The organism is Erythrobacter donghaensis (genome assembly GCF_002155425.1).
GTDB classification, from domain to species: domain Bacteria; phylum Pseudomonadota; class Alphaproteobacteria; order Sphingomonadales; family Sphingomonadaceae; genus Erythrobacter; species Erythrobacter donghaensis.
Window position 1 is genome coordinate 56,689 of sequence record NZ_MUYG01000009.1, and the last position, 53,886, is coordinate 110,574.

Genomic DNA, 53,886 nt, shown 5'->3' on the forward strand with positions numbered 1-53,886 from the left:
GATCGGGGCGATCCCTTCGAGCAGCACCTTGAGATAGAGCCCCGTGCCGCCGACGAGGATCGGCACTGCGTCAGCCGCATGGCAATCGGCGATCTCGTCCTTGGCGCGCGCGGCCCAGGCGGCGGCGGAGCAAGCTTCCGCCCCGTCCCACGCGCCGAACAGGCGGTGCTCGACCTCTTCCATTTCCTCGTCAGACGGGCGGGCAGAGAGGATCTGGAGATCGGAATAGACCTGCGCGGAATCGGCATTGATGATGACGCCGCGCCGGCCATCGGCTGCGAGCCGCCGGCCCAGATCGAGCGCAACCGCGCTCTTGCCGCTGGCGGTCGGCCCTGCGATGAGCGCGAGCGGATTTTCAGGAGTTACAGAGATGCTCATTGCGCGGCTGATAGCAGAGACGAGTAAATGTGAAACGCGTCTCGATGCGCTGTCGGGCGCTTTGGCCGATGCGGGCGCGGTGCTGAGCGCGGCAGCGATGCCCGAAGGCGATGACGATGTGCTCGAATTGCATCTGGATTCGGGTGATCCGGCGACGGTGCTGGACGCGATCGACGCAGTGTTCGCGCCGCCTGCAATGCTGGTTGCGCGAGGCAAAATCGTTGTGCCGCAGCTGTTCGTGTCGGACATGGATTCGACCATGATCGGGCAGGAATGCATCGACGAGCTGGCCGATTATGCGGGGCTGAAGCCGCAAATCGCCGCCATCACCGAGCGCGCGATGCAGGGCGAACTCGATTTCGAGGCGGCCTTGCGGGAGCGTGTGGCGCTGCTGGCGGGGCTCGACGAAGGCGCGATTGGCGCCTGCCTTGCCGAGCGGATTCGCGCAACGCCGGGGGCGAAGACGCTGGTGGCAACCCTCACCGCGCTGGGGACGCGCACCGTGCTGGTGACGGGGGGATTCCACCACTTCGCCGATCCGGTGGCCGACATGCTCGGCTTCGACCGGGTTGTGGGCAACAGGCTCGCGGTGGAGGAGGGCAAGCTGACCGGCGGGCTCGTCGGCCCGATTACTGATTCTGCGGTCAAGGCAGCGGTGCTCCGCGAGGAGGTGGCCGGGCTGGGCGAGGCGGCGCACAGCCTCGCTACGGGAGACGGCGCGAACGACATCCCGATGATCGAAGCGGCAACCTATGGCTTTGCCTACCGCGCCAAACCCAAGGCGCGCGCGGCCGCCAATGGCCGTGTCGATGATGGGGATCTGACCGCTGTTCTCAGCCTGCTCGGGGTGCCGCGCGCAAGCTGGCGAGAGGGCTGATCGCGCGGCGGGAACGGATGATCGCAAAAAGGGTTTCAATTCGGGTACCGAATATGCTATTAACACTGATGTAAGCAAGCCGCAGCTATACCCCGGCTTCAGCACAGGAATGGCCCGCATGACCGACATCGCCCGCGATCAGTATACCCGGATGTTCTCTGCCGACGGCACGGTGCTGCTTCATCCTGACCGTCCCGAAGCGCGCTATCGCCCGGTGCGGGCGGTGAAGGCGTTTCAGGCGCTGATCCGGGACAAGGAAGACACCAGCCAGGTCTTCAAGATTTTCGAATCGCTCCCTTCGGGCGACTTCATGCAGCGGGTGCAGGACCTCGCCCTGTCCGAACGCGGCGAGTTTCTGCGCAGGGCCGAGCCGAACTTGCCCGAAATCCTTGATGATCACGCCACTCTGCGCCGCACGCCCAAGGGCAGTCTCGCGCACGCCTATTGCGACTTCATGGAAGCCGAAGGGCTTTCGGCAGCGGGTCTTGTTGCCGAGGCGGAGCGGCTTGGGCGCCCCAAGTATCCCGATCTGGTGCAGTGGTTCATCGAACGCTCGCGCGATACGCATGATCTGTTCCACGTGCTGACCGGCTATGGCCGCGATGCGCTCGGCGAGCAGTGCGTGCTGCTGTTCACCCACGGCCAGTCGCCGAGCCAGGGGCACCTGCTGATCGGCTATGCCGGCGCGGCCAACATCAAGAAGCTCGCCAAGGGCAGCGCTGCCCCGATCTTCGGCGCCGTGCGCGAGGCGCATCGCACCGGCAAGGGCGCGCCGCAGCTGATGGCGCAGCCGATCCGCCAGTTGCTCGAACGCCCGCTTGATGAGGTCCGCACCGCCCTGCGCATTCCGCAGCCGGAGCAATATCGCGAATGCCACCGCATCTGGCAGGCCGAGGGGATCAACCCCTATGACCTGCTCGCCACCAAGCCTGCCGAGCCGGAGCTGATGGCGGCCTGACCGCCTTGGTCAAAGCCAGCTGGCGATCTGCTCCAGCGGCTTCTTGATTAGCGCGTGGGCGGGCACTGTGGCATCCGCCGCAGGCCGTCCGGCGACCACGATCATCACCGGCTTTTCCCATGCGGGCCGCCCGCAGACTGTGCGCAGGAAACCCATGGGGGAGGGCGTGTGGGTCAGCGTCGCCACCCCCGCCTCGTGGAGCGCCGCCAGCAGCAGCCCACAGGCGATGCCGACGCTTTCGTTCACATAATAGTTCTGCGTCTGCCCATCCTCGGCAATCCCGCCCTTGCGCTGCGCGAAGACGACGATCAGCCATGGTGCGGTTTCGAGGAAGGGCTTGTCGGCATCGGTCCCGAGGTCCTTGAGCGCCGCGAGCCATTCCGCGCCCGCCTTGGGATCGCCGCCGTCGGCCCCGTAGAAGCGCCGCTCTTCGGCCTCGGCGGCTTCGCCAATCGCACGCTTCCGTTCGGGCGAGGCGACCACCGCGAAATGCCATGGCTGATGATTGGCGCCTGAAGGTGCGCTTCCGGCAGCGGCGATGGCGGCTTCGATCACGCCGCGGGGCACGGGCTCATCGGAGAACCACCGGCACGTGCGGCGCTGCGCCATCCGCTCGGCAAAGCCGCGTGCGCGGGCCACGGCCTCGTCATCGGTGAGGCGCGGGAGGGAGTAGGGGAGGGTGTCTGGGTCGTTCATCGGCAGGCGTATGTCCTCGATCGGTCCGAGAATGGACTGTTTACTGACACTGATGTAAATGGCGAGGCCAGACCCCGTTTCGCGACTCGCGCAAAGGACGTTACACGATGGCGCTCATCGATCTCCCGCTGGTTGCCCCGGAACGCAAGATTTCGGGATTGCGGCCGTTGAAGGTGCTTCACCACTTCGGCAAGCTGGTCGAGGACAAGGAAGACACCGCACAGGTGTTTCACATCATCGAGGCGACCAAAGGCAAGCGCAGCCTCGCGCAGGCGCATGGCTTCATCCGATCCGAGGAAGGCCAGCGCTTCATGGCCGAAAGCATCAGCATCCCCGCCATGCTCGACGATCACGACCGCTGGGCCGATTGCGGGCCGCAAAGTGTTGCGGCGCATTACATCGCTTTCATGAAGCGCGAAGGGCTCTCGGCGGCGGGGCTGGTGGCGGAAAGTCACAAGTGGGCGCCGCCCGAGAGCCTGCCCAAGGATCAGACCCAATGGTATTTCGATCGTCAGCGTGACACGCATGATCTGTTCCACGTGCTGACCGGCTATGGCCGCGATGCGCTGGGCGAAGCGAGCCTGCTGGGGTTCACCTACGAGCAGAACCACAACAAGGGCATCCTGTTCATCGCCTATGCGGGCGCGCGGCAGATCAAGAAGGTGTCGGGCACCAAGGCGCCGCTGTTCGCCGCGATCAAGGAAGGCCGCAGGCTTGGCCGCGCGGCGGCGAAGATCGCGCATCAGGATATCGCCGCGCTGATGCGCGAGGATATCGATGCAGCACGCGCGCGGCTGAACATCGGAAAGCCCGAGGTTTATCGCCAGTGCCTCGCGATCCTCCAGGGCGAAGGGATCACCCGCGAGCAATTGACCCTGAGCGGCGCGCAGGCGGCCTGAGCGGCCCTTACCCCTCCATCCACTCCTCGAAGAAGCGCTGGTTGGCTGCGCGCAGGTCCGCGAGCGGCACGCCCAGCACCGAATCGCCGCCCACAGTGCCGATCCGCTGGAACCCGATCTGCGCGGTCTCGTCATTGCGGGTGCCCTTGGCGAGCGCTTCGTTGAGCGCTGCGACGTCGGGCACGGTGACGAGATAGCGGCCCTGATCCTCGCCGAACCACCACTGCGCTGGGGTGTAGTCGGGGTTGGCAGCCTCGGTCTCGGCGCCGATCCCGCCTGCCAGCGCCATTTCAGCGAGTGCGACAGCAAGGCCGCCGTCCGACAGGTCATGAACCGCGCTCACCAGCCTGTCTGCGATCAACTCGTGGATGATCTCGCCGGCATTGCGCTCCACGGTCAGGTCGGTCGGCGGGGTGCGGCCGGCCTCCATGCCCTTTACCACGCGCAGCCACAGCGAGCGGCCAAGGTGCGAGCGGGTCGGATCGGGCTTGGCCCAGAATTCCGGCCCGACGAGGTAGATCGCGTCGCCTGCGTTCTTGAAGTGCATCGTCATCATCTTCGACAGGTCGTTGATGATGCCGACACCGCCGATGGCCGGGGTGGGCAGGATTGCCGAGCCACCGCCGGTCGCCTTCGATTCGTTGTAAAGTGACACGTTGCCGCTCACGATCGGGAAGTCGAGCGCACGGCAGGCATCGCCCATGCCGTCGAGCGCGTGGACGATCTGCGCCATGATCTCGGGGCGCTGGGGGTTGGCGAAGTTGAGGCAGTTGGTCACCGCCAAGGGCCGCGCACCGACCGCGCAAAGATTGCGGTATGCTTCGGCAATGGCCTGCTTACCACCCTCATACGGGTCGGCGAAGACATAGCGCGGGGTGCAATCGGTGGTGATCGCGAGCGCCTTGCCCGTCCCATGCACCCGCACCACACCCGCATCGCCGCCGGTCTGGAGCGTGTCGGCGCCGACCTGCGAATCGTACTGCTGCGCGATCCACCCGCGCGAGGCGAGGTCGGGGGAGGCCATCATGGTGAGAAGATCGGCGGCGATATCGTCGCTCGCGGGCACTTCGCCGAGCGGCTTGATTCCCGCCCAGGCGGTGTATTCTTCCTTCGACAGGTAGGGCCGATCATAGAGCGGCGCTTCATCGGCGAGCGGGGCCAGAGGGATGTCGCACACAACCTCGCCGTTGAATTCCAGCACCATGTGGCCGGTGTCGGTCACTTCGCCGATGACAGCGAAATCGAGCTCCCACTTCTTGAAGATCGCCTCGGCCTCGGCCTCGCGGCCGGGCTTCAGCACCATCAGCATCCGCTCCTGGCTTTCCGAGAGCATCATTTCATAGGGCGTCATGCCGGTTTCGCGGCAGGGCACCTTGTTCATATCGAGCCGGATGCCAGCGCCGCCCTTGCTCGCCATTTCTACGCTGGAGGAGGTCAGCCCCGCCGCGCCCATGTCCTGGATCGCGACGATGGCATCGGTCGCCATCAGTTCGAGGCAGGCTTCGATCAGCAGCTTTTCGGTGAAGGGATCGCCAACCTGCACGGTCGGCCGCTTGGCCTCGGCATCCTCGCCAAAGTCCGCGCTCGCCATGGTCGCGCCGTGGATCCCGTCGCGCCCGGTCTTGGAGCCGACATAGACGATCGGATTGCCCAGGCCGGTCGCGGCGGAATAGAAGATCTTGTCCTGATCGGCGACGCCCACGGTCATCGCGTTGACGAGAATGTTGCCGTCGTAGGCGGGGTGGAAGTTCGTCTCCCCCGCCACGGTCGGCACGCCGACACAATTGCCGTAGCCGCCGATGCCTGCGACCACGCCCTGCACCAGATGCTTCATCTTGGGGTGTTCGGGTCGCCCGAAGCGCAGCGCATTGGCATTGGCGATCGGCCGCGCGCCCATGGTGAAGACATCGCGCAGGATGCCGCCCACGCCCGTCGCCGCGCCCTGATAGGGTTCGATGTAGGAGGGGTGGTTGTGGCTCTCCATCTTGAAGATCGCCGCCCGCCCGTCACCGATATCGATCACGCCCGCATTCTCGCCCGGGCCGCAGATCACCCACGGGGCTTCCGTGGGCAGCTTCTTCAAGTGCAGGCGCGAGGACTTGTAGCTGCAATGCTCCGACCACATCACCGAGAAGATGCCGAGCTCCACGAGGTTCGGCTCGCGGCCCAGCGCGTGGAGGACACGCTCGTATTCCTCGGGGGAAAGGCCGTGTTGTTCGACGATTTCGGGGGTGATAGCGCTCATTGAGGGGACTCCTTGCCGCGCGCCCTAGATTACTGAAGCGCGAAGGCCAAGTTGCCGCGTTTGCGGAACCAGCGATTTGTGCTCACCCACAGCGCGAGCGCGGTCAGCAGGCCGAAGGCGACGAGCGCCTGAAGATAGACCAGCAGCCCGGCGCTTTCGGGATGGGGGGCGAGCCAGTTGATCGCCTGCAACAGCAGCATCACCCCCGCCAGCACCAGCGGAGGCCCCGCCGGGCCGCGGGTGCGGCGCAGATAGAAGGCAAAGGCTGCGGCGGTCAGCCCCAGCTCCAGCGGTACCGCCACCCATGGCACATTCCACAGGCCCAGACCCAGCTTGGGCGGCGTGCCGTCGATGGTGAGATCGGGCACGTGGACCAGCCAGTCGAGCACCCAGTGCGAGATCACCACGAGGCCCGCCAGCGCCCCGGTGCGAAGACTGCGGTCGCGCAGCGCCACGATCCCGAGGAAGGCCGCCGCCCAGATCAGGGTGCCCAGCAGGCTGTGGGTGTAGGGCATGTCGTAAAGGTCGTAAGGCACCATCACGCTCGCCGCAGGGTCGATCCGCATATGCTCCACCCCGATGGTGGCGAGCGCGAAGAACCCCCAGTCGACCAGCTGCGCCGCGACGAACATCGTCGCCAGCCGGGGCCTTTCCGGGCTCACGGCAGCGGCGACGAAGGCCGGGGCGAAGTGGCCGATGAACATTTCAGGCGGCAGGCGTGGCGGGCGCGAAACGGAGCACCGCCCAGCACGCCAGCGAACTTGCCGCGCCGGTCACGAAAGCGCCCCACAGGATGTCGAGCACGCTGATCTGCGTCGACCACACTTTCATCACCGCCTGCGAGGTGAGGTCGAAGGTCGCATAGCACAGCGCGCCCAGCAGGATGCCGTTGAGCATCGCCGCCTGCACCCCGCCGCCTTCAAGGCCGGGCTTGATCGCGAACCAGCACATCCCGGCGATATAGATGAGATAGAAGGCGATCGCCGCAGGCAGATTGAAATCCTTGGCCATGATCTCGCCGATCACCGGCTTGTAAAGATTGACCGAGGCCCAGCGCAGCCACACCGCATCCAGCATGAGAAACGACAGCGCCGCGACGCCATAGGCGATGATCCACTTCAGCAGCATGAGTGCGATTATCCTGTGTTGGTTGATCCCGCCCTATGCCGCGCAGCCTTGACCGCACCGCTGCGCCCCGTCAATGCTCGCGGGCATGGACGAGGGCACTTCATCACCGGCTGCAGCCGGGCAGGACATCGCGCAGCTGAGCTTCGAACAGGCGCTCGGTCAGCTTGAGCAGATCGTGCAGCAGCTGGAACGCGGCGATGTGCCGCTCGATCAGTCGATCAGCCTCTACGAACGCGGCGAGGCGCTGCGTGCGGCCTGCCAGCAGCGGCTCGATGCGGCACAGGCGCGGATCGAGAAGATCGTGACCGGTGCCGATGGCCGGGCGACCGGCACCCGCCCGTTCGACGCGGAAGGCTGAGCGTGATGCTGGTGGAAAGCGCAAGCACGCTGCTGGGCGATGCGATCAAGAGCGTACAGGCGGACATCGATTCGCTGTTCGATGCGCTGCTCCCGGTGCCCGACGATACCAGCGCGCGCCTGATCGAGGCGATGCGCTATGCCGCGATCGGCGGCGGCAAGCGGGTGCGCCCGCTGCTGGTGTGCAGCACTGCGGGACTGTTCGGCGTGTCGCGCGATGCGGCCCTGCGTGCGGGGGCTGCGATCGAGGCGATCCACGTCTATTCGCTGATCCACGATGACTTGCCCTGCATGGACAATGACGATCTGCGCCACGGCAAGCCGACGCTGCACAAGGTCTATGACGAGGCGACCGCGGTGCTGGCGGGCGATGCGCTCCATGCGCTCGCTTTCGAAATCCTCGCCGATGAAGCCACCAGCACCGACCCCTTCACGCGCTCCGAACTGATCCTGACGCTGGGCAAGGCCTCGGGGATGCACGGCATGGCCGGTGGACAGATGATGGACATGGTCGCCGACGAGGAGGGCGTGACCTACGATCTCCACACCATCACCCGGCTGCAACAGCTCAAGACCGGCGCGCTGCTGGCCGCCAGCGTCGAGATGGGCGCTATCCTCGGCAAGGTCGCGCCGCAGGGCCGGGCGCATCTGCGCGCCTATGCCCGCGATATCGGGCTCGCCTTCCAGATCGCCGACGACCTGCTCGACGTGGTGGGCGATGAGGACAAGGCCGGCAAGGCGCTGCGCAAGGACGACGAACAGGGCAAGCAGACCTTCGTCACGCTGATGGGGGTCGAAAAGGCCCGCGAACAGGCGCGTGCGCTGGTCGATCAGGCGGTGCTGCGGCTCGCGTCCTACGGGCCAGAGGCCGACATCCTGCGCGCGCTCGCCCGCTACATCGTCGAACGCGACCGCTGAGCACAGGCAGCTCGCCACACGCATACGAACCGCAAGGGGGATACTATGGCATTCCGGCAAGTCGTTCAGGAAGAGACCTATGGCGGGGTGACGATGCGCATCCACCGCTTCGTCGAGAAGAAGATGGTGGCGCGCGGGATCCCGACCGGGATTGAGGGGCAGCTCCACTACATCGCCGAGCCGACCGACGTGCATCAGCTCGAGATTGTGCTCAACAACGCCTCGGCCCTGATCGAGCCGGGGGCGCTGCAATATTCCTACGGCAATCTCAGCGCCGAAATCGTGCGGCACGAGGCGCAGAAGGGCTTCTTCGCGCGCGCAGCGGCTTCAGCGGCGACGGGCGAATCGGCGCATGCGACGCGTTATTCGGGCAGCGGCACCATCTGGTGCGAGCCGGTGCGCAAGCATTTCATCCTCGCCACGATGGATGGCCCGCAGGATGCCCTGCTGCTCGACGACCGCGCCTTCTATGCCTGCTCGGCCGAGATTGCGCTCTCGACGCACCTGCACAAGTCGCTGTCGGGGATGTTCTCGGGCAATGGCCTCGCACAGCCCAAGATCACCGGGGCGGGGGTGTTCGCGGTCGAAAGCCCCGTGCCCGTCACCGAGATCGACGAGATCGCGGTGATGCCTGGGCAGGAAGTCGTGGTCGATGGCGACTTCATGCTGATGTATTCGGCGAATCTCGAAGTCACGATCGGCCCGCTGGTGGCAGGCCTGCGCAACGCGATGCGATCGGGTGAGGGCTTCGTCTACAAGCTGCGCGGGCAGGGCACGGTGTGGATCACGCCGTCATCGCGGATCGCCTAACCCGGCCCGAGCGCGAGAGAGGATACGCATCATGAGCCGCCGTATCGGGATCTATCCCGGCACCTTTGACCCCATCACGCTGGGCCACGCCGACATCATTCGGCGCGGTTCCAAACTGGTCGATCACCTGATCATCGGGGTCACCACCAACCCTTCCAAGAACCCGATGTTCTCGACCGAGGAACGCTTCCGCATGGTGGAGCGCGAGGTGGCGAACATGGGGCTCGGCAATGTCGAGGTGGTGGGCTTCAACGCGCTGCTGGTGAAGTTTGCGCAGAAGATGGGCGCCAATGTCATCATCCGCGGCCTGCGCGCGGTCGCCGACTTCGAATACGAATATCAGATGGCCGGCATGAACCAGCAGCTCGACGACAATATCGAGACCGTGTTCCTGATGGCCGACGTCTCGCTGCAGCCGATCGCATCCAAGCTGGTCAAGGAAATCGCGGTCTATGGCGGCGATATTGCCCGTTTCGTCAGCGCGCCGGTGTGCGAAGAGGTTAATGCCCGCGTGCGCAAACAGGGGCTGAAGGGCGATTACTGATCGGCCCGTTCCCACGCGCGGCCCGTTCATTCATTGCAGTGTCAGATCGGCGGGGCTACAGGCTCGGTCGAAATCCGGATGGAACCATGATCACAGTCAAGTTTGCCACTGCCCTCGCTGCTTTTGCTCTTTTCGCCGCGCCGCAGGCCGCCTTCGCGCAACAGCAGAAGGACGACACCCCGCCCGAGGCTTTCGGCGAGAACGCCGAAAAGCCTGACGCGGATGAGGCTGCGATGCCCGCCGCGCCGCGCACCTATGCGCCGATCAACTATGATCCGGCGGTCGATCCCGAAAACGTCTGGGTGCTCGACCTGTCGAATGGCGAGCGGGTCAAGATCCGGCTTCAGGCCGATTGGGCGCCGAGCCATGTCGAGCGGATCAAGACGCTGACCCGCGCAGGCTTCTACAACGGGGTGGTGTTCCACCGTGTGATCGACGGCTTCATGGCGCAGGGCGGCGATCCGACCGGCACCGGGCAGGGGGGCAGCGAGCTTCCCGACCTCAAGGCCGAGTTCAACCCCATGCCCCACGTGCGCGGCACCCTGTCGATGGCCCGCGCTTCGGAAGATGACAGCGCCAACAGCCAGTTCTTCATCGTCTTCTACCCGCGTTTCAGCCTCGACAAGAAATACACCAATTTCGGCCGGGTGATCGAGAACATGGAAGCCGTGGACGCGATCAACCGGGGTGAGCCGCCGCAGAGCCCGACCTATATCGTGCAGGCCTCGCTCGGCAGCGACAACCTGCCGCCCCCACCGCCGCCGGCGCCGGCCGAGGATGCGCCGATTTCGGCCGACATGCTGAGCGCGCCGCTGCCCTAAGGCTCTTCCCTCACCGGGCGCGCGGCTCTATGCGCGCGGCCCATGAAGGTAGACCTGTTCGATTTCGACCTGCCGCAAGAGCGGATCGCGCTGCGCCCCGTGCGCCCGCGCGATGCGGCGCGGATGCTGGTTGTGCGCGGGGGTGATGCGCCGTTCGAAGATCGCGGTGTTCGCGATCTGCCGCAATTGCTGAATCCCGGCGATGTGCTGGTCTTCAACGACACACGCGTGATCCCTGCCCAGCTCGAAGGTCGGCGCGCTGACGGCGAGGCCCGGATCGGCGCGACGCTGCACAAGCGGATCGACTTGCGCCGCTGGCAGGCTTTCCTCAGGAACGCCAAGCGGGTGAAGATCGGCGACCAGCTGGTGTTCGGCGGCGGGGTCACAGCGCGGGCGCAGGAACGCCACGCCGATGGCTCGCTGACCCTGTTCTTCGAGGGCGAGGAGCCTGTCGAAGTCCTGCTCGACCGCGCCGGCACCATGCCGCTGCCGCCCTACATCGCCAGCAAGCGCGGGATCGATGCACAGGATCTGGAAGACTACCAGACGATGTTCGCGCGCGAGGAAGGCGCAGTCGCGGCCCCCACCGCCTCGCTGCATTTCACGCAAAGGCTGGTCGACGCGATCGACGCCGCCGGAATCGGGCGCGCGATGCTGACACTGCACGTGGGGGCGGGCACCTTTCTCCCCGTGAAGGCCGACGATACCGACGACCACCAGATGCACGCCGAGTTCGGCCGCATCTCGCAGGACACCGCCGACCAGCTCAACGCCGCGCGCGCTGCCGGAGGCCGGATCATCGCGGTCGGCACCACCTCGCTGCGGTTGCTCGAGAGCGCGGTGGACGAAAACGGCGTGATCCAGCCCTTTGCCAGCGATACGGCGATCTTCATCACGCCGGGCTACAGGCTCAAGGCGGTCGATGGGCTGATGACCAACTTCCACCTGCCGAAGTCGACGCTGATGATGCTCGTCAGCGCACTGATGGGGCGTGAGCGGATGATGGCGGCCTATGCTCATGCCATCGCCAAAGAATATCGCTTCTATTCCTATGGTGACTCCTCGCTGCTGCTCCCGTAATCGGTAGCAATGAGCGAACCCATCCTGTCGATCCGCGGTCTCACCAAGACCTATGCCAATGGCCCGCGCGCGCTCGACAATGTCGATCTTGATATCCGCAAGGGCGAGATTTTTGCGCTGCTCGGGCCGAACGGGGCGGGCAAGACCACGCTGATTGGCGCAGTGTGCGGGCTGGTGCGGCCAAGCGGCGGGACGATGCACGCCTTCGGCCACGATCTCGCGCGCGATTGGCGGCGGGCGAGGGCGCGGATTGGGCTGGTGCCGCAGGAACTCAGCACCGACATGTTCGAAACCGTGCGCCGCGCGGTGGCCTATTCGCAAGGGCTGTTCGGCAAGCCGCACGATCCGGCGCGGATCGAGGAGATCCTGCGCAGCCTCTCGCTGTGGGACAAGCGCGATGCGCAGATCCGCGCCCTCAGCGGCGGTATGAAGCGCCGCGTGCTGATCGCCAAGGCGCTGGCGCATGATCCCGAGCTGCTGTTCCTCGACGAGCCGACCGCGGGTGTCGATGTCGAACTGCGTAAGGACATGTGGCAGCAGATCGCAGCGCTGAAGCAGCGCGGCGTCACGATCATCCTCACCACCCATTACATCGAGGAGGCCGAGGAAATGGCCGACCGCGTCGGCATCATCCAGGGCGGGCGAATTTTGATGGTCGATGAAAAAAGCGCCATGATGGAGCGGCTCGGCACCACCGAAGCGGTGATCGACCTTGCCGCACCACTCGCCGCGTTGCCGCCCGCCATCGCCGGCTTCCCGGTTGAACTGGCCGAGGGCGGCACCCGGCTCGTCTATCGCGGCGGGAACGGGCAGGGCGGGGGCCGCGCGCAGGTCGCGGATCTGACCCAGACCCTTGCGCGTGAAGGCATCGTCTACACCAGCATCGACATCCATGATTCCTCGCTTGAGGACATTTTCGTCGGGCTGCTCGGACACAATCAGGCGGAGGCGGCGTGATGCATTTCAATGTGCGCAGCGCACTTGCGATCTACCAGCGCGAGATGGCCCGGGCGTTCCGCACCGCCTTCCAGTCGATTCTGTCGCCGGTGCTCACCACCTCGCTCTATTTCGTGGTGTTCGGCAGCGTCATCGGCGCGCGGATGGAGCCGATCGGAGGGGTGCCTTATGGCGCTTTCATCATCCCCGGCCTGCTGATGCTCACCCTGCTGGGCGAGACCACCAGCAACGCCAGCTTCGGCATCTACATGCCGCGCTTCACCGGCACGATCTACGAACTGCTCTCGGCCCCCGTCGGCGTCGCCGAGACGCTCGCCGGGTTCGTCGGCGCGGCGATGACCAAGGGGCTGATCCTCGCCGCGATCATCCTCGCCACGGCGACCTTCTTCGTCGATTACGAGATCAAATACCCCCTGTTCGCCGCATTCTACATCATGCTGGTGGCGGCGAGCTTCGCGCTGTTCGGCTTCATCCTCGGCATTTGGGCCGATTCCTTCGAGAAGCTCGGGATCATTCCGCTGCTGATCCTCACCCCGCTGACCTTCCTAGGCGGCACCTTCTATTCGATTCGCGACCTGCCCGGCCCTTGGGACGCCATCGCGCTGGCCAACCCGATCGCCTTTTTGGTGAGCGGCTTGCGCTTTTCGTTCTATGGTGTGGCAGATGTGCCGATCGCCCTGTCGCTCGGCCTGACGATCGGGTTTCTGGCGGTCTGCACCACCGTAATCGCGGTGATTTTCCGCACCGGATGGCGCCTGCGCGAGTAAGCGACCGGGGTCTGCGAAAGGCTTCAGTCGGACTGGAGGCACCCTTGATCGGACATTAACGAAAAGCTGATTGTTCATTCATTGCGGAGAAAGCCGACCGTTCCTAGTTGGCGTGTTCCGTGCCGCATCCCCTGCGGCAGGATCGCACAAAGGATAAGAGAATGAAAAAGATCGCTTTCACCACGCTCGCAGCGATGGGCGCGATTGCCCTGCCGGCCGCCGCCCAGGCGCAGGATGCCCAGCCCGAAGTGACCATCGGCGCATCGGTCGGTCTGCACGACCTCGGCGTCGATGTTGACGATGCTGACCTCGATGGCTTCAGCATCGACGACAGCGGCGAAATCTACGGCGGCTTCGCGGCTGTCGACTTCCCGCTCGGCACCAACCTCTTCGCCGGTGTGGAAGGCAACGCCCACTTCGGCAGCGGCCCGATCGACGCCGAATACGGCCTGTCGGCCCGTCTCGGCCTGCGCACCGAAGGCGGCGCGAAGATCTATGCCCGCGGCGGCTACCAGTGGGTTGACCTCGACGCCGGTGAACTGATCGGCGTGCCGGAATTCGACGAAGACGATTTCAACCTCGATACCACCGCTGGTGACTACCTCGTCGGCGTCGGTGCCGAATTCCCGGTCGGCAGCGTCGTGCTGCGCGCCAATGTCGACACCATCGCGTTCGACACCCTGCGCGGCACCGTGGGCGTCGGCCTGAAGTTTTGATCGCCTGATCGAACCTGACATGCGACGGGCCGCTCGCCATCATGGCGGGCGGCCCGTTTGCTTTAGTGGTGACAGGGCCAGCGCACCTCGCTAGCGGGCGGGGCGCAATGACCGCACCCCGTTTCTCCTTCACTCTCCACGCGACCGACGGCAAGGCCCGCACCGGCATCATCGCGATGCAACGCGGCGAAATCCGCACCCCCGCCTTCATGCCCGTGGGCACTGCGGCCACGGTCAAGGCGATGAAGCCCGAGGCTGTGCGTCAGACCGGCGCGGATATCATCCTCGGCAACACCTACCACCTGATGTTGCGCCCGGGTGCGGAGCGCGTAGCGCGGCTCGGCGGCCTGCACCGCTTCATGAACTGGGACCGGCCGATCCTGACTGATAGCGGCGGCTATCAGGTGATGAGCCTTTCCGAGCTCCGAAAGCTCACCGAACAGGGCGTCGAATTCCGCAGCCATCTCGACGGCAGCAAGCACATGATCACGCCCGAGCGCAGCATGGAAATCCAGCGCCTGCTCGGCAGCGACATCGTCATGGCCTTCGACGAATGCCCCCGCGCCGATCGCCCGCGTGACGAAATCGCCGCCTCGATGGAACTCTCGATGCGCTGGGCCAGGCGCAGCCGCGAAGGCTTCGACAGCGGCGAGGAGCACGCCGCCCACGCCGCGTTGTTCGGCATCCAGCAGGGCGCACTCCACGAAGACCTGCGCCGCATCAGCGCCGACAAGCTGATCGACGTGGGTTTCGATGGCTATGCGGTCGGCGGACTGGCGGTGGGGGAAGGACAGGAGGCGATGTTTGGCGTGCTCGACTACGCGCCCGATATGCTCCCGGCCGACAAGCCCCGCTACCTGATGGGCGTGGGCAAGCCCGACGATCTCGTCGGTGCGGTCGAGCGCGGGATCGACATGTTCGATTGCGTGCTGCCGACCCGCTCGGGCCGCAACGGGCAGGCCTTCACCTGGAACGGGCCGCTCAACCTGCGCAATGCGCGCTTCGCCGAGGACACCGGCCCGCTCGACGCGCGCTGCCACTGCCCGGTCTGCACCACCTATTCGCGCGCATATATCCACCATCTCGTCAAATCGGGCGAAATGCTCGGCGCAATGCTGGTGACCGAGCACAATCTCAGCTTCTATCAGGCCTTGATGCAGGGGATGCGGACTGCCATTGCCGCAGGGACATTCGCCGATTTTGCCGCTGCCTTCCGGCGCGATTACCTTGGAAGTTCCGCTTGATGCCCAAACTGCCTGAAGACTGCCAGACCATGGCCGAAGTGCGCGAGGGCGTCGACGCGCTCGACCGCGAGCTTGTGGCGCTGCTGGCGAAGCGCTTCGGCTACATGCGCGCCGCCGCCCGGATCAAGCCGACCCGCGATGCCGTGCGCGATGAAGCGCGCAAGGCCAGCGTAATCGCCGCCGCCGTCGCCGAGGCCGAGGCGCAAGGAATTCCGGGCGATGTCGTCGGTGATATCTGGGAGCGCCTGGTCGAAGGCTCCATCGCCTACGAATTCGGCGAATGGGACCGCGTGCGGGCCTGAGAATCGCGCTTCGCAAGCCACAACGAAAAAGGGCGGCCCCGCAAGGCCGCCCTTTTTGTGTGTCATGCTGCCCGAGGGATCAGCGCGAGTAGAATTCGACCACCAGGTTCGGTTCCATCGTCACCGGGTAGGGCACCTCGTCGAGCTTCGGCACGCGGGTGAAGGTGATCTTGTCGGTGCCATCGGGCATGACGTAATCGGGAATGTCACGCTCGGCGAGGCTCTGCGCTTCGATCACCAGCGCCATTTCCTTGGCCTTGCTGCCGAGGCTGACGACATCACCGATGTTCACGCGGCGCGACGCGATGTTGCACTTGACGCCGTTCACATAGATGTGACCGTGGCTGACAATCTGGCGCGCCGAGAAGATGGTCGGCGCGAACTTGGCGCGGTAGACCACCATGTCCAGACGCTGTTCGAGCAGGCCGATCAGGTTCTGGCTGGTGTCGCCCTTCATGCGCGAAGCTTCAGCATAGGTGCGCTTGAACTGCTTTTCAGTGACGTCGCCATAGTAGCCCTTGAGCTTCTGCTTGGCGCGCAGCTGCAGGCCATAGTCGCTCATCTTGCCCTTGCGGCGCTGACCGTGCTGGCCGGGGCCGTAGGAACGCTTGTTCACCGGGGAATTCGGGCGACCCCAGATGTTTTCGCCCATCCGGCGGTCAAGCTTGTACTTGGCGCTCTTGCGCTTCGACATAAGTCTTCCTTCAATGTGCTGGGCGGCCCCATTGGCCGCCGTTCAACCCGGCATCGCTCCATCCCGGCCCAAGGGGCGGGATGCGGCCACTGCTTCACCGGGGTGCAGGGCCCATTTGCGAAGGCGCGCGCATAGCAGGATTGGCCTTCACGTCAAGCGCAGACCGCCTTTTACGGGATCGGCACTGTCAGCGTGGCGCGGCCAGTTTAGCGGGGATTGTTGAGCTCACGCCACTCTTCGACCGTGCGGCAGACCTTGGTCTTGCGGCGGCTCGATGTGTCGAGCTTGACATAGCGGCAAATGCGCTTGTCCTCTTCCGCTTCGGCTTCTGGCTTGGGAGCCTCGGCCTGCGGGGCGGCGGTTTCTTCGGGCTGAACGGTATCGCTGGGCTGCGCGGCCGCGCCGAGGGGTGCAAGCAGCAAAGCGCCGGCAAGGGCCAGCGTGGAGCGACGCGGGAAGTTCATCAGCAATCTCACTTGGTTGGGGGAGAGGGAGCGAATAGTGCTAACCCGCCTTTTGCCCCTGTCCAACACCAATCGACGAACAACTTCAGTCGCGTATGGGGCGTTCCAGCGTGCTGAGGATGCCGCGCAGGGTGCGCACTTCGAGATGGTTCCAGCCCGGCTTGGTTAGCAGGGTGCGCAAGGTGCGGCGGCTTGCCTCGGCGCGGGAGTGGGGGAAGAAATAGTCGCGCGGGGCCAGAAGCTGCTCGAAATGGGCGATCATCGCTTCGAGCTCGTCTTGCGGCGCAGGGGGCAGAGCGTCTTCGGCGGTGGGCTGCACCAGCGATTTGCCCGCCGCGCCGAGCTCCCGCCCGATGCGCGACCATTCATAGGCGACGAGGATCACCGCCTGCGCCAGGTTCAGCGACCCGAATTCGGGGTTGATCGGGATCGTCAGGATGTTGCGCGCCAGAGCCACGTCCTCGGTTTCCAGCCCCGAGCGTTCGGGCCCGAAGATGATCGCGTGGCGGCCGGCCTCGGTATGGACCAGCCGCCCGGCCTCGTCCGCGCCGATCACCGGCTTGGTGACGCCCCGCTTCCTCACTGTTGTCGCATGGACATGGGCGCAATCGGCGACCGCCTCGGCGGTGGACGCAAAGACCTGCGCCTGTTCGAGCACGATGTCAGCCCCGGCCGCCGCCGGGCCTGCCGAGGGGTTGGGCCAGCCATCGCGCGGGCTCACCAGCCGCATCTCGGTCAGCCCGAAATTGAGCATCGCGCGCGCCGCTTTGCCGATATTCTCGCCCAATTGCGGGCGCACGAGCACGATCACGGGCTTGTTGAGTTCGGCCATTTGTTCTTATTCCTTGGCCGCTTGCTGGACGGTGCTGGCAAATTCCTCGAAGTCGCGCGCTTCGGAGAAGTCGCGGTAGACGCTGGCGAAGCGGATATAGGCGACCGAATCGATCTGCCGCAGCCCCTCCATCACCAGCTCGCCGATGCGGGCCGAGGGCACTTCGGCCTCGCCCGAGGTTTCGACCTGACGCTGGATGCCGCTGATGAGTTGATCCAGCCGCTCCTGATCGATCCCGCGCTTGCGTGAGGCAAGCGCGATGGATTGTTCGAGCTTAGAGCGATCGAAGGGCTCGCGCCGGTCGCCGCTCTTCACCACCACAACCTCGCGCAATTGCACACGCTCGAAGGTGGTAAAGCGTGCCCCACAGGACGAGCACTGGCGACGGCGCCGGATCGAGGCATTGTCCTCGGTCGGGCGGCTGTCCTTTACCTGGGTATCGTCATGGGCGCAAAAGGGGCAGCGCATTCAGCGGGTTACTTCTTGATCCGCTGATAGAGTGCGAAGCCGACCCCGGCAGCGAGGCCCAAGGGCCAGGAAACGATGGGAAGCAGCGCCCCGGCCACCGCGCCCACGGCAGCGCCGGTCAGCACCGGCGCGGTTGAGGGGTGGTTGAGCCCCTCCTTGGCCATGCCTGTGACTTCGGTCTTCACATCTTCGACCCAGTCCTGGGTGGGGCGCTTGTCCATCGAGAGAGCTCCTTACATGCCGGGGTAGACGGGGAAGGCGGCGCACATCGCGCTGACCCGCTGGCGCACGCTCTCTTCGATCTGCGCATCGCCCTCGGGGCCATTTTTCGAAAGGCCTTCAACCACTTCGGCGATAAGCTTGCCAATCGTGCGGAACTCGTCCGGGCCGAAGCCCCGGGTGGTGCCGGCGGGCGTACCGAGACGAATGCCGCTGGTGACGAAGGGCGAGCGGGTATCGTAGGGGATGCCGTTCTTGTTGCAGGTGAGGAAGGCGCGATCGAGGCCCTTCTCGGCGTCCTTGCCGGTCACGTCCTTGGCGGTGAGATCGACCAGCATCGAGTGGTTGTCGGTGCCGCCGCTGACGATGCGCAGACCGTTTTCCTCGAGGCTAGCAGCGAGCGCGCGGGCGTTTTCGACGATACGGTGCGCATAGTCGCTGAAGCTCGGATCGAGCGCTTCCTTGAAGGCGACCGCCTTGGCAGCGACGATGTGCATCAGCGGGCCGCCCTGAAGGCCAGGGAAAACCGCCATGTTCAGAGGCTTGGTGTACTTCTCGTCATTCCACAGGATGATACCCGAGCGCGGGCCGCGCAGGCTCTTGTGGGTGGTCGAGGTGACGATGTCGCAATGCGGGAAGGGCGAGGGGTGGGCGCCGCCCGCAACAAGGCCCGAAATGTGGCTCATGTCGCAAAGCAGAACCGCGCCGACTTCATCGGCGATGGCGCGGAAGGCGGGGAAATCCCAGGTGCGCGAATAGGCGGTGCCGCCGCAGATGATGATCTTGGGCTTGCTTTCCCGGGCCTTGGCGGCGACTTCGTCCATGTCGATGGTCTCGGTCTCGCGGGCAACGCCGTAGGACACGACGTTGAACCACTTGCCGCTCATGTTGACCGGCGAACCGTGGGTGAGGTGCCCGCCCGAATTGAGGTCGAGCCCCATGAAGGTATCGCCGGGGTTGAGCAGCGCAAGGAACACCGCCTGGTTCATCTGCGAGCCCGAGTTGGGCTGCACATTGGCAAAGTTGCAGCCGAACAGCTGCTTGGCGCGCTCTATTGCGAGCGTTTCGACCACGTCGGCATAGTCGCATCCGCCGTAATAGCGCTTGCCCGGATAGCCCTCGGCATACTTGTTGGTGAAGACGCTCCCGGCTGCTTCGAGCACCGCGCGGCTCGCAATATTCTCGGAGGCGATCAGCTCGATCTTGTCGCGCTGACGAGCGAGTTCCTTGCCGATCGCGGCTGCAATCTCGGGATCGGCATGGGCCAGATCGTCGTTCCAGAAGCCATCCATCTGGGCGGCGCCACTCTGGTTCTGCGTGCGGGCGGCGAAATCAAGCGGGGCGGTGCTCATTGATGGGTCTCGATATGATCGGGCTGGAACGGGGGCTTGCCGAGCTTGCCGACGCGGCGCTGATGGCGCCCGGCCGGATCGCCGGCATCGGCGAATTCGGTATCAAGGAAAGTGGCGATGCAGGATTTGGCCATCTCAATCCCTACGAGCCGCGCGCCCATTGCGATGCAATTGGCATCATTATGTTCGCGGGCGAGGGCAGCCGAGAGCGGTTCGCTGACGAGCGCGCAGCGCACCTGCGGGTGGCGGTTGACGCTGATCGAAATGCCGATCCCGCTGCCGCACAGCGCGATGCCGAATTCGACCGTGCCTTCCGCGATAATCTCGGCAAGGCGGTAGCCGTAATCGGGATAATCGACGCTCTGCCCGGGTTCCGGCCCGAGGTCGGCGACCTCGTGACCTTCCTCGACCAGCCATTCGGCAAGTTCGGCTTTGAGCTCCACGGCGGCGTGGTCGGAGGCGATAGCAATGCGCATGTGGGGCCTATAGGCGCTGGAGCGGAGATTCTCCACCCCTCGGGCGAAGCTTTTCGACCGGCGGGATCAGCTCTTTCAGGCTGCAGACAGTCCTGCGTACTTGGGGCAGTCGGCCCGGCACACGCCGTCATGCGACCATTCGGGCGGACGCCACAGATAGGCGAGCTTGTCCTGCCAGCGGGTCGCGGTGTCCATCCGGTCCTTGAGCTGCCTGAACCCGACGAGTTGTGCCGTCAGCGGATTGTAATCATAGGTCGGTTTGACAAGCCCCGGGTTGGGCTCCTCATCGATATGCGCGATGCTGCCGAACAGCCGGTCGAACAGCAGTGTGACCTGGCTGTAGTTCCTGTCGATGTATTGCGGTTGGTTGGCGTGATGCACCTTGTGCATTTTGGGAGTCATCAGCACCCGGTCGAGCCAGCCAAGGCGTGGCACCCAGCTCGCATGGTTCCAGATGCCATAGGCATTGCCGAGTACCTGCACCGCGACGAACACGACCGGATCGATGCCGATCAGGGCCGCTGGCACGGTGAACAGCACTTTGACCTTCGGGTCGATGATGAAGCCGCGCGCAGCGGTGGTATGGTTGAATTCGTTGGAGGAGTGGTGGATCGCGTGGATCGCCCACAGCAGTCCGACGCGGTGGGCAAGCCTGTGGTCCCAGTAGTAGGCAAACTCGTTGATCAGGAACGCGAGCGGGATCGCCAAAGCCAGCGGCAACGGATCGACGAAGCGATAATTGTCGAACACCAGCACATAGAGCACCAGCGGGATCAGGAACCCGATCACAAGATTGAAGGTGTTGCCGATCAGGTTGAGCCCGATCGAGCAGAGCGCATCCTTGTTGTTGTAATCGGGGTTGTGCCGCAGCGCCCACAGGCGCTCGAGGATCACGCTTCCGAAATAGACACTTGCAAGAATCCAGATGGCAGCGGGGCCACCCACGAAGTCGATCGCTTGTTCGAGGCTTTCCATGCCCGCAAACTTACCGAAACAAGCCCCGTTGGGAAGCCCCTGTTGCGTTTACTGATCGAGGAACGACCGCATCTTGCGTGACCGGCTCGGGTGCTTGAGCTTCCTCAGCGCCTTCGCCTCGATCTGACGGATACGTTCGCGGGTCACCGAGAACTGCTGGCCGACTTCTTCGAGCGTGTGATCGGTGTTCATCCCGATGCCGAACCGCATCCGCAACACACGCTCTTCACGCGGGGTGAGGGACGCCAGCACGCGGGTGACGGTTTCCTTGAGGTTCGCCTGAATCGCGGCATCCACCGGGATGATCGCGTTCTTGTCCTCGATGAAATCGCCGAGGTGGCTGTCTTCCTCGTCCCCGATGGGGGTTTCGAGGGAGATCGGCTCCTTGGCGATCTTCATCACCTTGCGTACCTTCTCGAGCGGCATCGAGAGACGCTGCGCCATTTCCTCAGGGGTCGGCTCACGGCCTTCCTCGTGGAGGAACTGGCGGGACGTGCGCACCAGCTTGTTGATCGTCTCGATCATGTGCACCGGAATGCGGATGGTGCGCGCCTGGTCCGCGATCGAGCGGGTGATCGCCTGCCGGATCCACCACGTCGCATAGGTGCTGAACTTGTAGCCGCGGCGGTATTCGAACTTGTCGACCGCCTTCATCAGGCCGATATTGCCTTCCTGAATAAGATCAAGGAATTGCAACCCGCGGTTCGTATACTTTTTGGCGATCGAGATCACCAGACGCAGGTTCGCCTCGACCATTTCCTTTTTGGCGATGCGCGCCTCGCGCTCGCCCTTCTGGACCATGTTGACGATGCGGCGGAACTCGGGAAGGCTCATGCCGGTCTGCGCGGCGATGTCGGCGATTTCGGAGCGGATGCGCTCGATCGCGTCCTCCTCACGCTCGGCGAAGGCGGCCCACTTCTTGTCCTTCTTGGCGCGCTCCTTGATCCAGGCGTCGTCCATCTCGTTGCCGACATAGGCGCCGAGGAAGTCGACGCGCTTGACCTTGTGGCGTTCCGCGAGACGGAGCATCTGCCCGCCCAGCGTGGTCAGGCGGCGATTGAAGGCGTAGAGATTGTCGACCAGAAACTCGATCTTGGTCGCGTGGAACTGCACAGACTCGACCTCGGCGGTGAGGTCTTCGCGCAGCTGTTCGTACTTGGCTTCCTTGCCCGCCGGAAAAGCATTGCCTGCCGCCAGCGTCTCGACCCGTTCGGCCTGAAGCTTTTCGAAGGCGTTGAACAGCGTGGTGATGCGCGCGAAGCGTTCGAGTGCCTCGGGCTTCAGCGCGGCTTCCATCTGGGCGAGGGAGAGGGTGTTGTCCTCCTCCTCTTCCTCTTCGCGCTTGGGGCGGCCTTCGCCGTCCTCGTCGTCGTCGCTGTCGGCTTCGGGCTCGTCCTCGACTTCGTCATCCTCGCGGATGGTCGGGCCGGCGGTGGCTTCGGAGATTTCGTCGTCGTCGTCATCCTCGGCGCCGTCGGCCATCTTCTCTGCCGGCGGCTCCTTGGAAAGCATCGCGTCGAGATCGAGGATCTCGCGCAGCTGCATGTCGCCGTTGTTGAGGGCTTCGGACCACTGAATGATCGCATGGAAGGTGATCGGGCTTTCGCACAGGCCCATGATCATCATGTCGCGCCCAGCCTCGATCCGCTTGGCGATGGCGATTTCGCCTTCGCGGCTGAGCAGTTCGACCGCGCCCATTTCGCGCAGATACATACGCACCGGATCGTCGGTGCGTTCGCCCGTGGCGAGCTTCTTGTTGCCGGCGCGCGCATCCTTGGCCGGGCCCTTGCGCTCGCCATCGTCATCATCATCGTCGTCATCGTCGGGCGCGACGATTTCCTCGGCCTCCTCACCTTCGGCCTCAGCTTCGGCATCTTCGTCGCTTTCGACGATCTGCACGCCCATTTCGGACAGCGCGGTCTGGATGTCCTCGATCTGATCGGGGCTCATCTCGCCCGAGGGCAGCGCTTCGTTGAGCTCGTCATAGGTGACGTAGCCGCGCTTTTTCGCCTTGCTGATCAGCTTCTTGATCGAAGAATCATTCAGATCGATCAGCGGGGCATCTTCCTTCTCGGCCATATATCGTCACATTTTCCGTTCTGGGGTGTGTCAGGCCTTACGCGATGCGCCCGCCACCCGTTAATCCCATGTCCGCCGGTCAGGCGGCATCATCACTCGTGCCGGTCTCGAGGGCTTCTGGTGGTGCCGCCTTGCGGCGGCCAAAAGCCTTGAGACGTTCTTCGACTGCCAGGAGCTGTGCGCGCAAACGCGTCTGTTCGGCAAACGATCCTTCCGGATCGCTGTCGAAACGCGCAATCGTGGCCGCAAGCGCAGCCTCAAGCGCCGGTCTTTCGACCAGCAGCGACACAGCTTCAGCCAGTTCCTCGCACGCAGCGCCGGGATCGTTGCCTTCATTGAGGAAGGCGTAGCGGATATCTGCCGGCGGGGCAGGTTGGCTTCCGGTGCTGCATATGGCGACAGGGGCGCGCGAATCAAGCGTTTCTGCAAGTTCGAACAGCGATTCGATTCCCGGCGCGGCAGAAGGGTCGTGCCGGGCGAGGGTGGAAAGCGCCTCGGCATGGCGTGCGATCTCTTGCGGAAACCGCGTGAGACCGGCGAGCACGGCGACAAGCAGACCCTGCCGCTGGCCGCCCGCCATCATCCCCGTCAGCTGCTCGCGCGCGCCGGCGCTGAGGCCCTGCGGCAGCGCGGGTCCGGGCCGCCAGCCACCACGCTGGCCGGGCTGGAAGGCCGGGCGACCGGGCGCACGCGGCGCGCGGGGCGGGTAGGCGAAGGCCGAAAAGCGCTCGGACAATTCGCGCCGGTAGAGGCTCTTGATCTCGGGATCGGCAATGGTCTCGACATGGGCCATCAGCCGCGCCTTCAATCCCGCCTTGGCCTCGGGCGTGGCGAGGGGCTGGGCGTCCCGCTCGAATTCCCACAGGGTGTCGATCAGGCTGCTCGGGCTGGCGAGCAGCTTTTCCATCGCTTGGCGACCCCGCGCCTTGATCAGATCGTCGGGATCGAGCCCGGCGGGCAGGCGCACGATGCTGAGCGAGCGCATCGGGGCAAGCAGCGGCAGCGCGCGCGCAATCGCCCGCATCGCGGCACGTTGCCCTGCCGCGTCGCCATCGAAGCACAGCACCGGCACCTCGACCATGCGCCACAGCAGTTCGAGCTGCATTTCGGTCAGCGCGGTGCCCAGCGGGGCGACGGCATCGGCGATCCCGGCATTGGCGAGCGCGATCACATCCATATAGCCTTCGACCACCACCACACGGCCCGACTGGCGCGCGGCGGGGGCGGCGCGGTGGAGGTTGTAGAGCGTGCGGCCCTTGTCGAAGAGATCGGTGTCAGGCGAGTTCAGATACTTGGCGACGCCATCCCGCTTGTCGAGGATGCGCCCACCGAATGCGATTACCCGCCCGCGCGCATCCTGAATTGGGAGCATGACGCGGCCCCGGAAGCGGTCGTAGCGTTCGCCCTGCTCGTTGGCGGCGCGCATCCCTGCTTCCTCGAGCATGTCCTCGCCGAAAGCGGGCAGGGCGCGGGGAAGCGCTTGCCGATCCTCGGGTGCCCAGCCGAAGCCGAATTCGCGCATGATCGCGGGGCTGAAGCCACGCCGCTGGAGATAATCGCGCGCCGCTTTACCGCCCGGCTCGGCGAGGCTCTGAACGAAAAACTTCTGCGCCGCCTCGGTGACGTCGATCAGGCTCGCGCGCTGCTCCGCGCGTTTGGCCATCTGCGGGTCGGGGGCAGGGACCTCCATCCCGGCCATCGTCGCCAGCTCCTTGACCGCGTCCATGAATTGCAGCCCGGCGTGATCGACCATCCAGCCGATCGCATCGCCATGCGCACCGCAGCCGAAGCAGTGATAGAACTGCTTCTGGTCGTTGACGTAGAAGCTCGGCGTCTTTTCCTCGTGGAACGGGCAGCACCCCCTCCACTCCCGCCCCGCGCGGGTGAGCTTCACCGAGCGCTGGACGAGCGTCGACAGCGTGATCCGCGCACGCAGCTCGTCCTTCCATTGCGGGGTGATGGCCATGCGGGTTAGGTGCGCCGGATTGGGCCCGGGTTCAAGCGCCTGCCCATAAATATCCGTTCGCCCTGAGCTTGTCGAAGGGCCGCACTTTTCTTCGGGTGAAGCGCATGACCCCAAGACCAAGAACGGTGCTTCGACAAGCTCAGCACGAACGGGATTGAGTTACGATAGCGCCGCCTTCACCAGCCCGCTCGCCAGCTTGCCGTCGAGCACCGCGCCGTGGCGGGCCTTCAGCTCGGCCATCACGGTGCCCATGTCCTTCATGCTCGACGCGCCGGTCTCCGCCTTGATCGCCTCGATCGCGGCGCGGGTGGCAGCCTCGTCCATCATCTGCGGCAGGAATTCCTCGATCACGGCGAGTTCCGCGCGCTCGACCGCCGCGAGCTCGGTGCGGCCGCCCGCGTCGTACATCTCGATCGATTCGCGGCGCTGCTTGGCCATCTTCTGCAGCACGCTCGTCACCAGCACATCGTCGTCGGTGACAGGCGTGGCGGCGGTGCGTTCCTCGATGTCGCGGTCCTTGATCTTGGCGCTGATCTGGCGGAGCGCGGCGGTGCGGTCCTTCTCGCCCGCCTTCATCGCAGCGATGGTGGCGGCCTTGATATCGTCACGGATCATTACGTGTTTCCTGTGGATGGAGCTTTCGCGCGCGCCTCTAACGCAAATATCGGGCCTCGCCTAGGTTGACGCGGGGGGCCACCACGCCTAGCGGACGAAACTTAGCAACATCGCTGGCATAACCCTGCAAACGGAGCGCCCCATGGCCGACCCCGCATCTTTCCGCGCGCAACCTTCAGGGGCGACGGGAGTCCTCGTTCTCGCGGATGGCACGGTGGTGTGGGGCCGCGGTTTCGGCGCGGTCGGGGCGAGCGTGGGCGAGGTGTGCTTCAATACCGCCATGACCGGCTATCAGGAGGTGATGACCGACCCCTCCTACGCCGCGCAGATCGTCACCTTTACCTTCCCGCACATCGGCAATGTCGGCGCCAATGGCGAGGACGTCGAGAGCAAGGTCGAAGGCGCGGTCGGCTGCGTGGTGCGCGAGGACGTGACCGAGCCGAGCAACTTCCGCTCGGTCGAACGCTTCGCCGAGTGGATGGTGAGGAACGGCAAGATCGGCCTTGCAGGCATCGACACCCGCGCGCTCACCCGCCGCATCCGCCAGACCGGCGCGCCCAACGCGGTGATCGCCCATGCGCCGGACGGCAAGTTCGATATTCCCGCACTGGTGAAGCGCGCGCAGGAGTGGCCGGGGCTTGAGGGCATGGACCTCGCGATCCGCGTGACCCGCGACAAGAGCGAGGGCTGGGAGGGCGGCTACTGGACGCTCGGCAAGGGCTATGGCCGCGCGGCGCGGGATGCCAAGCCGCACGTGGTGGCGATCGACTATGGTTCGAAGGACAACATCTTCCGCAATCTGGTGAAGGCCGGGGCGCGGGTGACGGTGGTGCCGGCCAAGACCTCGTTTGACGAAGTGATGGCATTGCACCCTGACGGCGTATTCCTCTCCAACGGCCCGGGCGATCCGGCGGCGACGGGGGAATATGCCGTACCGGTGATCAAGGCGCTTCTGGACGCGGATGTGCCGTTGTTCGGCATCTGCCTCGGCCACCAGATGCTCGCGCTCGCGGCGGGCGCGAAGACGATCAAGATGCACCAGGGCCACCGCGGCGCGAACCACCCGGTGCAGCGCGTGGGCGAGGGCTGGGGCGAGACCACGGGCCTCGTCGAGATCACCTCGATGAACCACGGCTTCGCGGTCGATGTGGATACCCTGCCGGAGAATGTCGAACAGACCCATGTGAGCCTGTTCGACGGGACGAATTGCGGGATCGCGATCAAGGGCAAGCGGGCCTTCGCGGTGCAGTATCACCCCGAGGCCTCGCCGGGGCCGCAAGATAGCTTCTATCTGTTTGAGAAGTTCATCGGGGGGCTGGGGTGAAAAGGTTCCGCAGATCGGCACTCTTGCTTATCGCTCCACTTGGCGTGATCGCATGCAAACCGGCGTCAACAACGGTTGGAAGCGATCTTCCGATCAAGATCGATTTCTCCGACGGTTTCCAACAGTCGGATGCCTACGCGATCCTTCACAAGTGCAATGCTAAAAACATCGAACTGACGGTGATGCCGAGCGGCGAGCTCAAATTCGAGCCGAGCCCGAATTCGGATTACGACGCATCCGTCTGTGTGCTGGAATACATCAAAAAGTCAGGTGCCCCGATCGGACTTGTCGGAAACGCTAAGTACGTGACGCCGGAAGAAGGCCAGTAAATGCCCAAAAGAACCGACATCTCCTCGATCCTCGTCATTGGCGCCGGCCCGATCATCATCGGCCAGGCGTGCGAGTTCGATTACTCCGGCACGCAGGCGATCAAGGCGTTGAAGGAGGAGGGCTACCGCGTCATCCTCGTCAACTCCAACCCCGCGACGATCATGACCGATCCGGAGTTTGCCGATGCGACCTATATCGAGCCGATCACGCCCGAAATCGTCGCCAAGATCATCGCCAAGGAGCGGCCCGATGCGCTGCTCCCCACGATGGGCGGGCAGACCGCGCTGAACTGCGCGCTGAAGCTCGACGAGATGGGTGTGCTGGCCGAATTTGGCGTCGAGATGATCGGGGCCAAGGCCGATGCGATCGACAAGGCCGAGAACCGCCAGCGGTTCCGCGATGCGATGGACAAGATCGGGCTGGAAAGCGCGCGCAGCGGCGTCGCCAACACGCTGGAGCAGGCGCGCGAAATCCTCGAGCGCACGGGGCTGCCCTCGATCATCCGCCCCTCCTTCACCCTCGGCGGCACGGGCGGCGGGATTGCCTATAACAAGGCCGAATTCGACCAGATCGTAAAGGAAGGCCTCGACGCCTCGCCCACCACCGAAGTCCTGATCGAGGAATCGCTCCTCGGGTGGAAGGAGTTCGAAATGGAGGTGGTGCGCGACCGCAAGGACAACGCGATCATCGTCTGCTCGATCGAGAACGTTGACCCGATGGGCGTCCATACCGGGGACAGCATCACCGTCGCCCCGGCGCTGACGCTGACCGACAAGGAATACCAGATCATGCGCAACGCGAGCATCGCGTGCCTGCGCGAGATTGGGGTGGAGACGGGCGGTTCCAACGTGCAGTTCGCGGTCAATCCCAAGGATGGCCGCCTGATCGTCATCGAGATGAACCCGCGCGTCAGCCGCTCCTCGGCGTTGGCATCGAAGGCCACCGGGTTCCCGATCGCCCGCGTCGCGGCCAAGCTGGCGGTCGGCTATACGCTCGACGAGCTGACCAACGAGATCACCGGCGCGACTCCGGCGAGTTTCGAGCCGACCATCGATTATGTCGTCACCAAGATCCCGCGTTTCGCCTTCGAAAAGTTCAAGGGCGCGGCCACCGACCTGTCGACCGCGATGAAATCGGTCGGCGAGGTCATGGCGATCGGGCGCAATTTTCAGGAATCGATGCAGAAGGCGTTGCGCGGTCTCGAAACCGGGCTCGACGGGTTCAACCGCGTGGTCGAGCTGGAAGGCCAGCCGCGCGACGTGATCACCGCCGCCCTGTCGCGCCGCACGCCCGACCGGCTGCTCAAGGTCGCGCAGGCCTTCCGCGAGGGACTGTCGGTCGAGGATGTCGCCGCGGTCACCTTCTACGACCCGTGGTTCCTGCGCCAGATCGAGGCGATCATCGCCGCCGAGGCCGAAGTACAGAAGGACGGCTTGCCGCGCGATGCCGCCGGGTTGCGCCGACTCAAGGCGATGGGCTTTTCGGACAAGCGCCTCGCGACGCTGGCGGTGCGTTCGGTCGGCGTGGCGGGCGGTCTGGGTGAGACTCAGGCCAAGCGTTCGGGCCTGCTCCACGATGCGCTCGTCGCCATGGCCGGGGCCACCAGCGCCAGCGAAGTGCGTGCCCTGCGCCACAAGCTCGGCGTCCTGCCGGTGTTCAAGCGCATCGACAGCTGCGCCGCCGAGTTCGAGGCGATCACGCCTTACATGTATTCGACCTACGAAGCACCGACCTTCGGCGATCCCGAATGCGAGGCCTTGCCGAGCGACCGACGCAAGATCGTGATCCTCGGCGGCGGGCCGAACCGGATAGGGCAGGGGATCGAGTTCGACTATTGCTGCGTCCACGCCTGCTTTGCGCTGGCCGAGCAGGGCTTCGAGACGATCATGGTCAACTGCAACCCGGAGACGGTCTCGACCGATTACGATACCTCCGACCGCCTCTATTTCGAGCCGCTGACCGACGAGGACGTGCTGGAGATCCTGCGGGTGGAACAGCAGGCGGGCGAGCTGGTCGGCGTGATCGTGCAGTTCGGCGGGCAGACCCCGCTCAAGCTCGCGCAGGCGCTCGAGGATGCGGGTATCCCGATCCTCGGCACCTCGCCCGACGCGATCGACCTCGCCGAAGACCGCGAGCGCTTCGCCAAGCTGGTCAGCAAGCTGAAGCTGAAGCAGCCCGACAACGGCATCGCCCGCAGCCGTGACGAGGCCGCCGCGGTCGCCGCCCGCATCGGCTACCCGGTGCTGCTGCGCCCGTCCTACGTGCTTGGGGGCAGGGCGATGGAGATCGTCGATAGCGAAGCGCAGCTCGACAATTACATCGCCACCGCGGTCAATGTCTCCGGCGACAGCCCGGTGCTGATCGACCAGTATTTGCGCGATGCGATCGAATGCGATGTCGATGCGCTGTGCGATGGCATCGAAGTGCGCATCGCCGGCGTGATGCAGCATATCGAGGAGGCCGGCGTCCACTCGGGCGATTCGGCCTGCACGCTGCCGCCCTATTCGCTGCCCGCCGAAGTGATCGCCGAAATGGAACGCCAGGCAGAGGCGCTGGCGCATGCGCTGAGCGTCGTCGGGCTGATGAACATCCAGTTCGCGGTGAAAGATGGCGAGGTCTATCTCATCGAGGTCAACCCGCGCGCCAGCCGGACCGTGCCCTTCGTCGCCAAGGCAATCGGCCAGCCGGTGGCCAAGATCGCCGCGCGGGTGATGGCGGGCGAGAAGCTTGCCGACTTCCCCCCGTTCAAGCGCGATCTGCCCTATATGGCGGTGAAGGAAGCGGTGTTCCCCTTCGCGCGCTTCCCCGGGGCGGACCCGGTGCTCAGCCCGGAGATGAAGTCCACGGGCGAAGTGATGGGGATCGATGCGAGTTTCGAAGCCGCCTTCCTCAAGTCGCAGCTGGGCGCAGGGATGGTGCCGCCGCAATCGGGGACGGTGTTCGTCAGCGTCAAGAACACCGACAAGGCGACTATCGTTCCGGCAGTCAAGCGCCTGATCGACCACGGTTTCCGCGTAATCGCGACCGGCGGGACGCAGAGCTACCTTGCCGAACAGGGTCTGGGTGTTGAGCGGGTGAACAAGGTGGCCGAGGGCCAGCCGCATATCGTCGACAAGATCATCGACGGCGATATCGCGCTGATCTTCAACACCACCGAGGGCTGGCAGTCGCTGATGGACAGTAAATCGATCCGTCAGGCGGCGCTCGCGGGCAAGGTGCCCTACTACACCACCGCCGCCGGTTCGCTGGCTGTCGCCATGGCGATTTCGGCGATCCGGCCCGAGTCGCTTGAAGTCCGCAGCTTGCAGGACTATTATAGCACCTGACTGACACTTCCCCCACAGTTCGAAAGTCACGGGCGCCGCAAGGATTTTACGGCGCGGTGGGCTTTCTTTCCCGGTTCGGGGAGGTGGCGGGGGCAATAGACAGAAAGACACGGATAATGGCGACGATGGAAAAGGTCCCGATGCTGGCCGAGGGTTACGAGCGGCTGACCGCCGACCTCAAGGTGCTGCGCGAGGAACGCCCGAAGATCGTCGAAGCGATCGAGGAAGCCCGCGCGCACGGCGATCTTTCGGAAAACGCCGAATATCATGCCGCCAAGGAGCGTCAGGGCCAGGTCGAAGCCATGATTGGCGAGATCGAGAACATGGTCAGCCGCGCGCAGATCATCGATCCGACCACGCTGTCGGGCGACAGGATCATCTTCGGCGCGACTGTCACCCTGCTCGACGAAAACGACAAGCCGGTGCGCTATCAGATCGTTGGCCAGACCGAGGCGGACGCGAACAAGGGCCGCATCAGCTATTCCTCGCCGCTCGCGCGCGCGCTGATCGGCAAGCAGGTCGGTGACGAGATCGAGGTGACGGTGCCTTCGGGCGAGAAGTTCTACCTCGTCGACAAGATCGAATTCATCTGAGGCTTTGAAAGCGGCATGGCGCTCCCGCCTGTCCGACCTCTGGCCGAGCGCAGGGTCGCCGCGGATTTCCTCGCGGCGGGAGCTGTCAGCATGGCCGATGCGATCCCCTATGCGCCCGCACGCCCGAGCCGCCGTCGCGCTTTCGAGCGGTTGAAGGGCGCGGATGTCCTGCGCACCGACGGGCAGGGCCGCTACTGGCTTGACGAGGAGCGCTGGCACGGCCGCCGTTCGGATCGCCGAACGAAGGCGATTGTCGCGCTGCTCGCCGTGGGTGTGGCCGCTGCTGTGGCGGCGCTGCGCTGACACGACAGCGCAAAGCTCGCGCCCAGTTAGTCCTCGGGGGTGAGCAGCTTGTGGATATGGACCACCACATATTTCATCTCGGCATCGTCGACGGTGCGCTGCGCCTGCGCACGCCATGCGTCGACCGCCGCGTCGTAAGAGCTGTAGACGCCGACGACGTGGATGCTTTCCGGGTCCTGGAATTCGATCCCGCGCGGATCCTTGACGCGGCCGCCCATCACGAGGTGGAGGCGCTGGGTGGGGGTGGTTTCTGCCATGTGACTTGCCCTTGGGGAGGAAGGATGCGCGCGCCTTTAACGGCCCCAGCGCCAAGGGCAAGTCTCTAGCGGCTTTGCAAAGCCCTCAGACCTTTGCCTTGTTGCGCAGGTCGCGCACTGCGCCGGCTGCGGCGCTGCTTGCCTTGCGGGCCAGCGCGCGGGTGCTGTCGGCGGCCGAGCCTGCTGCTTCGGCGGCATTGTTGCCGAGCTTCTTCGCCTGCGTTCCCGCTGCGTCGCCCAGCGCCTCGGCGCGGTCCTGCGCGGCGCGCGCGCCTTCGACCGCTTCGTCGAGCAGGTTCATCACAAAGGCCATCGCCGTATCGCCGATCAGGTCGCTGAAGCGCGAATTGCCGCGCGAGGTGATTCCGCGCGCCCGGCGCGACACACTCGACGTCGCATCGGAAATCGCATCGCTCGCATTGTGGAAGGCCTTGCCCGCCATCCGCCGTCCGGGGCGGGTCAGCAGGCCGATCACCACGCCGGCAACGAGCGCGCCGCCGATCACGGTCAGCGGGTTGGCGCGGGTGTAGTCGATCGCGGCATCGGCGGCCGCGCGCGCCTGATCGGCGAGGGTGCGGTCGGCATTGCGGCGTTCCGCGGCTTCGATCCGGGCGCGCAGGGCATCGCGCTTGTCGATGGGGGTAAGTTCGGTCATGCGGGGTCTCCTTCAGGCGCCGGCGCGGGGGGAGCGTCGGTATCTTCGTCGTCGTCAACTGGTTCGGAATCGTCGAGCAACTCTTCGATCCGTTCGAAAATCGGCCCACGCGCCAGGAACAGCAGGAACAGGCCGACCAGAAGCGCGATCAGGCCCTTGCGTTCGCCGGCCTGCTCGCGGATTTCGGACATTACATCGCGCGCGCCGTCGCGGAACCGTGCCGAGAGCGTGGTGGTCACGCCAGAGGACACGCGGCTTGCGATGCCCTCCTGCGAAAGACTGTCGCGCAGCCGCTCGACATCCTCGGTCAGCACGGCGCGCGCCGCATCGCGGATCGCGCGGTCTTCAATGAAGCGGGGCGGCAGAAGCGTCATCCCGCGTCTCCATCGTCGAACATTGCGCCTACCACCTTGCCGTCGCGCAGTGCCAACCGCAGCAGGATCGCGACGCCGAGCAGCATCACGCCGACCACGATCGCGATCGCGCCCCAGATCGTCACATAGGGTGCCAATGCAATCACCGCGCCCACCGCCAAGGCGATCAGCGCGATATGCAAAAGCACCAGCGCGAGTCCGAAAAAGCCGAGCGCGCGGGCGCTGTGCTTGCCCGCCAGCGTGGCGCGGGTCTTCTGGTAGGCGAGTTCCGCCTCCACATAGGTCCGCGCATCATCCACCAGCGCGCCGACATCATCGCGCAGCGCGGTGAAGCTGTTGCCATCATCTTCGGCAGGGGGCGCCGGGGTGTCGCTCGGAGGCGCAGAAGCCTCGGGCGGCACCGCAAGGCCGGGGTCGGTGTCATCCATGAGACAGGGGTTCTACCAACCTCAGCGCTTCGACCCGCCCAGCATCCGTGCAAGGAAGAAACCGACGACGGCCGCAATACCGACCGCGGTGGCCGGGCTCTTGCGGATTGCGGTGCGGGCATCCTCGCCCAGTTCTTCTACGCTTTTGGCTTCAAGCTTGGCAGAGGTTTCCTGCAACGTGCGCGCCGCCTTGCGGGCGTAATCGCCATACTGCTCGCCAAGCTTTTCGTCGATCTGCGGCGCGGTATCGCCCACGACCTTGCCGAGGGAGGCGATCGCGTCAGTCGCGGCCTGCTTGCCATCGACGGCCAGTTCGCCAGCCTTGCCGAGTGCCTGATTGCCGTAGGTCTTGGCTTCGGCGACAAGATCGGTGCCCTTGCCCTTGGCCTGACCGCTGACGGTGCTGATGCGGTTTTCCGCTTCAGTGCGCAACGCGGCGGCACCGGCCTTGGCTTCCTCAAGCGCGGCGTTGAAACGGCTCTTGGCTTCGGCAACCGGGGCGCTGGTGCTGCTGGGCGCGATGGCGGGCGCATCGGCACCCTTGCTGACGGCACCCGTCTTCAGCGACGCGGCCTTGGCCGGAGCCTTCTTGGCAGTGGCGGCGCCACCTTTGGCCGGGCTGGAAGCGGTCTTGCGGGCCTTGGGAGTGGCCGCGCCGTTGGTGATGTCATTTGCCATTGTCATGCTCTCATCAGCTGTGTGTAGGTATACATGATCAAGCGTGCTTGCGCGCTATTGTTCCAGAGAATAGGGCCCGGAACAGCGCGACACACCCGGAATCACGGCGATGTGTCTTAGCATTATACAACACATTAGAGCCGGAGCAAAACATGACCGCGATCATCGACATCCACGGCCGCGAAATTCTCGACAGCCGCGGCAATCCGACCGTCGAAGTGGATGTGCTGCTCGATGATGGCAGCTTTGGCCGTGCCGCGGTGCCCTCGGGCGCGTCGACCGGAGCGCATGAGGCGGTGGAACTGCGCGATGGCGATGCCGCTCGCTATCTCGGCAAGGGCGTGCTCAAGGCGGTCGAGGCGGTCAACACCGAGATCCGCGAGCTCCTGATCGACAATTTCGATGCCGAAGACCAGCGCGATATCGACTTGGCGCTGATCGCACTGGACGACACGCCCAACAAGGCGCGGCTTGGCGCCAACGCGATCCTCGGCACCTCGCTCGCGGTCGCCAAGGCGGCGGCCAATGCGCGGGGCCTGCCGCTCTATTCCTATCTCGGCGGGGTCTCGGCGCATATGCTTCCCGTTCCGATGATGAACATCATCAACGGCGGCGAGCATGCCGACAACCCGATCGACATTCAGGAATTCATGATCATGCCGGTCGGCGCGGACAGCCTTGCCGAGGCGGTGCGCTGGGGGGCGGAAGTGTTCCACACCTTGAAGAAGGGCCTCCACCAGAAGGGCCTCGCGACCAGCGTGGGCGATGAGGGCGGCTTTGCGCCCGATCTCGCCAGCACCCGCGCGGCCTTGGACTTTATCATGGAGTCGGTCGCCAAGGCAGGCTTCATGCCCGGCGAGGATATCGTGCTGGCGCTCGATTGCGCCGCGACCGAGTTCTTCAAGGCCGGCAAATACGAGATCAGCGGCGAAGGCCTCAGCCTGACCCCGCACGAAATGGCCGATTACCTCGGAAAGCTCTGCGCCGATTACCCGATCCGCTCGATCGAGGACGGAATGAGCGAAGACGATTTCGAGGGCTGGGCCGCGCTGACTGGCCTGCTGGGCGAGAAGGTGCAGCTGGTGGGCGACGACCTGTTCGTCACCAATCCGCTGCGCCTTTCCGACGGGATCGGCCGCGGCCTTGCCAATTCGCTGCTGGTGAAGGTCAACCAGATCGGCACGCTCACCGAAACGCTCGCGGCGGTCGATATGGCGCACCGCGCGCGCTACACCTGCGTGATGAGCCACCGTTCGGGCGAGACCGAGGACGCGACCATTGCCGATCTCGCAGTCGCCACCAACTGCGGCCAGATCAAGACCGGCTCGCTTGCGCGCTCTGACCGGCTTGCGAAGTACAACCAGCTTATCCGCATTGAGGAAGAACTGGGCGACGGCGCAGCTTATGCCGGGCGGGCCTGCTTCGGTGCGCGCACCTAGGCGGTTTCCACCGCGTCGAAAAACCGTTCCATCGCGGCGCAACCCGTGGGAGTGAGGCGCACCATCACCCGGCGATTGTCCTCGGGATCGGGGTCACGCAGCACCAGGCCTTCATCGGCCAGCACTCCGAGCCAGCGCAGCCCGGTGGTGGCCGGCGCGGCTGAGCCGATGCAGGCGCTGGAGACCGAGACGCTCTTGCCCTCGGCCTGAGCGATGAAGAGGTCGAGCAGGATGTCCCACGCCGGTTCGCCGAAGAGGTCGGGATTGCCGAAGATCGCCCCGCGCTTGCGCCGAAGCGCATAGGCCTTTCGCGCAAGAGCTAGGTGGCTGCGAGATGGGCGTTGCGGCTCACGCTGGGTATGCTCGGTCCCCGCCCCCTCACCGGCCGCAAGCCGCAACCGGTTGGCAATCGCCATCAACTCATCGGCCAGCGGATGGATGATCGTCGCCTGTTCGGGAAGGTTTTCGCCATCAAGCGTGCGTGCGGTTTCGTGTGATATGTCGCCCATTCCTGCGTCCCCGGGATCGCCGCAAGGCATTTCTTTGAGGCGTCTCCCTAGCAGAACCCATAGGCCGGTTGGCCTACGCTGGCTTTACGGGTTAATACGCAGGGCTTTCTTTTAATTGGGGAAAATCAGTCGATAGGCCCGCCCGCTTAGCGCTTGCTCAGATCGCGGCGCAGTTGCTGGATGGCCGCATCGACATGGGCCGCCGCGATATGTGCACCCATCCGATCCAGCGCGGCCAACTGCGCCTCAAGCGCGGCCAGAATGGTGTGCGCGCCGCTGTCACATGGCAGGGCAGGAGAAAGAGTGTTCAAGGCCAGATCCCAACATCGCGTCATCAACATTGCTAGCCGCCACACACCGTGCGGGACAGCAGAAGCTGGTCGGATATCGCGTTAATGGCTTATGGAAATCTACAGAGGGAAACTACGTAGGCGCGGGGCCGCCCCAGATCGGCACGGCCCCTGCGCCAATCGTCAACCGAACCTGTCTTGCAGCGCCAGCAGCGCCAGCGCCGCCTTGGCCGCCTCGCCGCCCTTGTCCTTCTGCGCGGGGTCGGCGCGGACCAGCGCCTGAGCCTCGTTCTCGACCGTGAGGATGCCATTGCCGATGGCGATGCCGTCCATCGTCAAGGCCATGATCGCACGCGCACTTTCGCCTGCGACGATCTCAAAATGATAGGTCTCGCCGCGGATCACCATGCCGATGGCGACGAAGGCGTCGTAGCGATCGGCCTCGGCCGCCAGCGAAATCGCGCCGGGGATTTCAAGCGCACCGGGAACGGTCAGCACCTCGACTGTGTGGCCTTCCGCTTCCAGCGCGGCGCGCGCGCCAGCGATCAGCATGTCGTTGAGGTGGCCGTAGAAGCGCGCTTCGACGATGAGGATGTCGGCCATGGGTTTACTCCGGAATGGGGTGGAAATCGGTGATGGTCAGGCCATAGCCTTCAAGCGCGACGAGATCGGGACGGCTGTTGGACAGCAGCACCATAGTGCTGACCCCCAAATCGACAAGGATCTGCGAGCCGATACCGATATTGCGCAGTTCCTCGTCAGGGCGCCATTCGCCGGTGCCGACGCGGCCCGTGAGGATCACGATCACGCCCGATCCATGCTCGCCGATCGCCTGCATCGCGCGCTGGAGCGTGCGCTTGCGCGGCCCCGGAGCCCCCAGCACATCGTCGAACACCGAAATCGGATGAACGCGGGCGAGGGTGGGTTCGCCGGGGACGACATGGCCCTTCTGCAGCACATAGGCCTCGTTGCCCTCGATCCGGTTGCGGTAGGTGATCATCCGCCACTGCCCGCCATAATCCGAGGTGAAGGCGCGTTCCGACAGGCGCTCGACCAGATGATCGTTGCGCATCCGGTAGGCGATCAGATCGCGGATCGTGCCGATCTTGAGATCGTGCTTGCGCGCGAAAGTGATGAGATCGTCGAGCCGGGCCATGGTCCCGTCCTCGTTCATGATTTCGCAGATTACGCCCGAGGGATTGAGGCCGGCGAGCCGCGAGATGTCGACCGCCGCCTCGGTGTGCCCGGCGCGCACCAGCGTGCCGCCATCGCGCGCCATCAGCGGGAAGACGTGGCCCGGCGTGACCAGGTCGTCCGCCCCCTTGGCCGCATCGATCGCGACCGAGATGGTGCGCGCGCGGTCCGCCGCGGAAATGCCGGTGGTGACGCCCTCCTTCGCCTCGATCGAGATCGTGAAGGCGGTCTGCATCGATTCCTTGTTGTTGCGGCTCATCGGGGTGAGGCCGAGGTGATCGACCCGCTCCTTGGTGAGCGCAAGGCAGATCAGGCCCCGCCCATGCATCGCCATGAAGTTGATCGCCTGCGGGGTCGCCATCTGAGCCGGGATGATGAGATCGCCCTCGTTCTCCCGGTCCTCATCGTCGACGAGGATATACATCCGCCCGTTGCGTGCCTCATCGATAATCTCCTCAATCGTGGCGAGCACCGGCCTGTCGGCATTGGCGTCGAGAAAGGTCTCGAGCTTGGCGAGGGTTTCGGCGGTGGGGTTCCAGCTGTCCTCGGTGCAGTCACGCAAGGTGTTGGCGTGCAAACCGGCGGCGCGGGCGAGCCCGGCCTTGGTCATGGTGCCCGATGTGACGAGATCGCGAACGCGTGTGATGAGCGATGTGTTCATATGGGCGCACTATCACATCAAGGTGTGATTGCAAGCTGGCCACGTAAGATGAATCTGACAGGAAAGCGCAGGCAAGCGCGCCACCCAACCGGTCGATGTCATCGCTAAAGGAGGGATGGTGGACGCACTAGGGCTCGAACCTAGGACCCGCTGATTAAGAGTCAGCTGCTCTACCAACTGAGCTATGCGTCCATTCCGCCAAATACCCCCGAAAGGATCCGCCGGAAGCGCGGTCCGGAGCGCCGAAGCTGCATCCCGATTCGCGTGAGGCGCTGCATTTAGCGCGTCGGCCCTCGATGGCAAGGGCCTTTTCGCATCTGCGGCAGATTAGACCGACAGGCCGCGGCGCGGGGCCTCGCGGTTCCAGCGGTTGACCATCATCAGGAGGCCGATGCAGATCATGTTGGTCATCATCGAAGAGCCGCCATGGCTCATCCACGGCAAGGGGATACCCTTGGCGGGCGCCATGCCCATCACCATCAGCAGGTTGATGGCGATGTAGAAGAAGATCGTCGCGGTCGCCCCGGCGGCGAGCAGCGCGCAAAAGCGGTCCTGCGATTCGCTCGCGACCTTCCAGCCCCAGCGCAGGATCAGCGTGTACATCGTCAGCACGAACAGCCCGCCCATGAGGCCCCATTCCTCGGCCATGGTGGCGAAGACGAAGTCGGTGTGCGGCTCGGGCAGGTAGTTGAGGTGGCTCTGGGTGCCGGCGTTGAATCCCTTGCCGAACAATCCGCCCGATCCGATCGCGATCTTGGACTGGGCGATGTGGTAGCCCGCGCCCAGCGGGTCGCTCTCGGGATCGAGGAAGGTTGTCACGCGGGCGCGCTGGTAATCGTGCAGGGCGAAGAAATAGACCAGCGGCATCGCCGCCACGCCCGCGCCGCCCGCCAGCAGGAACCACCACAGCGGCAACCCGGCAAGGAACATCACCACCACGCCCCCGAAGGCAATCGCCACCGATGTGCCGAGGTCGGGTTGCAGCAGCACCAGCGCGATCGGCAGCACGATCAGCATCCCTGAAGGCACCACCGAGCGCCATGACCCGATCATCCCTGCGGGAAGCTTGGAATAGAACCGCGCCATCGCCAGCACCACTGCGGGCTTCATCAGTTCGGAGGGCTGGATGCGGATCGGCCCGGCCTCCAGCCAACGCTGGCTCCCGCCGCCGACCTGGCCGACGATCTCCACCGCCAGCAGCAGCAGCAGCACCGCGAGATAGGAAGGGTAGGTGAGCAGGTTCACCAGCTCGCGCGGGAGCGAAGCGATGATCCCGGTCATCACCGCGAACACGGCAAAGCGGATGAAATGCGACTTGGCAAAGGGCTCCATCGCCCCGCCGCCGGCTGAGTAGAGCACCAGTCCGCCGAATGCGGTGAGCAGCAGCAGCGGGATCAGCATTTCCCAAGGCTGGCGGGCGATCGGCTCGGGCACGATCCCGCTGCGGGCGGCAAGCGTGTTCATCGGCCGGTCTCAGCAGGCGAGAGGGGAAGGGGTGTGGGCGTCGGCACCGGCGCGGGCGGCGCGGCGCTGCCTGCCGGAACGCCCGAGGGGTTGGCCTCGGGCCGGGGGGCGATCACTTCATCGGCAATCGCCTCAGTCTGGGCAGCGGCGACCCGCGCCTCGGCCTCGACCCGGTCGAAGATCTCCTCCTCGCGGCGCGGCGGACGGCTGACGGTCGCGCCGCGCTCGGCGGCATAGGCGGCGTAGCGCCGTTCGAGCCGCTGCTGCGCGGTGCCGCCCCAGCCTGCCTCGAGCGCGGTCAGCGCCTCCATGCCCTTGGCCGGATCAAACAGGAAGGTCATCACGTCGCGCGCGATCGGATAGGCCGCGCCCGAACCGCCGCCGTGCTCGATCACCACCGCCCCGGCGTAGCGCGGGTTGTCATAGGGGGCGAAGAAGATGAACAGCCCGTGGTCGCGGTATTTCCACGGGCCGGACTTGCCGTTCGAGATCGAGAGCGAGACAACCTGCGCGGTGCCGGTCTTGCCCGCGATCAACACATCCGGGATCGGCAGCCGCGCGCGCCCGGCGGTGCCGGGGCCGTTGACCACATCGCTCATCGCCTTGCGGACATAGGTGACCTGCTCGGTCGAGAAATCGGCCTTGTCGAAGCCCTGCGGCTTGGTGTCGAGCGTCAGGCGCGGCATCACATGCTTGCCGGTGGCGAGGCGCGAGGCCATCACGGCGAGCTGCAAGGGGCTGGCGAGCATGTAGCCTTGACCAATCGTGGCGTTGACCGTGTCGAAGGTCTGCCATTCGCGGCCCCACTTCTTCATTTTCCATGCGGGGTCAGGGACAGTGCCGTAGAACTGGCTGGTGACGGGGAGGGGGAATTCCTGCCCCATCCCGCACAGCCGCGCCATGTCGGCGATCGGCTGCATCCCGACACGCTGGGCCATCGAATAGAAATAGACGTCACAGCTTTGGTAGATACCCTTGGCCATATTGGTCGCGCCGTGGCCGCGGCGGTTCCAGCAGCCGAACACGCGGTTGCCCACGCGCAGGCCGCCGCCGCAGAACACGGTTTCCTCGGGGTCGACACCGGCCTGCATCAGCGCCATCGACACCATCGGCTTGACGGTCGATCCGGGCGGGTAGAGTCCCTTGAGCACCTTGTTGCGCAGCGGCACGCGCTCGTCCTCGCGCAGCATCGCATATTCGACGCCGCCGATCCCGTCGGAGAAGGAATTGGGGTCGAAGCTCGGCATCGAGGCCATGCACAGGAGATCGCCGGTGCGGCAGTCCATCACCACCACCGAGCCGCTTTCAAGCCCGATGCGGCGCGCGGCATAGTCCTGCAAAGGGCCGTCGATGGTGAGGCGCACGGGATTGCCCTGCACATCCTCGCGGGTTTCGAGATCGCGCACGATCCGGCCCGATGCGGTCACTTCAACGCGCCGGGCGCCGGGCACCCCGCGCAGTTCCTTCTCGAACTGCTTTTCGAGGCCGTCCTTGCCGATCTTGTAACCCGGCGTGATCAACAGCGGGTTGGGGTCTTTCTCGTATTCCTCGGCCGAGGCAGGCCCGACATAGCCGATCAGGTGGCCGACGCTCGACGCGGTCGGATACAGCCGCGAAAAGCCGCGTTGCGGCACTACGCCGGGCAGGTCCGGCAGGCGCACGCTGAGCGCGGCGAATTGTTCATAGCCAAGCCCGCTCGCGACCTCGACCGGAGCGAAGCCGCGCGAAGTGGAGACCTTGTCCTTGATATCGGCGATCCGTGCCGGCCCGAGCGACAGAAGCTCGCCCAGACGGTCGATGGTCTTGTCGGCATCGACCAGCCGCTCGGGGATCAGGTCGACGCGGAAATCGGCGCGGTTGGACGCCAGCGCTGCGCCGTTGCGATCAAGGATCCAGCCCCGGCGCGGCGGGATCAGCGTGAGATTGACCCGGTTGCTTTCGGATTCCAACCGGTATTTCTCGTTCTCGGCGACCGAGAGATAGCCAAGGCGCAGCGCCAGCAGCACCCCGATTCCGCCCTGCACCGCGCCGATCACCACCGCGCGGCGATCAAAGGTGGCACGCAGGATCGAGGCATTGAGGAGCTTGTTCGGGCGGTCGGAAACGCCATTTCGGAACGGGAACTTGAACTTCATCAGTCGATCGTCCGCGCACGCGAGAGCCGGAACCGGTCGAGCCAGGCGACCAGCCGCGCGATCATCGGATAAAGCAGCACCGCCAGCGCCGCCTGCGGGGCGGCAACCGCGAACATTTCCGGCGTCAAGGGCGCGCCCGAGATCACCAGCGCCGCGCTCCAATAGGTCAGCGCCAGCAGGCTGGCGGCGAACCAGTCATGCCAGAAATCGCGCCAGGGAAAGCGGGTCTCGATCAGCTCGATCGCAATCATCGCCAGCGACCATAGCAGAATTGCGCTGCCGAAGGGCTGTCCGCTGAACAGATCGTCGAACGCGCCGAGCGGGGCTCCGGCCCACAGCGGCAGCACGCCGGGTCGCACCATGCGCCAGCCCAGCAGCATCAGAAAGCCGAGCGAGGGCAGCAGCGGCATCAGATCGGCCATCAGCAGCACCGGCAGCACCGATCCCAGCATGATCGAGGCATAGGGCACCGAACGCCTACGCAACGGCGAGGACGTGCGGTTGATCCGGCGGCCATAGATGTCCGAACGTGCGCGCGGGTCTAACTGCTCCATCACTCCTCCCCAGCTCCGGCGCGGGGCGAGGCGGTGGCGGCAGGGGAGGAGGAGGCGCTCGGGCCGGGGGCCGGGGCGGCGGACGGATCGGTCAGCTCGGCCACGGCGGCAGGCTGGGCAACGGGCTCGACCGCGACGAAATTGGTCGAGGCCGGTTCCGCCACCAGCTGCGCGATGCCGCCATCAGGCGTGATCTTTGCGATCACTGCCACAGCGACGCCGGGGCGGTAATATCCGCCTGCGCCGCTCGTCACCATCATGTCGCCGACCTTGAGCGGATTGACCCCAAGGTTGACGAGGCGGATGCGCAGCAGTCCGTCGCCGCGCCCTTCGGCAAAGGCAATGACATTGTCGGCAGCGCGGCGCACCGGCAGCACGCTTTCGCTGTCAGTCAGCAGCAGCACCCGCGCCGATCCGCGCCCGGCTTCGAGCACGCGGCCGACGACGCCGCGTTCGGACACCACCGGCATTCCCGGTCGCACGCCATCATTCCACCCAGCGCTGATATAGGCATGGCGCCGCCCGCTAGTGGCGGTAGAGCCGACCAGCCGCGCCATCGCCACCGGCCTGATCTCGCCTTCGGTCAGTCCAAGCAGGCCCTTCAGTCGCGCATTCTCAGCCTTGAGCGCGTTAGCCTCGCCCACGCGGATACGAGCGATCTCAAGCTCGCGGCGAAGTTCGGCGTTTTGCGATCCGGCCTGGAAATAGCCCGCGATGCCGGCGATCATCCCCTGCGATCCCGCGCGGGTTACGGCGCCCGCCTCACCCGCCGGGGCGACGACATCGCTCGCCACACCGCGCAGGGGGGCGAAGGCCGCCGGCTGCCACAGCGACAGCATCAGCAGCACAAGGCCCAACGCAGCACCCGCGCCCGCCAGCAGGTAGCCGGTGAACAGCGAATACTGCGCCTTCTTCGAAAAGCCCGAGCGGCGCGAAGAGGGGGGCGCCATGGCTTAGGATCCCTTCTGACTTAGGCGCAGCGCACTCACGCGGTCATCAGCACGCCGCGATAGATCGGATCTTCCATCGCCCGGCCCGTGCCGATGGCGACGCACAGCAGCGGGTCTTCGGCGACCGAGACGGGGAGGCCGGTTTCTTCACGCAGATGCTCGTCGAGCCTACGGATCAAAGCACCGCCGCCGGTGAGCACTATACCCTGATCGACGATATCCGCTGCCAGTTCGGGTGCGGTGTTTTCGAGCGCGATGCGCACGCCTTCGACAATCGCGCCGATGGGTTCGCTCAGCGCTTCGGCGACATGGGCCTGATTGATGGTGATTTCCTTGGGAACGCCGTTCACAAGGTCGCGGCCCTTCAGGGTGATGGTCTCGCCGATTCCGTCTTCGGGGATCATGGCGATGCCGTAATCCTTCTTGATGCGTTCTGCCGTGGCGTCACCGATCAGCAGGTTGTGGTGGCGGCGCACATAGGAGACGATGGCTTCGTCCATCTTGTCGCCCCCGGTGCGCACCGAGGTGGTGTAGGCAAGGCCCCGCAGCGAGAGAACGGCAACTTCGGTGGTGCCCCCGCCGATATCGACCACCATGCTGCCAACCGGCTCGGTCACCGGCATGTCGGCACCGATCGCCGCGGCCATCGGCTCGAGGATCAGGTGCACGTCCGAAGCGCCCGCGTTCGAGGCCGCGTCGCGGATCGCGCGACGCTCAACGGACGTGGAGCCCGAAGGCACGCAGATCACGATTTCGGGATAGCGGAACATCGACTTCTTGCCGTGCACCTTCTGGATGAAGTGCTTGATCATCTGCTCGGCCACTTCGATGTCAGCGATCACGCCGTCGCGCAGCGGGCGGATTGCCTCGATGCTGTCCGGGGTCTTGCCCATCATCATCTTCGCATCGTCACCCACGGCCTTGACCCGGCGAATGCCGTTGATCGTCTCGATCGCGACCACCGAAGGCTCGTTCAGAACGATTCCCTGATCCTGCACGTAGACGAGGGTGTTGGCCGTTCCGAGATCGATGGCCATGTTCTGCGAACCGAATTTGAAGAAGTTGGACAGAAAGCTCATGGATGAAGGTGTTCCAGTGGTGGCGGGGCGAGGGCCGCACGCCGCTGAGAGGGGCGGTGGCGGTGGAATTCGACCCGGTTATGACATGACAGGCCGCGCCTAGCGAATCCGCAGGCAAAAGGCCAAAATATTTGTCCACTGTGACGGCGATTTTATGCCGCCCACCCTCGAAATTGCGACGGCCCATCGCTAGCGTGCGACAAATGCCCGAAATCCGCCGCCTGCCTTCGTCACTTGTGAACCGTATTGCTGCGGGAGAGGTGGTCGAACGCCCTGCTGCAGCGCTCAAGGAGCTGGTCGAGAACGCGATTGATGCGGGTGCGCAGCGAATCGGTGTGGTGCTGGGCGAGGGCGGTCTTGCGCGCATCGAAGTGGTCGATGACGGGTGCGGCATGGGGCCCGATGGCATGGCGCTGGCGCTCGAACGCCATGCCACCTCCAAGCTCCCGGATTCGCTGATCGGCGCCGACGGCGCGATCGAGCTGGTGACGACGCTGGGCTTTCGCGGCGAGGCGCTGCCAAGCATCGCCAGTGTCGCGCGGCTCACCATCGAGAGCCGCGAGGCGGGCTCTGCGGAAGGCTGGCGCCGGGTGGTTGATCACGGCGCGCTGCTGGCGGACGAGCCTGCCGCATTGCCACCGGGCACGCGCGTGCGCGTCGAAGATCTGTTCGACAAGGTGCCCGCGCGCCGCAAGTTCCTGCGCACCGCACGCAGCGAATATGCCGCCTGCCTCGACGTTGTCCGCCGCCTCGCGATGGCGCGGCCCGATATTGCCTTCACGCTGGAGACGGCGAGCGATGGGGCGAAGCGCACCGTCCTCAACCTGCAAGCCGGTGAGGAGCTGGCGACCCGCGTCGCGCGGATCATCGCGCATGAGCTGAAGGACAACTCGGTCGCCATCGCCATGGACCGCGACACGCCGCACGGGGTGATGCGGCTGACGGGGCTTGCGGGCCTGCCGACCTACAACCGGGGCGTGGCCGATCACCAATACCTCTTCGTCAACGGCCGCCCGGTGAAGGACCGGCTGCTGGTGGGCGCGGTGCGCGGTGCCTATGCCGACATGCTCGCGCGGGATCGCCACGCGGTGCTGGCGCTGTTTCTCGAGCTGCCGCCGCAGGATGTCGATGTGAATGTCCATCCGGCCAAGACCGAGGTGCGTTTCCGCGACAGCGCCGGAGTGCGCGGATTCATTGTCAGCGGGCTAAGGCAGGCGCTCGCGACAGGGGATCGCCGCTCGGCGCAGGGGCCGGACCGCGCCGCCATGGGCAGGTGGGTGAGCGAGCCTGCCGCAGCGGTCGAAACACAGTCACCGGCACTTGCCAGCATCTTCTCGGGCCGCGACTGGACGGCGGCGCAACCGCGGCTCGGCGAGGCGCGTCAGGATTGGAGCGCACCGCTCCCCGCGCCGCAGGGCCGGGCCGAGGAAGCCGCACCCGTTCCCGAGGAAGCGCGCCAATACCCCCTCGGCATCGCGCGGGGGCAGGTCGCCAACACCTATATCGTCGCCGAGGCCGCCGATGGCCTGGTGCTGGTCGATCAGCACGCCGCGCACGAACGCCTCGTGCTCGAACGCCTGCGCGCCGCGGGGGCAGGGGAGGCCAACCGCCGCTCGCAGGCGCTGCTGGTGCCCGACGTGGTCGAAATGGACGAGGTCGATTGCGACCGTCTGGAGGATGCAGCGGAGGGACTTGCGCGTTTCGGCCTCGTGATCGAACGCTTCGGGCCCGCCGCGATGCTGGTCCGCGCGCTCCCCGCTGCGCTGCCCAAGGCCGACAGCGCCCGCCTGCTGCGCGACCTCGCCGACGATATCGCCAAGCACGGCAAGCAGGAGGACAGCGGCGCGCTGCTGCTCGCCGAACGGCTCGAACTGGTGTTGGCGACAATGGCCTGCCACGGATCGGTGCGCGCAGGCCGCACGCTCAGCGTCGCAGAGATGAACGCGCTGCTGCGCGAAATGGAGGCGACGCCAAGGTCAGGCCAGTGCAATCACGGGCGACCGACCTGGGTGAAGCTCAGCATGGAAGATGTCGAAAAGCTGTTTGGACGGCACTGAACCGCCCTCCGCACCGCGCGCTAGGCGCGGCGGGCGTGCTCGTCGATGTCGGGAATGATGCGATAGCGCGCCAGCACGAGGCTGAAGACCCCGAACATCACCATGCCGATCGCGACGAGGGTGAACAGCCATCCCGTCCCGGCGAGCGATTCGACCGCCTCGCCGAGCGTCTTCACGTTCGACGATCCCTTGGCCATAAAACCGGTCTCAATCAGCGACCAGCCGATCACCGCAAAGGTCACCGCGCGCGCGGCGTAACCGATCCTCCCGACCAGCTTGGTCTGATCAGGCGCGCTCGGGGAAATATTGTGCATGAACTTGGCGGTCGCGGCCTTCAGGCCCTGCGCCACCGCGGCGAGGAAGAAGGTAACGCCGAGAATGCCGATCACCGCCCCGCCGAGCGGGAAGGACAACATGCCCTGCGCCGCCTCGGACGCGCCTCCGCCCGCTCCCGCTGCTGCGCCGGTGGCGAACTTGTAGGCCGTCCACGCCAGCGCGAGGTGTCCGATCCCGCTTCCGGCATGGCCGATCCGCTGGGCCCAGCCCTTGGCGTCAGAACCCTTGTGCTCGATATCGAAAGCGGGCGAGGCGAAGCGGAACAGCGCATATGCCAGAAGACCGACCACCAGCACCCATAGCAGGACCGTACCGCCGGGGATGGAATCAACCGTCGCGAAGATGCCCGTGGTGCCCTCGCTGATCTGTCCGATCGCGCCAAGCGCGATAAAGCCCAGCACCGTATAGAGCACCGCGCGGGCGAAAAAGCCGACCCGCACCAGCATCTCTAGCTTACCCGTCCCGTTGTTCACTTGCGCGTTCCTCTTGCCTTGCCATGTGCAAGCAAGAGCCGTGTTCACGGAGACTTGTTCCTTCCGCGCTGGAAATCGTCGCGCAGGAGGGGCGGCGGTCAGCGGCGCAGCGCGCTTTCGATGTCGGCGAGCTTGCCGTCCGCCGAAGCATCCTCCGGCAACCCGAGCACAGCCCGCAGCAGGGCGGCGACCGCGACATTGTCGAACACCGGAACCCTCGCACCGCGCGCGAAGGCCGGGCCGCTGGCGATGAACACCGCGAGCATGTCCGGGTCGGCATTGTCATAGCCATGCGCCCCGCCGCTCACGGGGTAGGCGGGGGCACCAGACAGGATCGTCCAGCCATTCTCGGCGATGCAGATGATCGCCGCGACGCGCGGGTTGGTGCCGTATTTGAGGCGCGCGGGCAGGTCCTCCTTGCGCTGGCAGGTCATGTGCTCGTGCGGCACCAGCAGCGCCTCGGCGACGCGGTTGTCGGTGCCGGCGGCAGGCTCGATCGCGGCATAGGGGCCGGTCTCGACCGCGATGTAGCTCGCCCGGTCAAGCAAATCGTCGAGCTGGATCACGCGGGCCTCGTCCACCTGCCGCATCCCGTGGTCGGCGACGATGACCCAGTTGACCGCCACGCCCAGCGCCTTCGCGCCTGCAACGAGCTCGCCGATCCGCGCGTCGACCTCGGCGATGGCGGCGTTCACCTCGGCGCTGTCGGGACCGAAGCGGTGGCCTGCGGTGTCGACCGTGTCGAAATAGATCGTGGCAAAGGCAGGGCGGAGGCTCGCGGGGCGACGCAGCCAGTCGATCAGCGTGGTGACGCGCTGCACATTGGTGACGTTCTGATCGAAGCGCAGCCAGTCGCGCGGGCGCATCTCGCCGATCGCGACCTCGCTGCCCGGCCAGAACATCGTCGCGGTGCGCAGCCCTGCGCGCTCGGCGGCGATCCAGACCGGCTCGGCCTCGTCCCACCAGAAGGGGTCGAGCGCCTGACGCGCATTGCCGAGGCTGAACATCTCGCCCGGACGGCGCGGATCGATCATCGAATTGCCGACGATGCCGTTGCGGTCGGGCACCTTGCCGGTGACGAGCGCATAATGATTGGGGAAGGTCTTGGTCGGAAAGCTCGGACGCATCGACCCGCTGGCGCCTGCCTTGGCGAGCGCAGACAGGTTCGGAGTGATCCCGCGATCCAGATAATCGGGGCGGAAGCCGTCGATGCCGACGAGCACGGTGACAGGGCGCTGTGGCTCCTTTGCCGAAGCGGCAAAGGGAGCAAGGACGAGGGCGGCAATCAGCAGGATCAGGCGCATGGTTCGCCCCCTATGCACGCGGGATGTCAGAACGGCGACGGCGCGCAATCAAACGTTGAACTTGAACAGCAGCACGTCGCCGTCCTGGACGACATATTCCTTGCCTTCCTGGCGCAGCTTGCCCGCTTCCTTCGCGCCCGCTTCGCCGCCGAGCGTGACGTAATCGTCATAGGCGATGGTTTCGGCCCGGATGAAGCCGCGTTCGAAATCCGAGTGGATCTCGCCGGCTGCCTGCGGGGCCTTGGCGCCATCGGGGAAGGTCCAGGCGCGGGCTTCCTTGGGACCGGCGGTGAAGAAGGTCTTGAGGCCGAGCAGCTTGTATCCTGCGCGGATCACGCGGGCGAGGCCGCTTTCGGTGAGGCCCAGCGCCTCCAGAAATTCGCCCCGGTCTTCCACCGGCATGGCGACCAGCTCGGCCTCGATCGCGGCGGAGACGACCACCGCTTCTGCACCCTCGGCCGCAGCCTTGGCGAAGACCTTGGCGGACAACTCGTTGCCCTCGGCGGCGTCCTCCTCGGCGACGTTGCAGACATACAGCACCGGCTTGGCGGTGAGCAGCTGGGCCTGTTTGAACAGGCGCGCTTCCTCCTCGTCCTTGGGCTCGGTGAGGCGCGCAGGCTTGCCGTCGCGCAGCAGGTCGAGCGCCTGCCCGAGCACGCTCGCCATGGCCTTGGCTTCCTTGTCGCCCGCCGCGCCGCGCTTGGCAGCGGCGGGGACGCGTTTTTCGAGGCTTTCAAGGTCGGAGAGCATCAACTCGGTATCGACCACTTCGGCATCGGCGATGGGATCGACCTTGTTGGCGACGTGCTGGATGTCGTCATCCTCGAAGCAGCGCAGCACGTGGACGATCGCGTCCACCTCACGGATATTGCCGAGGAACTGGTTACCGAGACCTTCGCCCTTGCTGGCGCCCTTCACCAGACCCGCGATGTCGACGAAGCCGAGCTGGGTCTCGATGATCTTGGCGCTCTTGGCGATGGCGGCGATCTTCTGGAGGCGGTCATCGGGCACCGCGACCTGGCCGACATTGGGCTCGATGGTGCAGAAGGGATAATTGGCCGCCTGCGCCGCCTGCGTCTCGGTCAGCGCATTGAACAGAGTGGACTTGCCCACGTTGGGCAGGCCGACGATCCCGCAACGGAAACCCATGATAAATTGCCTTGGCTATCAGGAAAGCGCCGCCCTTAGCCGCGTGGCCCGCGAATGGCTAGAGCCTCACCGCTGGTGAACCGCGCGCACCAACGGCCCGGCGCGCGAATTGCCGAGCCAGTCGGTCTGCACCTGCGCGGTGACCGTGTTGATCGGCGTTTGCGGAACCGCGCCGCCGCTGACCGGCAGGCGCAAGGGCCGCGTGCCGGGGGGCTGGGCGATCAGCCCCGCGATGGCGCGGGCGACGTCCATCGGATCGTTGCTGCGGCCCGACCCGTCCTCTGCCCCCATCGCGGCGACCTGATCGGGGTAGCCCTTGTTGTGGATCGCCATCGAGCGTGCCTTGAGTGCTGCTGAGTAGATATTGCGATTGACCCAAACCTTGGTGGGATAGCCGCCGGGCTCGATGATGGTCACGTCGATCTGGTGCGGCACCAGCTCGTAGGCAAGCTGCTCGCTCATCGCCTCCAGCGCGAACTTGGTGGCTGAGTAGTGCCCGGAATAAGGCGCGATGACACGGCCCAGCTGGCTCGAAATCTGGATGATCTGCCCGCCGCCCTTGCCGCGCATCCCCGGCAGCACCGCGCGCGCCATGCGGTGCGGGCCGAAGACGTTGGTGTCGAAGATCAGGCGGGTGGCCTCCATGTCCTGCACCTCGACCGGGGAGGTGATGCCGATCCCGGCGTTGTTGACCAGCACGTCGAGCGGCCCGCCATTGATCCGCTCGGCCTCCTTCACCCCGGCGTTGACCTGCTTCAAGTCGGTCACGTCGATCCCGATGACGTGCAGGTCGAGGCTCTCGGCACTCGCCAGCGCGGTCAGTTCGTCCGCCTCGGGGCGGGGGAGGTTGCGCATCGTCGCGAATACCCGCGCGCCCTGCCGTGCCAGCACTTCCGCCGTCAGCCGCCCGAAGCCCGAGGAGCAGCCGGTGATCAGCACGCTCTTGCCCGCGAAGGAAAGTTGGGGTGTGTAAACCGGCTCGGCGGAACGGGCGCGCTGGGCGGTGAGTGCGGCGGTGGCGGCAGCTCCGGCGAGCAGGGCGCGGCGGTCGAGGCTCATGGGGCAAGTCCTTGGCTGAGGCGGGCGTCAGTCCAGACTATTGGCTCTGCGCCATTGTGCAAGCGCGTCCGGGGTGCGCAGGCGGATCAGTGTGCCGGAGTAGCCCGCCAGCTTCGCCTCGGTGCGCGGGCCGGGGCCGCTGTTCCAGTTCATCACATACCAGAAGAACGCCGCATCGAAGCGTTCGGGGCAACCTTCGGGCATATCGGGGCGCGAGCGGCCACGGTGGCTCACGATCCGCTTCGCCAGCCGCCACAGGCACAGGCGGATCGGGAAATCGAGGTAGATCACGGTGTCCGCCCGCGCGAGCCGGGGCGCGAGGGTGCTGCCGTAGTTGCCCTCGATCAGCCATTCGTCCTGCGCCACCACCTCGGCGAGGCGGGCGTGCAATTCGGCCTTTTCGGTCTCGACCCAGCCCGCCTGCCAGCCGAGTTGATCCATGTGGACGAGCGGGAGGCCCATGCGCGGCGCGAGTTCGCGGGCAAGGGTGCTCTTGCCCGATCCGCAGGGGCCGATGATGAGGACGCGGCGCATTATTCCGCCACCGATTGCTGTCGCTTGAGCGCCTCGCGCCGCTTGCGTTTGAGATAGTCTGTCAGTTCGCCAGCGCCCTTCTCCATACCGGAGGGGATCTGGTAGCGGGCCCACCACAGGTTGCTCCAATGCCGGCGAGGCAGGCGCGATCCGTCGACTTCGATTGCGACGTGATAGCCGGGTGCGCGGTAATTGTGCCGCTTCTCGATCCGCGTGATCTCCTGCCAGGTTATGCGGTGGCTCCAGAAATTGCCGGCCAGACGCAGGCCATGCGGATAGATCTCGAGCCGGAAGGCGAAGAGGTGGTTGAGCTGGAGAACCACGATGAGCAACATCAACCCGGCGCCACCAAGGATTATGAGACCCCGCCACCAGCCACCGGGTTTGGCGAACAGTGCGAAACCGGACGACGCCATCGCCGCTGCCAATATGCCGAAGATCGGCAGACACAGCAGCACAGCCAGATGCCCCCACCAGCGCTGGCGGATAATGATCGGCCCCCGCGCCACGATCACCACTGCATCCGCAGCGCCACATCATTCATGAAGCGCACGTCATCGCCTTTTGCCAGCCACGCCGCCTCTGCGCTCACCGCGCCAAGCATGGCGGCGAGATCGTCCTCCTCGGTCTTGGCGAAGTTGCCGAGAACATGGCCAGTCACCCGGTCCTTGTGCCCGGGATGGCCGATCCCGAGCCGGATACGGCGATAATCGGGCGCGCCGAGGCTGGCGCAGTGCTGGTCGATCGAGCGCAAGCCGTTGTGCCCCGCATGCCCGCCGCCCTGCTTCACCTTGACCTTGAAGGGGGCAAGGTCGAGCTCGTCATGGAACACGGTCAGCGCTTCGGTGCCCAGCTTGTAGAACCGCAGCGCCTCGCCCACTGCGCGGCCGCTTTCGTTCATGAAAGTCGCGGGCTTCAGCAGCAGGACCTTGTGGTTGCCGATCCGCCCTTCCTGCGCCCATCCGCTGAACTTCTTCTGCACCGGCGCGAAGTCATGCATGTCGGCGATGACGTCTGCCGCCATGAAGCCGACATTGTGCCGGTGGAGCGCATAGCGCGGTCCGGGATTTCCGAGGCCGACCCAGATCTGCATGATGTTTCCCTAGCGATGCTGCCCACAAAACGAAACGCCGGACTTCCCGCAAAGGAAGCCCGGCGTTTGCGAAGCCGTTACCGGCCGATCGCTTATTCGGCGTCGGCGTCTGCGTCGGCGACGTCGGCAGTGGTGGTGTCACCTTCGCTGCTCTTGAGCGCCGAGGGGGCGACGAGCGTGGCGATGGTGAAATCGCGATCGGTGATCGCGCTGGTGACGCCCTTGGGCAGGGTCACTTCGCTGATGTGGATCGCATCACCCACGTCCTTGCCGCCGACATCGATCTGGATCTCGTCGGGGATGGAATCGCTGGCGCAAACCAGTTCGAGTTCGTGGCGCACGACGTTCAGCACGCCGCCCTTCTTGAGGCCGGGCGACTTTTCTTCGTTGATGAACACCACCGGCACCGCAACTTCGACCTTCGAATCCGCCGAAAGGCGCAGGAAGTCGACGTGGGTCGGGCGGTCAGTCACCGGGTGAAAGGCGACATCCTTCGGGAGCGTGCGGACGGACTTGCCACCGATCTCGATGTTGACGATCGAGTTCATGAAGTGGCCGGTCATCAGCTGACGAACCAGTTCCTTCTGCTCGACGTGGATCATGGTGGGTTCTTCCTTGCCGCCATAGATGACAGCAGGGGTCCGACCTTCGCGGCGAAGTGCTCGGGAGGCTCCCTTGCCAGCCCGTTCGCGCGCTTCGGCCGGCAGGGTAAGAGTCTCGCTCATACGGATGCCTTTCGAATGCGTGTTTGATTGCAGTTGTCACCGGTGCGACCGCCTCCAGGGATGACCGGAAGCACCGAAGCGCGGGCCCTTAGAGAGAGATGGCCGGTTTGGCAACCGCTTTAGGGGAGGCGGCGCACGCGGTAGCCCTGCGCTTCGAGCAGCGCGACCAGCCCCTCGGGTCCGACAAGGTGCGCGGTGCCTACCGCGATCAGCGGGCGGGGCTGCTGGCCAAGCAGCGGGACGAGCGCATTGGCCCAGCGCTGGTTGCGGCCCGTGAGCAGCGGCTCGCGCAGTGCGGGGTCGGCGAGGAAGCCTTCGCGGGTGGCCTGTTCGATCGTGTCCGCATCGCCCGCCAGCCAGGCGCGCTGGAGCCGTTCGGGATCGGCGCGCGTCTTGTCGCTCTCGCGTACCACGGCGGCGAGCATCGCGCGCTGCTGCGTTTCGGGGAGACGGTCGAACAGTGAAAGCTGACCGCGCGCGCCCTCCAGCTCGCGCACGGGGCGGCCCGCGAAATCGCGCAGCACCGCGCGGTCGACGCCATTGGCGGGATCGCCCGTCGCATCGACCTGCGCGAGCGCGATGGCTGCCGCCCAGGTCTCGGTCGCGCCGAAGCGGGCCGGATCGAGATCGCCGCGCGCCATCAGCTTCGCGAGCGGGTCGGCCAGATCGGACGGAACGCGCGCGGCCAGCGGCGGCAGGCCGGGGGTCGCGGAAAGCTCGGCGTAGGTGCGCGAAAGCGCCGCGCTGTCATCCAGCGCGGCGATCTCGACCACCAG

The 53,886-nt window shown here is 65.5% G+C and carries 60 protein-coding genes and 1 tRNA gene (2 of these 61 cut by a window edge); 21 read left to right on the forward strand and 40 right to left on the reverse strand.

The features are described from left to right. Positions 1 to 378, reverse strand: the beginning of a protein-coding gene (gene miaA / locus BZF59_RS06510; RefSeq protein WP_086607818.1) for a tRNA (adenosine(37)-N6)-dimethylallyltransferase MiaA. 579 nt of this gene lie to the left of the window's left edge; the window shows 378 of its 957 coding nt (coding positions 1–378); its start codon is at positions 376 to 378; its stop codon lies beyond the left edge, outside the window. Between miaA and serB the strand changes: the two genes are divergently transcribed. Both serB and BZF59_RS06520 read left to right on the forward strand, forming a co-directional pair. After that, a complete protein-coding gene (gene serB / locus BZF59_RS06515) occupies positions 371 to 1,255 on the forward strand; it encodes a phosphoserine phosphatase SerB (RefSeq protein ID WP_086607451.1) in 885 nt (294 codons plus the stop codon). The two genes, miaA and serB, sit on opposite strands and share 8 nt — an antisense overlap. A gap of 118 nt (positions 1,256 to 1,373) precedes the next feature. After that, the gene (locus tag BZF59_RS06520) at positions 1,374 to 2,213 is read left to right on the forward strand and encodes a Coq4 family protein (protein WP_086607819.1); all 840 of its coding nucleotides are present in this window, start codon (positions 1,374 to 1,376) and stop codon (positions 2,211 to 2,213) included. 9 nt (positions 2,214 to 2,222) lie between these two features. On the opposite strand, the gene BZF59_RS06525 is transcribed toward BZF59_RS06520, so the two are convergent. After that, positions 2,223 to 2,909: a nitroreductase family protein gene (locus tag BZF59_RS06525; RefSeq protein WP_086607452.1), complete on the reverse strand. Its 687-nt coding sequence runs from the start codon at positions 2,907 to 2,909 to the stop codon at positions 2,223 to 2,225. 107 nt (positions 2,910 to 3,016) lie between these two features. On the opposite strand from BZF59_RS06525, the gene BZF59_RS06530 reads away from it, so the two are divergent. After that, positions 3,017 to 3,808, forward strand: coding sequence for a Coq4 family protein (locus BZF59_RS06530; protein WP_086607453.1), 792 nt, complete (start codon positions 3,017 to 3,019; stop codon positions 3,806 to 3,808). A 7-nt stretch (positions 3,809 to 3,815) separates the two neighbouring features. Here BZF59_RS06530 and purL read toward each other — a convergent pair whose 3' ends face one another. The 3 genes from purL to BZF59_RS06545 are packed head-to-tail and all read right to left on the reverse strand — an operon-like array spanning position 3,816 to position 7,181. Then, entirely contained in the window at positions 3,816 to 6,053 is a 2,238-nt protein-coding gene (gene purL, locus BZF59_RS06535; protein WP_086607454.1) for a phosphoribosylformylglycinamidine synthase subunit PurL, read from the reverse strand. Between the two features lie 29 nt (positions 6,054 to 6,082). Next, positions 6,083 to 6,757, reverse strand: a complete 675-nt coding sequence (locus BZF59_RS06540; protein WP_086607455.1) for a hypothetical protein — start codon at positions 6,755 to 6,757, stop codon at positions 6,083 to 6,085. Between the two features lies 1 nt (position 6,758). Continuing rightward, positions 6,759 to 7,181, reverse strand: coding sequence for a DUF2177 family protein (locus BZF59_RS06545; RefSeq protein WP_169712054.1), 423 nt, complete (start codon positions 7,179 to 7,181; stop codon positions 6,759 to 6,761). A gap of 85 nt (positions 7,182 to 7,266) precedes the next feature. Between BZF59_RS06545 and BZF59_RS06550 the strand changes: the two genes are divergently transcribed. The 11 genes from BZF59_RS06550 (at position 7,267) to BZF59_RS06600 (ending at position 15,697) form a co-directional block, all read left to right on the forward strand. Beyond that, positions 7,267 to 7,539, forward strand: coding sequence for an exodeoxyribonuclease VII small subunit (locus tag BZF59_RS06550; RefSeq protein WP_086607820.1), 273 nt, complete (start codon positions 7,267 to 7,269; stop codon positions 7,537 to 7,539). Positions 7,540 to 7,544: 5 nt separating this feature from the next. After that, positions 7,545 to 8,456 (forward strand): polyprenyl synthetase family protein, encoded by a 912-nt coding sequence (locus BZF59_RS06555; protein WP_086607457.1) that lies wholly within the window; start codon positions 7,545 to 7,547, stop codon positions 8,454 to 8,456. Positions 8,457 to 8,501: 45 nt separating this feature from the next. Then, positions 8,502 to 9,266, forward strand: a complete 765-nt coding sequence (locus BZF59_RS06560) for an AIM24 family protein (protein ID WP_086607458.1) — start codon at positions 8,502 to 8,504, stop codon at positions 9,264 to 9,266. 31 nt (positions 9,267 to 9,297) lie between these two features. Then, the gene (coaD, locus tag BZF59_RS06565) at positions 9,298 to 9,810 is read left to right on the forward strand and encodes a pantetheine-phosphate adenylyltransferase (RefSeq protein ID WP_086607459.1); all 513 of its coding nucleotides are present in this window, start codon (positions 9,298 to 9,300) and stop codon (positions 9,808 to 9,810) included. A gap of 86 nt (positions 9,811 to 9,896) precedes the next feature. Next, the gene (locus BZF59_RS06570; RefSeq protein WP_086607460.1) at positions 9,897 to 10,631 is read left to right on the forward strand and encodes a peptidylprolyl isomerase; all 735 of its coding nucleotides are present in this window, start codon (positions 9,897 to 9,899) and stop codon (positions 10,629 to 10,631) included. Between the two features lie 42 nt (positions 10,632 to 10,673). Beyond that, on the forward strand, positions 10,674 to 11,711 hold the full coding sequence (gene queA, locus BZF59_RS06575; protein ID WP_086607461.1) for a tRNA preQ1(34) S-adenosylmethionine ribosyltransferase-isomerase QueA: 1,038 nt from the start codon (positions 10,674 to 10,676) through the stop codon (positions 11,709 to 11,711). A 9-nt stretch (positions 11,712 to 11,720) separates the two neighbouring features. Then, complete coding sequence (locus BZF59_RS06580; RefSeq protein ID WP_086607462.1) at positions 11,721 to 12,668, forward strand: ABC transporter ATP-binding protein; 948 nt, start codon at positions 11,721 to 11,723, stop codon at positions 12,666 to 12,668. Beyond that, positions 12,668 to 13,435 carry an ABC transporter permease gene (locus BZF59_RS06585; protein WP_211277377.1) on the forward strand — a complete coding sequence of 256 codons (768 nt, stop codon included), beginning with the start codon at positions 12,668 to 12,670 and terminating at the stop codon, positions 13,433 to 13,435. Before BZF59_RS06580 ends, BZF59_RS06585 begins: the two co-directional genes overlap by 1 nt. A 161-nt stretch (positions 13,436 to 13,596) precedes the next feature. After that, on the forward strand, positions 13,597 to 14,151 hold the full coding sequence (locus BZF59_RS06590; protein WP_086607464.1) for an outer membrane beta-barrel protein: 555 nt from the start codon (positions 13,597 to 13,599) through the stop codon (positions 14,149 to 14,151). A gap of 107 nt (positions 14,152 to 14,258) precedes the next feature. Next, on the forward strand, positions 14,259 to 15,395 hold the full coding sequence (gene tgt / locus BZF59_RS06595; protein WP_086607465.1) for a tRNA guanosine(34) transglycosylase Tgt: 1,137 nt from the start codon (positions 14,259 to 14,261) through the stop codon (positions 15,393 to 15,395). After that, positions 15,395 to 15,697, forward strand: coding sequence for a chorismate mutase (locus tag BZF59_RS06600; RefSeq protein WP_086607466.1), 303 nt, complete (start codon positions 15,395 to 15,397; stop codon positions 15,695 to 15,697). The genes tgt and BZF59_RS06600 overlap by 1 nt, the downstream gene beginning before the upstream one ends. A 79-nt stretch (positions 15,698 to 15,776) precedes the next feature. On the opposite strand, the gene rpsD is transcribed toward BZF59_RS06600, so the two are convergent. From rpsD to BZF59_RS06655, 11 genes are all read right to left on the reverse strand, one after another. Beyond that, a complete protein-coding gene (gene rpsD / locus BZF59_RS06605) occupies positions 15,777 to 16,391 on the reverse strand; it encodes a 30S ribosomal protein S4 (RefSeq protein WP_086607467.1) in 615 nt (204 codons plus the stop codon). A gap of 206 nt (positions 16,392 to 16,597) precedes the next feature. Continuing rightward, a complete protein-coding gene (locus BZF59_RS06610; protein ID WP_086607468.1) occupies positions 16,598 to 16,855 on the reverse strand; it encodes a hypothetical protein in 258 nt (85 codons plus the stop codon). 85 nt (positions 16,856 to 16,940) lie between these two features. Continuing rightward, entirely contained in the window at positions 16,941 to 17,687 is a 747-nt protein-coding gene (locus BZF59_RS06615; RefSeq protein ID WP_086607469.1) for an RNA methyltransferase, read from the reverse strand. 6 nt (positions 17,688 to 17,693) lie between these two features. Then, positions 17,694 to 18,155, reverse strand: coding sequence for a transcriptional regulator NrdR (nrdR, locus tag BZF59_RS06620; protein ID WP_086607470.1), 462 nt, complete (start codon positions 18,153 to 18,155; stop codon positions 17,694 to 17,696). A gap of 8 nt (positions 18,156 to 18,163) precedes the next feature. After that, on the reverse strand, positions 18,164 to 18,376 hold the full coding sequence (locus tag BZF59_RS06625) for a hypothetical protein (protein ID WP_086607471.1): 213 nt from the start codon (positions 18,374 to 18,376) through the stop codon (positions 18,164 to 18,166). 12 nt (positions 18,377 to 18,388) lie between these two features. Continuing rightward, positions 18,389 to 19,726 (reverse strand): serine hydroxymethyltransferase, encoded by a 1,338-nt coding sequence (gene glyA / locus BZF59_RS06630; RefSeq protein WP_425429561.1) that lies wholly within the window; start codon positions 19,724 to 19,726, stop codon positions 18,389 to 18,391. Beyond that, entirely contained in the window at positions 19,723 to 20,202 is a 480-nt protein-coding gene (locus BZF59_RS06635; protein ID WP_086607472.1) for an RpiB/LacA/LacB family sugar-phosphate isomerase, read from the reverse strand. The genes glyA and BZF59_RS06635 overlap by 4 nt, the downstream gene beginning before the upstream one ends. A 75-nt stretch (positions 20,203 to 20,277) precedes the next feature. After that, positions 20,278 to 21,177: a sterol desaturase family protein gene (locus BZF59_RS06640; protein WP_086607473.1), complete on the reverse strand. Its 900-nt coding sequence runs from the start codon at positions 21,175 to 21,177 to the stop codon at positions 20,278 to 20,280. Between the two features lie 48 nt (positions 21,178 to 21,225). Further along, the gene (gene rpoD, locus BZF59_RS06645) at positions 21,226 to 23,256 is read right to left on the reverse strand and encodes an RNA polymerase sigma factor RpoD (protein ID WP_086607474.1); all 2,031 of its coding nucleotides are present in this window, start codon (positions 23,254 to 23,256) and stop codon (positions 21,226 to 21,228) included. 79 nt (positions 23,257 to 23,335) lie between these two features. Further along, complete coding sequence (gene dnaG, locus BZF59_RS06650; protein ID WP_086607475.1) at positions 23,336 to 25,222, reverse strand: DNA primase; 1,887 nt, start codon at positions 25,220 to 25,222, stop codon at positions 23,336 to 23,338. Positions 25,223 to 25,381: 159 nt separating this feature from the next. Continuing rightward, the gene (locus BZF59_RS06655; RefSeq protein ID WP_086607476.1) at positions 25,382 to 25,837 is read right to left on the reverse strand and encodes a GatB/YqeY domain-containing protein; all 456 of its coding nucleotides are present in this window, start codon (positions 25,835 to 25,837) and stop codon (positions 25,382 to 25,384) included. A gap of 142 nt (positions 25,838 to 25,979) precedes the next feature. Between BZF59_RS06655 and carA the strand changes: the two genes are divergently transcribed. The 5 genes from carA to BZF59_RS06680 all read left to right on the forward strand — a co-directional run bounded on the left by carA (position 25,980) and on the right by BZF59_RS06680 (position 31,713). Further along, complete coding sequence (gene carA, locus BZF59_RS06660; protein ID WP_086607477.1) at positions 25,980 to 27,161, forward strand: glutamine-hydrolyzing carbamoyl-phosphate synthase small subunit; 1,182 nt, start codon at positions 25,980 to 25,982, stop codon at positions 27,159 to 27,161. Continuing rightward, positions 27,158 to 27,490, forward strand: coding sequence for a hypothetical protein (locus BZF59_RS06665; protein ID WP_143738114.1), 333 nt, complete (start codon positions 27,158 to 27,160; stop codon positions 27,488 to 27,490). Before carA ends, BZF59_RS06665 begins: the two co-directional genes overlap by 4 nt. Further along, positions 27,491 to 30,817, forward strand: coding sequence for a carbamoyl-phosphate synthase large subunit (carB, locus tag BZF59_RS06670; protein WP_086607479.1), 3,327 nt, complete (start codon positions 27,491 to 27,493; stop codon positions 30,815 to 30,817). A 116-nt stretch (positions 30,818 to 30,933) separates the two neighbouring features. Then, a complete protein-coding gene (gene greA, locus BZF59_RS06675) occupies positions 30,934 to 31,410 on the forward strand; it encodes a transcription elongation factor GreA (RefSeq protein WP_086607480.1) in 477 nt (158 codons plus the stop codon). A gap of 15 nt (positions 31,411 to 31,425) precedes the next feature. Continuing rightward, the gene (locus tag BZF59_RS06680) at positions 31,426 to 31,713 is read left to right on the forward strand and encodes a hypothetical protein (protein ID WP_143738115.1); all 288 of its coding nucleotides are present in this window, start codon (positions 31,426 to 31,428) and stop codon (positions 31,711 to 31,713) included. A gap of 26 nt (positions 31,714 to 31,739) precedes the next feature. Here the strand turns inward: BZF59_RS06680 and BZF59_RS06685 are convergent, their stop codons facing one another. From BZF59_RS06685 to BZF59_RS06705, 5 genes are all read right to left on the reverse strand, one after another. Then, positions 31,740 to 31,970, reverse strand: coding sequence for a DUF4170 domain-containing protein (locus BZF59_RS06685; protein WP_069310170.1), 231 nt, complete (start codon positions 31,968 to 31,970; stop codon positions 31,740 to 31,742). A gap of 85 nt (positions 31,971 to 32,055) precedes the next feature. Next, positions 32,056 to 32,625: a hypothetical protein gene (locus tag BZF59_RS06690; protein WP_086607482.1), complete on the reverse strand. Its 570-nt coding sequence runs from the start codon at positions 32,623 to 32,625 to the stop codon at positions 32,056 to 32,058. Further along, positions 32,622 to 32,999: a hypothetical protein gene (locus BZF59_RS06695; protein WP_086607483.1), complete on the reverse strand. Its 378-nt coding sequence runs from the start codon at positions 32,997 to 32,999 to the stop codon at positions 32,622 to 32,624. Before BZF59_RS06695 ends, BZF59_RS06690 begins: the two co-directional genes overlap by 4 nt. Further along, positions 32,996 to 33,427, reverse strand: coding sequence for a phage holin family protein (locus tag BZF59_RS06700; RefSeq protein WP_086607484.1), 432 nt, complete (start codon positions 33,425 to 33,427; stop codon positions 32,996 to 32,998). The genes BZF59_RS06695 and BZF59_RS06700 overlap by 4 nt, the downstream gene beginning before the upstream one ends. 21 nt (positions 33,428 to 33,448) lie before the next feature. Continuing rightward, a complete protein-coding gene (locus BZF59_RS06705; RefSeq protein ID WP_245806054.1) occupies positions 33,449 to 34,111 on the reverse strand; it encodes a hypothetical protein in 663 nt (220 codons plus the stop codon). A gap of 146 nt (positions 34,112 to 34,257) precedes the next feature. On the opposite strand from BZF59_RS06705, the gene eno reads away from it, so the two are divergent. Continuing rightward, positions 34,258 to 35,544, forward strand: coding sequence for a phosphopyruvate hydratase (gene eno, locus BZF59_RS06710; RefSeq protein WP_086607485.1), 1,287 nt, complete (start codon positions 34,258 to 34,260; stop codon positions 35,542 to 35,544). On the opposite strand, the gene BZF59_RS06715 is transcribed toward eno, so the two are convergent. The 10 genes from BZF59_RS06715 to BZF59_RS06755 all read right to left on the reverse strand — a co-directional run bounded on the left by BZF59_RS06715 (position 35,541) and on the right by BZF59_RS06755 (position 44,380). Beyond that, positions 35,541 to 36,053, reverse strand: a complete 513-nt coding sequence (locus tag BZF59_RS06715) for a MarR family winged helix-turn-helix transcriptional regulator (RefSeq protein WP_086607486.1) — start codon at positions 36,051 to 36,053, stop codon at positions 35,541 to 35,543. The two genes, eno and BZF59_RS06715, sit on opposite strands and share 4 nt — an antisense overlap. A gap of 146 nt (positions 36,054 to 36,199) precedes the next feature. Beyond that, a complete protein-coding gene (locus BZF59_RS16030; protein WP_158094285.1) occupies positions 36,200 to 36,364 on the reverse strand; it encodes a hypothetical protein in 165 nt (54 codons plus the stop codon). Positions 36,365 to 36,526: 162 nt separating this feature from the next. Then, positions 36,527 to 36,946, reverse strand: coding sequence for a 6,7-dimethyl-8-ribityllumazine synthase (gene ribH, locus BZF59_RS06720; protein ID WP_086607487.1), 420 nt, complete (start codon positions 36,944 to 36,946; stop codon positions 36,527 to 36,529). Positions 36,947 to 36,950: 4 nt separating this feature from the next. Continuing rightward, positions 36,951 to 38,198 (reverse strand): 3,4-dihydroxy-2-butanone-4-phosphate synthase, encoded by a 1,248-nt coding sequence (gene ribB, locus BZF59_RS06725; RefSeq protein WP_086607488.1) that lies wholly within the window; start codon positions 38,196 to 38,198, stop codon positions 36,951 to 36,953. A 116-nt stretch (positions 38,199 to 38,314) separates the two neighbouring features. Further along, positions 38,315 to 38,390: transfer RNA gene (locus tag BZF59_RS06730), tRNA-Lys, on the reverse strand. Positions 38,391 to 38,525: 135 nt separating this feature from the next. Then, positions 38,526 to 39,662 (reverse strand): rod shape-determining protein RodA, encoded by a 1,137-nt coding sequence (gene rodA / locus BZF59_RS06735; RefSeq protein ID WP_086607489.1) that lies wholly within the window; start codon positions 39,660 to 39,662, stop codon positions 38,526 to 38,528. After that, on the reverse strand, positions 39,659 to 41,797 hold the full coding sequence (gene mrdA, locus BZF59_RS06740; protein ID WP_086607490.1) for a penicillin-binding protein 2: 2,139 nt from the start codon (positions 41,795 to 41,797) through the stop codon (positions 39,659 to 39,661). The genes rodA and mrdA overlap by 4 nt, the downstream gene beginning before the upstream one ends. Next, positions 41,797 to 42,351, reverse strand: a complete 555-nt coding sequence (gene mreD, locus BZF59_RS06745; protein ID WP_086607491.1) for a rod shape-determining protein MreD — start codon at positions 42,349 to 42,351, stop codon at positions 41,797 to 41,799. Before mreD ends, mrdA begins: the two co-directional genes overlap by 1 nt. Continuing rightward, positions 42,351 to 43,301: a rod shape-determining protein MreC gene (locus tag BZF59_RS06750; RefSeq protein ID WP_086607492.1), complete on the reverse strand. Its 951-nt coding sequence runs from the start codon at positions 43,299 to 43,301 to the stop codon at positions 42,351 to 42,353. The genes mreD and BZF59_RS06750 overlap by 1 nt, the downstream gene beginning before the upstream one ends. 35 nt (positions 43,302 to 43,336) lie before the next feature. Continuing rightward, complete coding sequence (locus BZF59_RS06755; protein ID WP_086607493.1) at positions 43,337 to 44,380, reverse strand: rod shape-determining protein; 1,044 nt, start codon at positions 44,378 to 44,380, stop codon at positions 43,337 to 43,339. 203 nt (positions 44,381 to 44,583) lie between these two features. Here BZF59_RS06755 and mutL point away from each other — a divergent pair, with 203 nt between their 5' ends. Continuing rightward, complete coding sequence (gene mutL, locus BZF59_RS06760; protein ID WP_086607494.1) at positions 44,584 to 46,437, forward strand: DNA mismatch repair endonuclease MutL; 1,854 nt, start codon at positions 44,584 to 44,586, stop codon at positions 46,435 to 46,437. A gap of 20 nt (positions 46,438 to 46,457) precedes the next feature. Here the strand turns inward: mutL and BZF59_RS06765 are convergent, their stop codons facing one another. From BZF59_RS06765 to BZF59_RS06805, 9 genes are all read right to left on the reverse strand, one after another. Continuing rightward, positions 46,458 to 47,246, reverse strand: coding sequence for a DUF1206 domain-containing protein (locus tag BZF59_RS06765; protein WP_245806055.1), 789 nt, complete (start codon positions 47,244 to 47,246; stop codon positions 46,458 to 46,460). Between the two features lie 98 nt (positions 47,247 to 47,344). Then, complete coding sequence (locus BZF59_RS06770; RefSeq protein WP_086607496.1) at positions 47,345 to 48,550, reverse strand: alkaline phosphatase family protein; 1,206 nt, start codon at positions 48,548 to 48,550, stop codon at positions 47,345 to 47,347. 48 nt (positions 48,551 to 48,598) lie between these two features. Further along, entirely contained in the window at positions 48,599 to 49,699 is a 1,101-nt protein-coding gene (ychF, locus tag BZF59_RS06775; protein WP_086607497.1) for a redox-regulated ATPase YchF, read from the reverse strand. Positions 49,700 to 49,765: 66 nt separating this feature from the next. Beyond that, positions 49,766 to 50,758, reverse strand: coding sequence for an SDR family oxidoreductase (locus BZF59_RS06780; RefSeq protein WP_086607498.1), 993 nt, complete (start codon positions 50,756 to 50,758; stop codon positions 49,766 to 49,768). Between the two features lie 27 nt (positions 50,759 to 50,785). Continuing rightward, positions 50,786 to 51,292, reverse strand: coding sequence for an AAA family ATPase (locus BZF59_RS06785; protein ID WP_086607499.1), 507 nt, complete (start codon positions 51,290 to 51,292; stop codon positions 50,786 to 50,788). Then, on the reverse strand, positions 51,292 to 51,807 hold the full coding sequence (locus BZF59_RS06790; RefSeq protein ID WP_143738117.1) for a hypothetical protein: 516 nt from the start codon (positions 51,805 to 51,807) through the stop codon (positions 51,292 to 51,294). The genes BZF59_RS06785 and BZF59_RS06790 overlap by 1 nt, the downstream gene beginning before the upstream one ends. Further along, positions 51,804 to 52,385: an aminoacyl-tRNA hydrolase gene (pth, locus tag BZF59_RS06795; RefSeq protein WP_086607501.1), complete on the reverse strand. Its 582-nt coding sequence runs from the start codon at positions 52,383 to 52,385 to the stop codon at positions 51,804 to 51,806. The genes BZF59_RS06790 and pth overlap by 4 nt, the downstream gene beginning before the upstream one ends. A gap of 92 nt (positions 52,386 to 52,477) precedes the next feature. Beyond that, on the reverse strand, positions 52,478 to 53,110 hold the full coding sequence (locus BZF59_RS06800; protein WP_086607502.1) for a 50S ribosomal protein L25/general stress protein Ctc: 633 nt from the start codon (positions 53,108 to 53,110) through the stop codon (positions 52,478 to 52,480). 119 nt (positions 53,111 to 53,229) lie between these two features. After that, positions 53,230 to 53,886: the 3' portion of a TraB/GumN family protein gene (locus BZF59_RS06805; protein WP_086607503.1), read on the reverse strand. 261 nt of this gene lie beyond the right edge of the window; only the last 657 of its 918 coding nucleotides appear in the window; its start codon lies beyond the right edge, outside the window; the stop codon is at positions 53,230 to 53,232.

Bases quoted from the DNA above. Each gene is read 5' to 3' on its own strand.
- serB (WP_086607451.1), top strand. From the start codon at position 371: ATGCTCATTGCGCGGCTGATAGCAGAGACGAGTAAATGTGAAACGCGT.
- BZF59_RS06520 (WP_086607819.1), top strand. From the start codon at position 1,374: ATGACCGACATCGCCCGCGATCAGTATACCCGGATGTTCTCTGCCGAC.
- BZF59_RS06525 (WP_086607452.1), bottom strand. From the start codon at position 2,909: ATGAACGACCCAGACACCCTCCCCTACTCCCTCCCGCGCCTCACCGAT.
- BZF59_RS06530 (WP_086607453.1), top strand. From the start codon at position 3,017: ATGGCGCTCATCGATCTCCCGCTGGTTGCCCCGGAACGCAAGATTTCG.
- purL (WP_086607454.1), bottom strand. From the start codon at position 6,053: ATGAGCGCTATCACCCCCGAAATCGTCGAACAACACGGCCTTTCCCCC.
- BZF59_RS06540 (WP_086607455.1), bottom strand. From the start codon at position 6,757: ATGTTCATCGGCCACTTCGCCCCGGCCTTCGTCGCCGCTGCCGTGAGC.
- BZF59_RS06545 (WP_169712054.1), bottom strand. From the start codon at position 7,181: ATGCTGCTGAAGTGGATCATCGCCTATGGCGTCGCGGCGCTGTCGTTT.
- BZF59_RS06550 (WP_086607820.1), top strand. From the start codon at position 7,267: ATGGACGAGGGCACTTCATCACCGGCTGCAGCCGGGCAGGACATCGCG.
- BZF59_RS06555 (WP_086607457.1), top strand. From the start codon at position 7,545: ATGCTGGTGGAAAGCGCAAGCACGCTGCTGGGCGATGCGATCAAGAGC.
- BZF59_RS06560 (WP_086607458.1), top strand. From the start codon at position 8,502: ATGGCATTCCGGCAAGTCGTTCAGGAAGAGACCTATGGCGGGGTGACG.
- coaD (WP_086607459.1), top strand. From the start codon at position 9,298: ATGAGCCGCCGTATCGGGATCTATCCCGGCACCTTTGACCCCATCACG.
- BZF59_RS06570 (WP_086607460.1), top strand. From the start codon at position 9,897: ATGATCACAGTCAAGTTTGCCACTGCCCTCGCTGCTTTTGCTCTTTTC.
- queA (WP_086607461.1), top strand. From the start codon at position 10,674: ATGAAGGTAGACCTGTTCGATTTCGACCTGCCGCAAGAGCGGATCGCG.
- BZF59_RS06580 (WP_086607462.1), top strand. From the start codon at position 11,721: ATGAGCGAACCCATCCTGTCGATCCGCGGTCTCACCAAGACCTATGCC.
- BZF59_RS06585 (WP_211277377.1), top strand. From the start codon at position 12,668: ATGCATTTCAATGTGCGCAGCGCACTTGCGATCTACCAGCGCGAGATG.
- BZF59_RS06590 (WP_086607464.1), top strand. From the start codon at position 13,597: ATGAAAAAGATCGCTTTCACCACGCTCGCAGCGATGGGCGCGATTGCC.
- tgt (WP_086607465.1), top strand. From the start codon at position 14,259: ATGACCGCACCCCGTTTCTCCTTCACTCTCCACGCGACCGACGGCAAG.
- BZF59_RS06600 (WP_086607466.1), top strand. From the start codon at position 15,395: ATGCCCAAACTGCCTGAAGACTGCCAGACCATGGCCGAAGTGCGCGAG.
- rpsD (WP_086607467.1), bottom strand. From the start codon at position 16,391: ATGTCGAAGCGCAAGAGCGCCAAGTACAAGCTTGACCGCCGGATGGGC.
- BZF59_RS06610 (WP_086607468.1), bottom strand. From the start codon at position 16,855: ATGAACTTCCCGCGTCGCTCCACGCTGGCCCTTGCCGGCGCTTTGCTG.
- BZF59_RS06615 (WP_086607469.1), bottom strand. From the start codon at position 17,687: ATGGCCGAACTCAACAAGCCCGTGATCGTGCTCGTGCGCCCGCAATTG.
- nrdR (WP_086607470.1), bottom strand. From the start codon at position 18,155: ATGCGCTGCCCCTTTTGCGCCCATGACGATACCCAGGTAAAGGACAGC.
- BZF59_RS06625 (WP_086607471.1), bottom strand. From the start codon at position 18,376: ATGGACAAGCGCCCCACCCAGGACTGGGTCGAAGATGTGAAGACCGAA.
- glyA (WP_425429561.1), bottom strand. From the start codon at position 19,726: ATGAGCACCGCCCCGCTTGATTTCGCCGCCCGCACGCAGAACCAGAGT.
- BZF59_RS06635 (WP_086607472.1), bottom strand. From the start codon at position 20,202: ATGCGCATTGCTATCGCCTCCGACCACGCCGCCGTGGAGCTCAAAGCC.
- BZF59_RS06640 (WP_086607473.1), bottom strand. From the start codon at position 21,177: ATGGAAAGCCTCGAACAAGCGATCGACTTCGTGGGTGGCCCCGCTGCC.
- rpoD (WP_086607474.1), bottom strand. From the start codon at position 23,256: ATGGCCGAGAAGGAAGATGCCCCGCTGATCGATCTGAATGATTCTTCG.
- dnaG (WP_086607475.1), bottom strand. From the start codon at position 25,222: ATGGCCATCACCCCGCAATGGAAGGACGAGCTGCGTGCGCGGATCACG.
- BZF59_RS06655 (WP_086607476.1), bottom strand. From the start codon at position 25,837: ATGATCCGTGACGATATCAAGGCCGCCACCATCGCTGCGATGAAGGCG.
- carA (WP_086607477.1), top strand. From the start codon at position 25,980: ATGGCCGACCCCGCATCTTTCCGCGCGCAACCTTCAGGGGCGACGGGA.
- carB (WP_086607479.1), top strand. From the start codon at position 27,491: ATGCCCAAAAGAACCGACATCTCCTCGATCCTCGTCATTGGCGCCGGC.
- greA (WP_086607480.1), top strand. From the start codon at position 30,934: ATGGCGACGATGGAAAAGGTCCCGATGCTGGCCGAGGGTTACGAGCGG.
- BZF59_RS06680 (WP_143738115.1), top strand. From the start codon at position 31,426: ATGGCGCTCCCGCCTGTCCGACCTCTGGCCGAGCGCAGGGTCGCCGCG.
- BZF59_RS06685 (WP_069310170.1), bottom strand. From the start codon at position 31,970: ATGGCAGAAACCACCCCCACCCAGCGCCTCCACCTCGTGATGGGCGGC.
- BZF59_RS06690 (WP_086607482.1), bottom strand. From the start codon at position 32,625: ATGACCGAACTTACCCCCATCGACAAGCGCGATGCCCTGCGCGCCCGG.
- BZF59_RS06695 (WP_086607483.1), bottom strand. From the start codon at position 32,999: ATGACGCTTCTGCCGCCCCGCTTCATTGAAGACCGCGCGATCCGCGAT.
- BZF59_RS06700 (WP_086607484.1), bottom strand. From the start codon at position 33,427: ATGGATGACACCGACCCCGGCCTTGCGGTGCCGCCCGAGGCTTCTGCG.
- BZF59_RS06705 (WP_245806054.1), bottom strand. From the start codon at position 34,111: ATGACAATGGCAAATGACATCACCAACGGCGCGGCCACTCCCAAGGCC.
- eno (WP_086607485.1), top strand. From the start codon at position 34,258: ATGACCGCGATCATCGACATCCACGGCCGCGAAATTCTCGACAGCCGC.
- BZF59_RS06715 (WP_086607486.1), bottom strand. From the start codon at position 36,053: ATGGGCGACATATCACACGAAACCGCACGCACGCTTGATGGCGAAAAC.
- ribH (WP_086607487.1), bottom strand. From the start codon at position 36,946: ATGGCCGACATCCTCATCGTCGAAGCGCGCTTCTACGGCCACCTCAAC.
- ribB (WP_086607488.1), bottom strand. From the start codon at position 38,198: ATGAACACATCGCTCATCACACGCGTTCGCGATCTCGTCACATCGGGC.
- rodA (WP_086607489.1), bottom strand. From the start codon at position 39,662: ATGAACACGCTTGCCGCCCGCAGCGGGATCGTGCCCGAGCCGATCGCC.
- mrdA (WP_086607490.1), bottom strand. From the start codon at position 41,797: ATGAAGTTCAAGTTCCCGTTCCGAAATGGCGTTTCCGACCGCCCGAAC.
- mreD (WP_086607491.1), bottom strand. From the start codon at position 42,351: ATGGAGCAGTTAGACCCGCGCGCACGTTCGGACATCTATGGCCGCCGG.
- BZF59_RS06750 (WP_086607492.1), bottom strand. From the start codon at position 43,301: ATGGCGCCCCCCTCTTCGCGCCGCTCGGGCTTTTCGAAGAAGGCGCAG.
- BZF59_RS06755 (WP_086607493.1), bottom strand. From the start codon at position 44,380: ATGAGCTTTCTGTCCAACTTCTTCAAATTCGGTTCGCAGAACATGGCC.
- mutL (WP_086607494.1), top strand. From the start codon at position 44,584: ATGCCCGAAATCCGCCGCCTGCCTTCGTCACTTGTGAACCGTATTGCT.
- BZF59_RS06770 (WP_086607496.1), bottom strand. From the start codon at position 48,550: ATGCGCCTGATCCTGCTGATTGCCGCCCTCGTCCTTGCTCCCTTTGCC.
- ychF (WP_086607497.1), bottom strand. From the start codon at position 49,699: ATGGGTTTCCGTTGCGGGATCGTCGGCCTGCCCAACGTGGGCAAGTCC.
- BZF59_RS06780 (WP_086607498.1), bottom strand. From the start codon at position 50,758: ATGAGCCTCGACCGCCGCGCCCTGCTCGCCGGAGCTGCCGCCACCGCC.
- BZF59_RS06785 (WP_086607499.1), bottom strand. From the start codon at position 51,292: ATGCGCCGCGTCCTCATCATCGGCCCCTGCGGATCGGGCAAGAGCACC.
- pth (WP_086607501.1), bottom strand. From the start codon at position 52,385: ATGCAGATCTGGGTCGGCCTCGGAAATCCCGGACCGCGCTATGCGCTC.
- BZF59_RS06800 (WP_086607502.1), bottom strand. From the start codon at position 53,110: ATGAGCGAGACTCTTACCCTGCCGGCCGAAGCGCGCGAACGGGCTGGC.